Source organism: Streptomyces sp. CNP082 (genome assembly GCF_059570535.1).
This window is the reverse complement of record NZ_JCANSZ010000036.1, coordinates 1-57,671: the sequence shown is the minus strand read 5'-3', so window position 1 is coordinate 57,671 and position 57,671 is coordinate 1. Positions and strand designations below refer to the sequence as shown.

The 57,671-nt window shown below is 74.8% G+C and carries 44 protein-coding genes, 4 pseudogenes and 1 riboswitch (1 of these 49 running past the window's edge); of the genes and pseudogenes, 16 read left to right on the top strand and 32 right to left on the bottom strand.

The window, feature by feature from the left end; all coding sequences use genetic code 11:
• The 5 genes from B124_RS25300 to B124_RS25280 all read right to left on the bottom strand — a co-directional run.
• A protein-coding gene (locus B124_RS25300) for an amidohydrolase (protein WP_496505265.1) crosses the window boundary here: on the bottom strand, positions 1-932 show its 5' portion. The gene continues 328 nt to the left of window position 1, outside the view; the window shows 932 of its 1,260 coding nt (coding positions 1-932); it begins with the start codon at positions 930-932; the stop codon falls past the left edge of the window.
• 151 nt (positions 933-1,083) lie between these two features.
• The gene (locus B124_RS25295) at positions 1,084-2,184 is read right to left on the bottom strand and encodes a hypothetical protein (RefSeq protein ID WP_496505249.1); all 1,101 of its coding nucleotides are present in this window, start codon (positions 2,182-2,184) and stop codon (positions 1,084-1,086) included.
• Positions 2,181-3,149 (bottom strand): N-acetylneuraminate synthase family protein, encoded by a 969-nt coding sequence (locus B124_RS25290; protein WP_496505248.1) that lies wholly within the window; start codon positions 3,147-3,149, stop codon positions 2,181-2,183. Before B124_RS25290 ends, B124_RS25295 begins: the two co-directional genes overlap by 4 nt.
• A 62-nt stretch (positions 3,150-3,211) precedes the next feature.
• Complete coding sequence (locus B124_RS25285) at positions 3,212-4,534, bottom strand: cytidylyltransferase domain-containing protein (RefSeq protein ID WP_496505247.1); 1,323 nt, start codon at positions 4,532-4,534, stop codon at positions 3,212-3,214.
• A gap of 161 nt (positions 4,535-4,695) precedes the next feature.
• A complete protein-coding gene (locus tag B124_RS25280; RefSeq protein ID WP_496505246.1) occupies positions 4,696-6,045 on the bottom strand; it encodes a DUF6716 putative glycosyltransferase in 1,350 nt (449 codons plus the stop codon).
• A gap of 297 nt (positions 6,046-6,342) precedes the next feature.
• Here B124_RS25280 and B124_RS25275 point away from each other — a divergent pair, with 297 nt between their 5' ends.
• The gene (locus tag B124_RS25275) at positions 6,343-7,761 is read left to right on the top strand and encodes a polysialyltransferase family glycosyltransferase (RefSeq protein WP_496505245.1); all 1,419 of its coding nucleotides are present in this window, start codon (positions 6,343-6,345) and stop codon (positions 7,759-7,761) included.
• Positions 7,762-7,798: 37 nt separating this feature from the next.
• Here the strand turns inward: B124_RS25275 and B124_RS25270 are convergent, their stop codons facing one another.
• The gene (locus B124_RS25270) at positions 7,799-8,761 is read right to left on the bottom strand and encodes a helix-turn-helix transcriptional regulator (protein ID WP_496505244.1); all 963 of its coding nucleotides are present in this window, start codon (positions 8,759-8,761) and stop codon (positions 7,799-7,801) included.
• Between the two features lie 62 nt (positions 8,762-8,823).
• On the opposite strand from B124_RS25270, the gene B124_RS25265 reads away from it, so the two are divergent.
• On the top strand, positions 8,824-10,341 hold the full coding sequence (locus B124_RS25265; protein WP_496505243.1) for an MFS transporter: 1,518 nt from the start codon (positions 8,824-8,826) through the stop codon (positions 10,339-10,341).
• A gap of 249 nt (positions 10,342-10,590) precedes the next feature.
• Here the strand turns inward: B124_RS25265 and B124_RS25260 are convergent, their stop codons facing one another.
• The 3 genes from B124_RS25260 to rocD all read right to left on the bottom strand — a co-directional run bounded on the left by B124_RS25260 (position 10,591) and on the right by rocD (position 14,346).
• Positions 10,591-12,066, bottom strand: coding sequence for a sensor histidine kinase (locus tag B124_RS25260; protein WP_496505242.1), 1,476 nt, complete (start codon positions 12,064-12,066; stop codon positions 10,591-10,593).
• On the bottom strand, positions 12,063-12,845 hold the full coding sequence (locus B124_RS25255; RefSeq protein WP_496505241.1) for a response regulator transcription factor: 783 nt from the start codon (positions 12,843-12,845) through the stop codon (positions 12,063-12,065). The genes B124_RS25260 and B124_RS25255 overlap by 4 nt, the downstream gene beginning before the upstream one ends.
• Before the next feature lie 295 nt (positions 12,846-13,140).
• A complete protein-coding gene (gene rocD, locus B124_RS25250; protein WP_496505240.1) occupies positions 13,141-14,346 on the bottom strand; it encodes an ornithine--oxo-acid transaminase in 1,206 nt (401 codons plus the stop codon).
• Positions 14,347-14,604: 258 nt separating this feature from the next.
• Positions 14,605-14,695, top strand: a riboswitch (ZMP/ZTP riboswitch).
• A gap of 33 nt (positions 14,696-14,728) precedes the next feature.
• On the opposite strand from rocD, the gene glyA reads away from it, so the two are divergent.
• Positions 14,729-16,039, top strand: coding sequence for a serine hydroxymethyltransferase (gene glyA, locus B124_RS25245; RefSeq protein WP_496505239.1), 1,311 nt, complete (start codon positions 14,729-14,731; stop codon positions 16,037-16,039).
• Between the two features lie 16 nt (positions 16,040-16,055).
• On the opposite strand, the gene B124_RS25240 is transcribed toward glyA, so the two are convergent.
• The 3 genes from B124_RS25240 to B124_RS25230 all read right to left on the bottom strand — a co-directional run bounded on the left by B124_RS25240 (position 16,056) and on the right by B124_RS25230 (position 18,590).
• Positions 16,056-16,844, bottom strand: a complete 789-nt coding sequence (locus B124_RS25240) for a hypothetical protein (RefSeq protein ID WP_496505238.1) — start codon at positions 16,842-16,844, stop codon at positions 16,056-16,058.
• Between the two features lie 125 nt (positions 16,845-16,969).
• Positions 16,970-17,647 (bottom strand): hypothetical protein, encoded by a 678-nt coding sequence (locus B124_RS25235; protein ID WP_496505237.1) that lies wholly within the window; start codon positions 17,645-17,647, stop codon positions 16,970-16,972.
• 310 nt (positions 17,648-17,957) lie between these two features.
• Positions 17,958-18,590, bottom strand: coding sequence for an RNA polymerase sigma factor (locus B124_RS25230; RefSeq protein WP_496505264.1), 633 nt, complete (start codon positions 18,588-18,590; stop codon positions 17,958-17,960).
• 156 nt (positions 18,591-18,746) lie between these two features.
• Between B124_RS25230 and trpS the strand changes: the two genes are divergently transcribed.
• The 3 genes and pseudogenes from trpS to B124_RS25215 all read left to right on the top strand — a co-directional run.
• Positions 18,747-19,766 carry a tryptophan--tRNA ligase gene (trpS, locus tag B124_RS25225; protein WP_496505236.1) on the top strand — a complete coding sequence of 340 codons (1,020 nt, stop codon included), beginning with the start codon at positions 18,747-18,749 and terminating at the stop codon, positions 19,764-19,766.
• 21 nt (positions 19,767-19,787) lie between these two features.
• Positions 19,788-20,369 carry a 2'-5' RNA ligase family protein gene (locus tag B124_RS25220; RefSeq protein WP_496505235.1) on the top strand — a complete coding sequence of 194 codons (582 nt, stop codon included), beginning with the start codon at positions 19,788-19,790 and terminating at the stop codon, positions 20,367-20,369.
• Positions 20,370-20,387: 18 nt separating this feature from the next.
• Positions 20,388-21,173, top strand: a pseudogene (locus tag B124_RS25215) (YihY/virulence factor BrkB family protein); the annotation flags it as partial.
• Here B124_RS25215 and B124_RS25210 read toward each other — a convergent pair.
• Together B124_RS25210 and B124_RS25205 are read right to left on the bottom strand one after the other, a co-directional pair.
• Positions 21,081-22,463, bottom strand: a complete 1,383-nt coding sequence (locus B124_RS25210) for a D-alanyl-D-alanine carboxypeptidase family protein (RefSeq protein WP_496505263.1) — start codon at positions 22,461-22,463, stop codon at positions 21,081-21,083. The pseudogene B124_RS25215 and the gene B124_RS25210 overlap by 93 nt on opposite strands.
• Positions 22,464-22,594: 131 nt before the next feature.
• A pseudogene (locus tag B124_RS25205) lies at positions 22,595-22,951 on the bottom strand (GNAT family N-acetyltransferase); the annotation flags it as partial.
• A gap of 196 nt (positions 22,952-23,147) precedes the next feature.
• Here B124_RS25205 and B124_RS25200 point away from each other — a divergent pair.
• Positions 23,148-25,379, top strand: a complete 2,232-nt coding sequence (locus tag B124_RS25200) for a protein kinase domain-containing protein (RefSeq protein ID WP_496505234.1) — start codon at positions 23,148-23,150, stop codon at positions 25,377-25,379.
• A 161-nt stretch (positions 25,380-25,540) separates the two neighbouring features.
• On the opposite strand, the gene B124_RS25195 is transcribed toward B124_RS25200, so the two are convergent.
• Positions 25,541-26,524: a methyltransferase gene (locus B124_RS25195; protein WP_496505233.1), complete on the bottom strand. Its 984-nt coding sequence runs from the start codon at positions 26,522-26,524 to the stop codon at positions 25,541-25,543.
• Between the two features lie 598 nt (positions 26,525-27,122).
• On the opposite strand from B124_RS25195, the pseudogene B124_RS25190 reads away from it, so the two are divergent.
• A pseudogene (locus tag B124_RS25190) lies at positions 27,123-27,350 on the top strand (SCO4848 family membrane protein); the annotation flags it as partial.
• 119 nt (positions 27,351-27,469) lie between these two features.
• Positions 27,470-28,981 carry a metallophosphoesterase gene (locus B124_RS25185; protein WP_496505232.1) on the top strand — a complete coding sequence of 504 codons (1,512 nt, stop codon included), beginning with the start codon at positions 27,470-27,472 and terminating at the stop codon, positions 28,979-28,981.
• 76 nt (positions 28,982-29,057) lie between these two features.
• Here the strand turns inward: B124_RS25185 and pdxR are convergent, their stop codons facing one another.
• Complete coding sequence (gene pdxR, locus B124_RS25180) at positions 29,058-30,566, bottom strand: MocR-like pyridoxine biosynthesis transcription factor PdxR (RefSeq protein ID WP_496505231.1); 1,509 nt, start codon at positions 30,564-30,566, stop codon at positions 29,058-29,060.
• A 46-nt stretch (positions 30,567-30,612) separates the two neighbouring features.
• Here pdxR and B124_RS25175 point away from each other — a divergent pair, with 46 nt between their 5' ends.
• Complete coding sequence (locus tag B124_RS25175; RefSeq protein WP_496505230.1) at positions 30,613-31,092, top strand: carboxymuconolactone decarboxylase family protein; 480 nt, start codon at positions 30,613-30,615, stop codon at positions 31,090-31,092.
• Positions 31,089-31,859 (top strand): isocitrate lyase/PEP mutase family protein, encoded by a 771-nt coding sequence (locus B124_RS25170; protein WP_496505229.1) that lies wholly within the window; start codon positions 31,089-31,091, stop codon positions 31,857-31,859. Before B124_RS25175 ends, B124_RS25170 begins: the two co-directional genes overlap by 4 nt.
• A 33-nt stretch (positions 31,860-31,892) precedes the next feature.
• Here B124_RS25170 and B124_RS25165 read toward each other — a convergent pair whose 3' ends face one another.
• The 7 genes from B124_RS25165 to B124_RS25135 form a co-directional block, all read right to left on the bottom strand.
• On the bottom strand, positions 31,893-34,001 hold the full coding sequence (locus tag B124_RS25165) for a serine/threonine kinase C-terminal domain-containing protein (RefSeq protein ID WP_496505228.1): 2,109 nt from the start codon (positions 33,999-34,001) through the stop codon (positions 31,893-31,895).
• Between the two features lie 29 nt (positions 34,002-34,030).
• Positions 34,031-35,005 carry a hypothetical protein gene (locus B124_RS25160; RefSeq protein ID WP_496505227.1) on the bottom strand — a complete coding sequence of 325 codons (975 nt, stop codon included), beginning with the start codon at positions 35,003-35,005 and terminating at the stop codon, positions 34,031-34,033.
• A gap of 16 nt (positions 35,006-35,021) precedes the next feature.
• Positions 35,022-36,698, bottom strand: a complete 1,677-nt coding sequence (locus tag B124_RS25155; protein WP_496505226.1) for an AbeC-like domain-containing protein — start codon at positions 36,696-36,698, stop codon at positions 35,022-35,024.
• Between the two features lie 209 nt (positions 36,699-36,907).
• Positions 36,908-37,906 carry a malate dehydrogenase gene (locus B124_RS25150; RefSeq protein WP_496505225.1) on the bottom strand — a complete coding sequence of 333 codons (999 nt, stop codon included), beginning with the start codon at positions 37,904-37,906 and terminating at the stop codon, positions 36,908-36,910.
• A 150-nt stretch (positions 37,907-38,056) separates the two neighbouring features.
• Complete coding sequence (locus B124_RS25145; RefSeq protein ID WP_496505224.1) at positions 38,057-39,079, bottom strand: helix-turn-helix domain-containing protein; 1,023 nt, start codon at positions 39,077-39,079, stop codon at positions 38,057-38,059.
• Between the two features lie 115 nt (positions 39,080-39,194).
• Entirely contained in the window at positions 39,195-39,578 is a 384-nt protein-coding gene (locus tag B124_RS25140; RefSeq protein WP_496505223.1) for a DUF3017 domain-containing protein, read from the bottom strand.
• The gene (locus B124_RS25135) at positions 39,578-40,486 is read right to left on the bottom strand and encodes a bifunctional methylenetetrahydrofolate dehydrogenase/methenyltetrahydrofolate cyclohydrolase (protein ID WP_496505222.1); all 909 of its coding nucleotides are present in this window, start codon (positions 40,484-40,486) and stop codon (positions 39,578-39,580) included. Before B124_RS25135 ends, B124_RS25140 begins: the two co-directional genes overlap by 1 nt.
• Positions 40,487-40,597: 111 nt before the next feature.
• Between B124_RS25135 and B124_RS25130 the strand changes: the two genes are divergently transcribed.
• Complete coding sequence (locus B124_RS25130) at positions 40,598-41,176, top strand: hypothetical protein (RefSeq protein ID WP_496505221.1); 579 nt, start codon at positions 40,598-40,600, stop codon at positions 41,174-41,176.
• Positions 41,177-41,278: 102 nt separating this feature from the next.
• On the opposite strand, the gene purH is transcribed toward B124_RS25130, so the two are convergent.
• Positions 41,279-42,883, bottom strand: a complete 1,605-nt coding sequence (gene purH / locus B124_RS25125; RefSeq protein ID WP_496505220.1) for a bifunctional phosphoribosylaminoimidazolecarboxamide formyltransferase/IMP cyclohydrolase — start codon at positions 42,881-42,883, stop codon at positions 41,279-41,281.
• Positions 42,876-43,523 carry a phosphoribosylglycinamide formyltransferase gene (gene purN / locus B124_RS25120; RefSeq protein ID WP_496505219.1) on the bottom strand — a complete coding sequence of 216 codons (648 nt, stop codon included), beginning with the start codon at positions 43,521-43,523 and terminating at the stop codon, positions 42,876-42,878. The genes purH and purN overlap by 8 nt, the downstream gene beginning before the upstream one ends.
• Positions 43,524-43,855: 332 nt before the next feature.
• Here purN and B124_RS25115 point away from each other — a divergent pair, with 332 nt between their 5' ends.
• Positions 43,856-44,950: a hypothetical protein gene (locus B124_RS25115; RefSeq protein WP_496505218.1), complete on the top strand. Its 1,095-nt coding sequence runs from the start codon at positions 43,856-43,858 to the stop codon at positions 44,948-44,950.
• Between the two features lie 77 nt (positions 44,951-45,027).
• Here the strand turns inward: B124_RS25115 and B124_RS25110 are convergent.
• A pseudogene (locus B124_RS25110) lies at positions 45,028-45,288 on the bottom strand (helix-turn-helix domain-containing protein); the annotation flags it as partial.
• A gap of 110 nt (positions 45,289-45,398) precedes the next feature.
• Here B124_RS25110 and B124_RS25105 point away from each other — a divergent pair.
• Together B124_RS25105 and B124_RS25100 are read left to right on the top strand one after the other, a co-directional pair.
• Positions 45,399-45,707 (top strand): SDR family NAD(P)-dependent oxidoreductase, encoded by a 309-nt coding sequence (locus B124_RS25105; RefSeq protein WP_496505217.1) that lies wholly within the window; start codon positions 45,399-45,401, stop codon positions 45,705-45,707.
• A 15-nt stretch (positions 45,708-45,722) separates the two neighbouring features.
• Complete coding sequence (locus B124_RS25100) at positions 45,723-46,271, top strand: Uma2 family endonuclease (protein WP_496505216.1); 549 nt, start codon at positions 45,723-45,725, stop codon at positions 46,269-46,271.
• Between the two features lie 34 nt (positions 46,272-46,305).
• Here the strand turns inward: B124_RS25100 and B124_RS25095 are convergent, their stop codons facing one another.
• Positions 46,306-47,730, bottom strand: a complete 1,425-nt coding sequence (locus B124_RS25095) for a cell division protein PerM (RefSeq protein ID WP_496505215.1) — start codon at positions 47,728-47,730, stop codon at positions 46,306-46,308.
• A gap of 76 nt (positions 47,731-47,806) precedes the next feature.
• Between B124_RS25095 and B124_RS25090 the strand changes: the two genes are divergently transcribed.
• Positions 47,807-49,120 carry an RNA polymerase sigma factor gene (locus tag B124_RS25090; protein ID WP_496505214.1) on the top strand — a complete coding sequence of 438 codons (1,314 nt, stop codon included), beginning with the start codon at positions 47,807-47,809 and terminating at the stop codon, positions 49,118-49,120.
• 91 nt (positions 49,121-49,211) lie between these two features.
• On the opposite strand, the gene sucD is transcribed toward B124_RS25090, so the two are convergent.
• The 5 genes from sucD to B124_RS25065 all read right to left on the bottom strand — a co-directional run bounded on the left by sucD (position 49,212) and on the right by B124_RS25065 (position 57,288).
• Positions 49,212-50,123, bottom strand: coding sequence for a succinate--CoA ligase subunit alpha (gene sucD, locus B124_RS25085; RefSeq protein WP_496505213.1), 912 nt, complete (start codon positions 50,121-50,123; stop codon positions 49,212-49,214).
• Positions 50,124-50,145: 22 nt separating this feature from the next.
• Positions 50,146-51,318: an ADP-forming succinate--CoA ligase subunit beta gene (sucC, locus tag B124_RS25080; RefSeq protein WP_496505212.1), complete on the bottom strand. Its 1,173-nt coding sequence runs from the start codon at positions 51,316-51,318 to the stop codon at positions 50,146-50,148.
• A gap of 171 nt (positions 51,319-51,489) precedes the next feature.
• Entirely contained in the window at positions 51,490-52,782 is a 1,293-nt protein-coding gene (locus tag B124_RS25075) for a VWA domain-containing protein (RefSeq protein WP_496505211.1), read from the bottom strand.
• A gap of 89 nt (positions 52,783-52,871) precedes the next feature.
• A complete protein-coding gene (locus B124_RS25070; RefSeq protein WP_496505262.1) occupies positions 52,872-55,799 on the bottom strand; it encodes a DUF5682 family protein in 2,928 nt (975 codons plus the stop codon).
• Positions 55,800-56,028: 229 nt separating this feature from the next.
• On the bottom strand, positions 56,029-57,288 hold the full coding sequence (locus B124_RS25065; protein WP_496505210.1) for an ATP-binding protein: 1,260 nt from the start codon (positions 57,286-57,288) through the stop codon (positions 56,029-56,031).
• Positions 57,289-57,671 lie beyond the last annotated feature (383 nt).

The window sequence follows — 57,671 nt, the reverse complement described above, 5'->3', positions numbered from 1 at the left end:
CGGTGCATCGACGCGACCTCGTCGACCGCCGCGTGGACCAGGTCCGGGGCGCGGCGCCAGGTGTCCAGGTCCAGGCAGCGGACCGTGCCCGACAGCTCCGCGTGCTGGGGGACGACGTTGCAGGCGTGGCCGGCGGTCAGGCGGCCGAAGGTGACCGCCAGGCCCGCGCGGGCGTCCACGCGGCGGGCCAGCAGGGCCGGGACGTCGGTGGCCACGCGGGCGGCTGCCGTGACCAGGTCGGTGGTCAGGTGGGGGCGGGCGGTGTGGCCGCCGGGGCCGTCGAGGGAGATCTCAAGGCGGTCGCAGGCGGAGGTGATGGCACCCTCGCGCAGGCCGATGCGGCCGACCTCCACCCGCGGGTCGCAGTGCACGCCGATGATCCGGCCGACGCCGTCGAGGACGCCGCCCTCGATCGCGTCGGTGGCGCCGCCGGGCAGCACCTCCTCCGCGGGCTGGAAGATCAGCCGTACGGGACGCGGCAGCAGACCCTCGCGGGCCAGCCCGGTGAGTACTATGCCCGCGCCCAGGACGACCGCCGTGTGCACGTCATGGCCGCAGGCGTGGGCGCGGTCCGGGACGGCGGAGCGGTACGGCACCGTCTTGGTGTCCGGGATCGGCAGCGCGTCGATGTCCGCGCGCAGCGCCAGCATCGGGCGGGGCGGCGGGCTGCCCGCGTCCACGCCGATGTCCACGCCGATGTCCACGCCGATGTCGCAGATCAGCCCGGTGCCCGTCGGCAGCACGCGCGGGGCGAGCCCTTCCTGTTCCAGCCGGTCCTTGAGTGCGGCGGTGGTACGGAACTCCTGGTTGCCCAGCTCCGGGTGGGTGTGCAAGTCCCGCCGGAACGCGATGAGTTCGGTGTTCAGCGTCTCCGGGAGCACCCCGGGCAGCAGCGCGTCGGGACCGGAATCGGGCTCTGCGTCACGGGGCATCAGTCGGTTCACACTGCGAAGAGTACGGGGATCACCGGGGCCGCCGAGAAGGGATCAACAAAATTTCAGCCCGGCGGGTGCATAACCGGCGCACAGGGTGGGTAAACTGCCGCGCCCGCTCGGACATCGCGTCCCCGCGCGCCGGGAGCGCTCACGCCGGCGCCCCCGACCACCCCGCCGCCGGCCCCGGCCCCGGCGGCAGCCCGTCGACCCCGCGCCGCTCCCGGGCCGCGCCCGCCACCGCCGACAGGAAGCCCTGCGCCCGCGGCGACGCCGTCTCCGTCAGCCAGCTCGGATCGACCTCGCAGACCGCCACCTTCACGCCCGTACCCGCCAGCGTCAGCGGCAGCGTGTGCACCACCGTCGACGGGAAGCTGACGATGGTGCGGCCGATGGGCCCGCGGCGGGCGACTATCTCCAGCGGCAGGTCGGGGCGGACGATCTCCAGGCCGGTCGACAGGTGGAGCCGGTGCAGCTTGTCGGCCTGCTCCCGGCGGTGCGCGAAGTAGCGCGTGACGCCGTACGCCCTGGTGAGCGACTCCACCGCCGCCAGGTACCGGTCGTGGTCCACCACGCCGGTCTCCACCAGGGACGTACCGACCAGGTCCGTGGCCGTACCGACGCGCGGCGGGCCGAAGCGGGCGCGGGTCCAGGCGAATTCGTTCGCCGTCACCTTCAGCCCCGGCGGCGGGTCCACCACCGGCATCGAGGTGAACACCTCCACCTGCGTACCGGAGGAGTCCCCCGCGGGCGTCAGCCGCCGCCGCGCCGCGCTCGCGACCGGCGCGAAGAGCATCCCCCGCGCCCCGCCGCCGCGCCCGCTGCGGTGCCAGCGGACGAACCGCTCCCCGCGGGCCAGTTGGGCCGTGAACTCCATCGTCGCCGTGCCGTCGTCCACGACGACGACCTCCCGCGCCCTGACGACGGTCAGCAGCGTCTGCACGTACCGCGAGAACGGGTCGCCCAGCACCACCCGCCGCGCGCGCCGCAGCGGGCGGGCCAGGCTCGTCAGGGTACGGACCGGGCCTGCGCCGCCGCGCGCCTCCTGCCAGCGGACCTCCAGGCCGTCGTCCCTCGCCAGCTCCGCCATCCGGCGCAACTGGCCGCGCGAAAGCGGCTCGGTCGGGGGCAGGACGACCACCGTCATCGGGATGACGGTCCCGCCCTGGTACGCCCACTCCAGCACGTTGAGCAACTGGACCGGGCTCTCCACCAGGGCGACGGTCGCGCTGCCGGCGGCGTCTTCTGTCATACCCCTACCGGCTCCTTCTCGGCTCCCGCCGACTCCGCGGAACCGGCTGCGTCAGCAGCATCAGCCGCCTCCGCGACGACTCCCTTGACCCGGCGCAGCTTCTTCATCGGCGCCAGCTCGCTGTCGTAGACCTTCTTCACGCCGTCGCCGAGGGACTCCTCGACCACGCGGATGTCGCGTACCAGCCGCACCAGCCCCTGCGGCTCAACCGAAGCGGCCTGGTCCGAGCCCCACATCGCGCGGTCCAGCGTGATGTGCCGCTCGACGAAGACGGCGCCGAGGGCGACCGCGGCGAGCGAGGTCTGCAGGCCGGTCTCGTGGCCGGAGTACCCGATCGGCACGTTCGGGAACTCGGCCTGCAGCGTGTGGATCACGCGCAGGTTCAGCTCCTCGGCCTTCGCCGGGTACGTGCTGGTGGCGTGGCAGAGCAGAATGTTGTCACTGCCCAGCACCTCCACCGCGTGCCGGATCTGCTTCGGGGTCGACATGCCGGTGGACAGGACGACCGTGCGGCCGGTGGCGCGCATGGCGCGCAGCAGTTCGTCGTCGGTCAGCGAGGCGGAGGCGACCTTGTGCGCCGGCACGTCGAACTTCTCCAGGAAGGCGACGGCCTCGGTGTCCCAGGGGGAGGCGAACCAGTGGATGCCGCGCTCCTTGCAGTGCGCGTCGATGACCCGGTACTCCTCCTCGCCGAACTCGACGCGGTGCCGGTAGTCGATGTACGTCATCCGGCCCCAGGGCGTGTCGCGCTCGATGTCCCACTGGTCGCGCGGCGTGCAGATCTCGGGCGTGCGCTTCTGGAACTTCACCGCGTCGCAGCCCGCCTCGACGGCGGCGTCGATCAGCGCGAGCGCGTTGTCGAGGTCGCCGTTGTGGTTGATGCCGATCTCACCCGTGACGTACACCGGCCGGCCGGGGCCGACGACGCGGTCGCCAAAGGTGCGGAAACGCTGGGTGGAGCTCATGCAGATCTGTTCCTTACTCTCCAGGCCCTCGCCGGGGAGGGCTCGGGTGACAGGGACGCGGGTTACAGGGAGGGGCCGAGGAGCCACGAGGCGATCTCGCGGATCGCCCCCTCACCTCCGGGGGTGGACGTCACCGCACGCGCCGCGTCCCGCACGGTCGCGTGGGCGCCGGCGACCGCGACGGGCCAGCCGACGATGCCGAAGCACGGCAGGTCGTTCACGTCGTTGCCGGCATAGAGCACGCGCTCGGGCGCTATGCCCTCCTCCTCGCACCACTGCTTCAGTGCGATGTCCTTACGGTCGACCCCGTGCAGAACGGGAAGGTGAAGTTTGCGTGCCCGCGCGGCGACGACCGGATTCTGTTCCGAGGAAAGGACGAGCAGTTTCAGCCCGGCGCGGCGCAGGGCGGCGATGCCGAGGCCGTCGCCGCGGTGGACGGCGACGAGTTCGCGGCCGTCGGCGTCGATGTAGACGCGGTCGTCGGTCTGGGTGCCGTCGAAGTCGAGGACGACGGCGTCCACGTCGCGGCGGGCGGGCAGCGAGCCGGGTCCCGGCACGTCGAGCAGGGGGGCCAGCGCGCGGGCGCGGGTCAGGTCGTCCGGCTCGTCGACCTCCAGGACGCGGGCGGCGTCCGTACGCACCGGGGCGGTGCGGCCGAAGAAGCGGTGGCGGTGCTCGCGGAAGCCGGGGGTGCGCATGGCGTACGCGGCGCCGGTCTCCAGCAGGTCCTGGGGGCGGTCCTGGCGGCGGGGGCGGTACGAGATGTCGTGGTTGACGCCGTACCCCTGGGAGAGGGTGGCGTCGACGGCCGGTGCCACCTTCGTGGGCGCGGCGGCGGTGGCCTCCGCGACGGTCTGCGCCACCGCGGGGGTCTCCGCGACCGCGGCGGCGGCCTCCGCGACCGCGGCAGTCTCCGCCTCGTCCGCCTCGTCCCGCCAGATGAACCCGTGGAACGCGGCCACCGTCAGCGCGCTGTCCGCCCCCTCGGCGAGCACCGCCGCCGTGACGCCGTCGATGTCGGCGCCGGTCAGGAACGGGCTCGTGCACTGCACCAGCAGCACCACGGCCATCGGCGCGCCGCAGCGCTCCTCGTGGGCGTCCAGCGCGTGCAGCACCGCCGCTTCGCTGGAGCTGGTGTCGCTGGCGAGCTCGGCGGGGCGGAGGACGACCTCGGCGCCGGCCTCGCGGGCGACGGCGGCGATGGTGTCGTCGTCGGTGGAGACCACGACGTCGGTCACGAGCCGCGCCGCGAGGCACTGCCGTACCGCGCGGGCCACCAGCGGGACGCCGCCGACGCGGGCGAGGTTCTTGCCGGGGACGCCCTTGGACCCCCCGCGGGCGGGGATGACCGCGAGCACGCGGGCTGCGGACTCGGTCTTGGACATGTCGGCTCCTTGGTGATGCGGGGCAGGGGCGGGGGCAGGGCGTGAGGCCGCGGCGCCGTCCGGTTCGCCTCTCACAGCGCTGTCCGGTTCGCTTCTCCGCCCGCGCGGCGACGGCACAGTCGCGCCGTCGGCCGGCGGGAGCGCAGCCGCGCGTGCGTCGCTCACAGCGCCCCCATGCGGCGTATGAGCGGCGCGATGCGCTGGACGCCGCCCCGGTACGCGGCGCGCGCGGTCTTGCGCAGCAGCGTGCGCGCCCACCGCCGCAGCGGGCCCGGCTCGGCGGTGGCAGCGGCCTGCGGCAGCGGCTCGCCGGTGGGGGCCAGGCCGTGCCGGGCGAGGATCCGCGGCAGGTAGCCGCCGGCGGTCTGCGGGGTGTAGTACGGCGCCAGCGGCGGCAGTTGCGGGTCGGCGACCAGGGTGGTGAGCCGCGCCCGGGCGCGGTCGAAGGCGGCGTCGTACGGCTCGGCGGAGGCCGCGCCGGGCACGCCCTGGCGGGACAGCCACACGGGGTCGGGCCTGGGCAGGTGGCCGGCGTCCAGCTCGTCCCAGGAGGCGAGGCAGCCGGAGCCGAGGAAGTGGTGGTTGCCCAGCGGCTCGCGTACGCCCAGGTCGGTCAGGACGGCGGTCGGGATGCCGCGGTGCAGGGACTCCAGCGCGGCGGTGGAGCTGACGGTGACGAGGAGGTCGGTGCGGTCCAGGACCTCGCCCATGTTCCCGTAGACCAGGCTGCAGTTCGCGGGCAGTCCGCCGGGCAGCTTTCCGGCGAGCTTCTGGTACGGGGCCTCTTCGATGTGCGTCGTGTGCTCGCCCGGCCGGCTGCGCAGCTTGACGAGCACCTCCCGCTCCGGGTGCCGCTCGGCGTGCCGGGCGGCGCGGCGCAGCAGGTACAGGCGGTCCTCGCGGCTGTCCGGCACGGAGGGCTGGACGGCGAAGACGACGGTGTACGGGCGGACGCTGCCGTCCGCTCCTGCACCGTCGTACGGCTCGTACGGCTTGCCGTCGAGGAAGGGCAGCGCGCACTCCACGACGCTCTTCGGCGAGCTGCCGACGCCCTCGTAGACCGCCCGGAAGCGCTCGGCGTCCTGCCTGCTGTTGGCCAGCACGATGTCGGCGCCGTTGCGCAGGAGGAGGCCGTCGGACAGCTTCTCGTACACCACGCCGACATAGCCGGTGACGACCGCGGGGCGGCGGCGAGCGCCCTGCCAGGCGTGGGCGAGGCCGTGGAGCATGGCCTGCACGGTGCCGCCGACGCAGGACAGGAGGACGGCGTCGTAGCGGTCGGGGTCGGCGGCGGCCAGGAACTCGACGGCCGTGACCTCCCTCATCGCATCCGCGGGGACACCGACCTCGGCGAGCTGGCGGGCCGTGGGCGTCGCCCGGCCGTGCAGCAGATACCCGTCGAGCACCGCCTCCGGGGCTATCCGGCGAGCGGTGAGCGCGCCCCATTTCCAGCGGGTGTCCGAGTCGGCGAGGACAGCCGTGCGCAGAGGTGAAGGGGGGTCGTTGAGCACGCCGCCGACGGTAGGGAGGCATTCCGCTCGGTGGCCCAACACCGTCCGTACAGATGGTGAACAACACGCCGCCGACCGGCGAACCGGGCTGGTGGAGAAGGGCGTTCACCGTTCCGCCGCCCGCCGTTCACCCTCCCGTCGGGGCAGCGAAAACGCCGGGCGCGGGACCGCCTCTAGCATCGCCCGGATGCGTCAGCTCACCGTGATCGTTTCCGTCTGCGACGTGCCGGACCGCGCGGCGCAGACGCCGCCGCGCCGGCCGCACCGCCGGGCCGTACCGGCGGAGGTCTCCCCCTGATGGACTCCCCCGCCCCGCCCGCCTCCCCCGCGCCTTCGTACCCGCCCCCGGAGGTCCGCTACGCGCCCGGCCGGCACACGCAGGTCTTCGTGGCCTCCACCCTCTACGGCACCGCGACCCTCGCCGCCGCCCTCGACGCCGGCCTCTTCCCCGCCGCGGACCGCCGCATGCTGCTGATCACCAACAACGCCGCCACCCCCGAGACCACCCCCGCGGTCGACGCCATGACCGGCTTCGCGCGCCTGCGCGCCCGCTTCGACGACGTACGCGACTGGAACCACGCCATCCGCCCCCTGCACCCCGCCGCGTGGGAGCCGCGCGCCGAGGACGTGCCGCTGTGGGAGCGGCACCTGCGGCTGCTGTGGGGGCTGGGCGACGACCGGCTCACGCTCGTCGTGGAGTCGGTCCAGGGCAGCCCCGCGCGGGCGCTGGTCCAGCTCTTCCCCGACGCGGCGCTGCACGTCTACGCCGACGGCCTGATGAGCTACGGCCCCACCCGCAACAAGCTCCCCGCGTCCTTCGGCGCGCGCGTCGAGCGGCTGCTCCACCCCGACCTGCTGCCGGGCGTACGGCCCATGCTGCTCACGGAGTTCGGGGTGCCGCCCGAGACCGTACCGGCGGAGGAGCTGAAGAAGGTCCTCGCCGAACTGGCCGCCGACGCCGTCCCCGGCCTGCCCGCCGCAGGGTCCTCGCCCGCACTCCTCCTGGGCCAGTACCTGTCGGCGCTGCGGATCCTCACCCCCGATGAGGAAGAGGAGCTGCACGTACGGATGCTGCGCGGCGTGGCCGCACTGGGCCACCGCAGCGTGGTGTTCAAGCCGCACCCGACGGCGCCCGCGCGCCTCTCGCGGCTGCTGGAGGACGCGGCGGCGGACCTCGGCGTGACGCTGACGGTGCTCGACACCCCGGTGCTGGCGGAGGTGCTGTACGAGCGGCTGCGCCCGGCGCTGGTGGCCGGCGCGTTCTCCACGGCGCTGCTGACGGCGTCCACGCTGTACGGGCTGCCGGTGGCGCGCCTCGGCACCGGCACGCTGCTGGAGCGGCTGACCCCGTACGAGAACAGCAACCGCGTCCCCGTCACGATCGCCGACGCCCTGCTGCCGCCGCTGGACGCCCCGGAGGCGGTGCGCGGGTGGCGGGCGCCGACGGCCGAGGAGACGCGGGCGAAGCTGGGCGGGCTGCTGACCGCGGTGGGGTTCACGATGCAGCCGCGGATCTACGCACGGCTGCGGCCGGACGTCGAGCGGTGGCTGGCGGCGGAGCTGAACGCGGACACCTGGCGGTACTTCACGCGGCGCCGGCTGACGGTGCAGGGGCTGCCGGGCGGGGTGCCGAAGCGGCTGGCGTTCGTACCGCGGAGCCCGGCGGTGCGCCGGGTGGCGCGGCGGGCACGGGCACTGCGGCGACGGCTGCGGTGACGCCGCCGGGGCAACGGGGTTGAGGGTGGCGGAGAGGTCACCCGCCCGCCGCCCGTGACGCGCGGCCCGCGAGGTCCCGTAGGTACTCCGCCAGCTCCGGCGGCTCGTGCACCTCGAAATCGCAGCCCAGCGACGCCAGTCGCAGCGCCAGCCACTCCAGCGCGTCCGCCTCCGTGGCGAACTCGCACGTGTCCTCGTCCACCCGCTCAAGACCAGCCGCCGCGTCGCCGAGGCGGCGCGCCAGCTCCTTGTACGGCGCGTGCAGCGTCGCGCGGGCGCGGTAGCGGGGGCGGTCCCCGCCCATCCGGGCGGCGACGAACGCCGCCGCGTCCGCCGCCGGCAGCTCGCGGCGCGGCGGGCGGACGCCGGTGGCGAAGGGGCGGGTGATGCGGTCGACGCGGAACATCCGCCAGTCGTCGCGGTCGTTGTCGTACGCGACGAAGTACCAGCGCCGGCCCGCCGCGACGAGCCCGGCCGGCTCGACGAGCCGCTTGGTCTCGGTGCCGTCCGCCGCGCGGTAGCCGAAGCGCAGCCGCTCGCCGCCCGCCGCGCCGGCGGCCAGCACCGTCAGCACCTCGGCGTCGATCTGCGGGCCCTGCCAGCGGGTCAGCGGGGTGGTGGCGGTGCCGAGGGAGGCGACGCGGCGGCGCAGCCGCGACGGCAGCACCTGCTCCAGCTTCGCCAGCGCCCGCACCGACGCCTCCGCGAGCCCCGCGACCGTATGGCCGGCGGAGCTGCGCAGGCCGACGGCGATCGCGACGGCCTCGTCGTCCTCCAGCAGCAGCGGGGGCATGGCCTTGCCGGCGACGAGCCGGTAGCCGCCGAAGGTGCCCCGGGTGGACTCCACCGGGTAGCCGAGGTCGCGCAGCCGCTCGACGTCGCGGCGGATGGTGCGGTCGGTGACGCCGAGGCGGTCCGCCAGCTCGCTGCCGGGCCACTCCCGGGGTGTCTGGAGGAGGGAGAGCAGTTGGAGAAGCCGCTTGGGCGTGTCCGTCGTCATGTTTTCCAGACTGCCTTCCCTTTAGGACATGACCTGTCCTATACGGTTTCTAGGTTACTCCCATGAGCTTCCAGAACGCCTCTGTGGCAGGACCGGACCGCCGCCGGTGGATCGCACTCGCCGTGGTGCTCACGGCCTCCTTCATGGACCTCGTCGACGCGACGATCGTCAACATCGCCATCCCGAGCATCCAGGAGGACACCGGCGCCTCCTTCGGCGCGATCCAGTGGATCACCGCGGGTTACGCCCTCGCCTTCGCCATCGGCCTCATCACCGGCGGCAGGCTCGGCGACATCTACGGCCGCAAGCGGGTCTTCCTGATCGGCGTCGGCGGCTTCTCCCTCGCCTCGCTGCTGTGCGGCGTCGCCGCCGACCCGGCGATGCTCGTCGGCTCGCGGGTGCTCCAGGGCGCGATGGCCGCGCTGATGGTGCCGCAGGTGCTGAGCATCATCCACGTCACGTTCCCCGCGGAGGAACGCGGCAAGGTCTTCGGGATGTTCGGCGCGGTCGCCGGCCTCGGCGCGGTGTCGGGACCGATGATCGGCGCGCTGCTCACCGAGTGGGACCTGTTCGGCCTCGCCTGGCGGCCCATCTTCCTCATCAACCTGCCCGTCGGCATCGCCGGCCTGATCCTGGGCCGCCGCTTCATCACGGAGTCGACGGCACCCGACGCGCTCCGCCTGGACCTGCGCGGGGTGCTGCTGGCCACCGGCGGGCTGCTGATGCTGCTGTACCCGATCACCATGGGCCACGAGAACGACTGGCCGGCGTGGGGCTTCGTCTCGATGGCCGCGAGCCTGCCGGTGTTCGCCGCCTTCGTGGCGTACCAGAAGCGCAAGCAGCGCGCGGACGGCTCGCCGCTGGTCGAGCTGTCGCTGTTCCGGGTCAAGAGCTTCGCCGCGGGCATCGGGGTCCAGCTCGCCTTCAGCACGGGGCTGGGGATCTTCTTCCTGGTGTGGACGCTGTACATGCAGATCGGGCTCGGCTGGAGCGCGCTGCACGCGGGCCTGACGGGACTGCCGTTCTCGCTCGCCTGCTCGGTGGCCGCGGGGATGTCGGTGCAGAAGCTGACGCCGCGCTTCGGCCGGAAGGTGCTGCACGCGGGCGCGGTGACGATGGCCGCGGGGGCATTGCTGTACCTGGCCGCCTCCGGCCGGTACGGCACGGAGATCTCGACCTGGCAGATGGCGCTGCCGCTGGCGCTCCTCGGCGGCGGCATGGGCCTGATCTTCGCGCCGCTGACGGACACGGTGCTCAGCGGCGTCCCGCGGCAGCACGCGGGCTCGGCGTCGGGGCTGATCAACACGACGAACCAGCTCGGCATGGCGCTGGGTCTCGGGCTGGTGTCGGTGGTGTTCTTCGGCGCGATGGACGACCCGACGGCGCCGCGTGAGGTGGGACCGGCGTTCGTGGGGGCGTTCGAGAACGCGATGTGGTGGTCGATCGCGATCCTGGGCGTGGTGTACGTGCTGGTGTTCGCGCTGCCGAAGCGGACCGCGGGCGCTGGGGCCGCGGAGGCCGAGGCGGGTGTGGAGGCGACGGGGGACGCGGACCCGAAGGGCGAACTGGTCGGCGTCTGAGAGCGGTTCGGCGTACGGAACGGGGTGCTGCCCAGGGTGCGGCATCCCGTTCCGTTGGGTGGGTGGGGCCCCGATCCCACCCCTTCCCGCTTCCTCGGGGGCTGCGCCCCCGAGACCCCGCAGGGGGCTCCGCCCCCGGACCCCCGCCGAGGGCTCCGCCCCCAAACCCCCCGCCGTCATCAGCGTGCGCTTCAGCGTCACCGTGCGGCCGGGGGCGTCCCCAGGGCCCTCAGGGATCCCGCAGGGGCTTCACACCGAACTCTCGACCCGGGCGCCCGGCTGGGGCAGCGGCAGGCGGATGGTGACGGCCATGCCCGCGCCGGGCGCGGTGTCGAGCGCGACCTCGCCGTCGTGCGCCTCGACCACCGCCCGCACGATGGACATGCCCAGGCCGCTGCCGCCGGCGACGCGCGCACGGCCGGGGCCGGCGCGGAAGAACCGGTCGAAGGCGCGTGCCGCGTCCTCCGGGCGCATGCCGGGCCCGGTGTCGGCGATGCGCAGCAGGGCCATGCCGTTGCCGGCGGCGGCGGACAGGGTGCAGGCGGCGTCGTCGGGGGTGTGGGTGCGTACGTTGGCGAGGAGGTTGCCGAGGACCTGGCGCAACTGGGCCTCGTCGCCGACGACCACCGCGGGCGCCGCGGCGTCGGCCGTCACGGGGCGGTGCGGCTGCTGCGCGCGCAGGTCGGCGGCGGCGTCGCGGACGAGGGCGGCGAGGTCGACGGGGGCGCGGTCGCGGGCGGGGTGCTGGTCGAGGCGGGCGAGGGCGAGGAGTTCGTCGACGAGGCGGCTCATCCGCTGGGCCTCGGCGCCGACGCGGCTCAGCGCGCGGGCGGCTTCGTCGTCGTCGAGGATGCCCTTGTCGTAGAGCTGGAGGTAGCCGAGGACGGTCGCCAGCGGAGTGCGCAGTTCGTGCGAGGCGTCGGCGAGGAACTGCCGCTGCCGCGCGGCGGCTTCCTCCCTGCTGGCCATGGCGCCCTCGACCTGCTGCAGCATGGCGTTGAGCGCGTCGCGCAACTGCTCGACCTCGCTGCCGCCGGGCGGCGAGGTGTCGACGCGGCGCGACAGGTCGCCGGCGGATATCGCCGACGCCGTCTCGACCATGTCCTCCAGGGGGCGCAGCCGGCGGCGGGCGGCGTGCGAGGAGACGACGGCGAGGAGCAGCAGGAGCAGGGCGCCGACGACGGCTTCCAGGACGAAGAGCTTGCGTACGGCGTTGCGGACGCCGTCGTAGCCGGTGGTGCTGACGGCGTACGAACCGTCGTCGAGACGGGAGACGGCGGCGCGGTAGTGGCGGTCGCCGGCGGCGATGCTGGTGACCTCACCGGAGTCGGCGAGGGCGCCGGGGTCGGCGACGGAGGCGGCGATCTCCCGGGTGAGTTCGGGGTCGTCACCGGCGAAGAGCGGGCAGGTGGGCTGGAGTTCGCCGGCGGCGTCGAGGAGGATGAACGGCCCGTCGCGGCCGGAGTCGGCGATGCCCTTGCCGTCGGCCCCTTCGGATGCGCCGAAGGCGTCGGCGAGCTGGCACACCCGCTCCAGGGCGGCGACGCTGAGCGGGCCGGAGGCGAGGGTGTCGCGGCTCTCGCGCACGGTGGCGTCGACCTCGCCGACGAGGAAGGTGTACGTACCGAAGAGGCTGGCGCAGGCGGCGGCGACGAGGCCGGCGGCGAGGATGACGACGTTGGTGACGGAGAGCCGGTTGCGGAGGGAACGGGGGAACCGCTTCACGGCGGCGTCCCGCCGCGGTCCGCGTCCTCTGCGGTTCGTGCGCCCCCGGTGCCTCCTGCGTCCTCCGGTGGTCCGACCGGGCGCAGACCGTAGCCGACGCCGCGGCGGGTCTCTATGAGCGGCGGGCCGAGGGGGTCGAGCTTGCGCCGCAGATAGCTGATGTACGTCTCCACGACGGTGGACTCCACCGCGGTGTCGAACTGCCACACGCTGCGCAGCAACTGCTCCTTGGTGAGGATGCGGCCGGCGTTGCGCATGAGGTGCCGCAGCAGGTTGTACTCGGTCGGCGTCAACTCCACGGGCGCACCCCCGCGCCGCACGGTGAACGTCGCCTCGTCCAGCTCCACGTCCCCGTGCCGCAGCACCCCGCCCGCGGCCGGGCCGCCCCGGGTCCGGCGCAGCACCGCGCGCACGCGCGCGACGACCTCGTCGACGTTGAACGGCTTGGTGACGTAGTCGTCCCCGCCGAGCGCGAGCCCGCCGAGCACGTCGGCGGGCGCGTCGCGGGCGGTAAGGAAGATCACGGCGGGCTGGTCCCCGTACGCCCGCAGCTCCCGGCAGACCTGCCAGCCGCTGCCGTCGGGGAGCATGACGTCGAGCAGGACGAGGTCGGGGGCGTGGGCGCGGGCGAGTTCGAGGGCGCGCCGGGCGGTGGTCGCGGCGTGCACGGCGAAGCCGTGGAAGCGCAGGGTGATCTGCAGGATGTCGGCGATCCCGGGATCGTCCTCGACCACGAGAACGGACTCCCCCGCCGCACTTCGCTCCGCAGTGGCACTCATGGCCCCAGTATCAGGCGGCAGCCGGGGTCACGGCGGGGGCGATTCTGCGAGTTCCCTGTGAGAAGCCGGGCCGCCCACAGTACGCGAGTGGTCCCGCCCCGGTGAACGCCACCGTGACAAACACGCGGCAACCCGCCCTCAAAAACGGGTCAAATCGCCCACCTGCCCCGAGTTTTGCTCAACGAGACGCACCCCCACCGCCCCGAGAGCGGATGGAGTCCCGCGGGGTGGTGCAGCGGACCCGGCGCCATGGCTCCGCGGATCGTGCCCCCGGCCGCGACCCCCGCCCGCGGGGTCAGCCCGCCAGGGTCTCGCGGAGTTGCGTGAGGCCCCAGTCCAGGTCTTCCTTCGTGATCACCAGGGGCGGCGCGATGCGGATCGTCGAGCCGTGGGTGTCCTTCACCAGCACGCCCCGCGCCATCAGCTTCTCCGAGATCTGCCGCCCCGTGCCGTGCGCCGGGTCGATGTCCACGCCCGCCCACAGGCCCCGGCCGCGTACCTCCTGGACCACGCCCGCGCCCGTCAGCAGGCCCAGTTCGCGGTGCAGGTGGTCGCCGAGTTCGGTGGCGCGCTGCTGGTACTCGCCCGTGCGGAGCATCGCGATGACCTCCAGGCCCACCGCGCACGCCAGCGGGTTGCCGCCGAAGGTGGAGCCGTGTTCGCCGGGGTGGAAGACGCCCAGGACCTCGCGGCCGGCGACGACCGCGGAGACCGGGACCACGCCGCCGCCCAGGGCCTTGCCGAGGATGTAGACGTCGGGGACCACGTCCTCGTGTTCGCAGGCGAAGGTGCGGCCCGTGCGGCCCAGGCCGGACTGGATCTCGTCGGCCATGAAGAGCACGTTGCGGGCGGTGGTCAGCTCACGTACGCCGGCGAGGTAGCCCGGCGGCGGCACCAGTACGCCCGCCTCGCCCTGGATCGGCTCCAGCAGCACGGCGACGGTGTCGTCGTCGACGGCCGCGTCCAGGGCGGCCAGGTCGCCGTACGGGACGATGGTGAAGCCGGGCGTGTACGGGCCGTAGTCGGCGCGGGCCTCGGGGTCGGTGGAGAAGCTGACGATGGTGGTCGTACGGCCGTGGAAGTTGTTCTCCGCCACGACGATGTTCGCGCGCCCCTCGGGGACGCCCTTGACGCGGTAGCCCCACTTCCGGGCGGTCTTCACCGCGGTCTCGACGGCCTCCGCGCCCGTGTTCATGGGCAGCACCATGTCCTTGCCGCACAGCTCGGCGAGCTGCGTGCAGAACTCCGCGAACTTGTCGTGGTGGAACGCGCGCGAGGTGAGCGTCACCCGGTCCAGCTGGGCGCGGGCGGCGTCGCGGAGGCGGGGGTTGCCGTGGCCGAAGTTGAGCGCCGAGTAGCCGGCGAGCATGTCCAGGTAGCGGTTGCCCTCGACGTCGGTCATCCAGGCGCCTTCGGCGGTGGCGACGACCACGGGCAGGGGGTGGTAGTTGTGCGCACTGTGGGCGTCGGCCGCGGCGATGGCTGCGTCGGTTCGCGTCACGGGATCTCCGTTCCGTTGCGCCGTGAAGGGCGGTGCGGGCGGGGCAGGGGTGGTGCCCCTGTTTCTATCTTTGCTCGGATGCTGGACGAAGGATCCATCACCGGCGGCCGTGCCCGCTAGGTGGTGTCTCCCGCTACGGGGCCTCCACACCGGAGATCCGGTTCAGCGGGGACACGCGCCCCCGCGCGCCGGGTCTCGGGAAACGCGCTCCTGCGCATCGGCGCGGTCCCCTCCGGCGGGGCCAGTGGCTACAGTGGAGGCACGTGCGGCGACTGGCGAACGTGGAACGGACCACGGGGAAGCCGCGCGCCGCAGCAGCCGAGTGGTGCCGCCCGCCTGGGTGCCCCGGGTCCGACGCAGAGCCGACCCGGAGGGACATGCCATGACGTCCGACCGCACCGCCGACCACAGCGCCAGCCACCCCGCCGCTCACCCGGCCCTCGCCCGTACCGACCCCGAGCTGGCCGCCCTCGTCGCCGCCGAGGAGCAGCTCCAGGCCGACACGCTGCGGCTCATCCCCAGCGAGAACTACGTCTCCGCCGCCGTGCTGGAAGCCACCGGCACCGTGCTGACCAACAAGTACAGCGAGGGCTACCCCGGCAAGCGCTACTACGAGGGCCAGCAGAACATCGACCCCATCGAGACCCTCGCCGCCGACCGGGCCAACGCGCTCTTCGGCACCGAGCACGCCAACGTGCAGCCGTACTCCGGCTCCCCCGCGAACCTCGCCGCCTACCTGGCCTTCGCCGAGCCCGGCGACACCGTCATGGGCATGTCCCTGCCGCACGGCGGGCACCTCACCCACGGGTGGAGCGTGTCCGCGACCGGCAAGTGGTTCCGCGGCGTGCAGTACACGGTGCGGCGCGAGGACGGGCGCATCGACTTCGACGAGGTACGGGACCTGGCGCGCGCCGAACGCCCGAAGATCATCCTGTGCGGCGGCACCGCCATCCCGCGGACCATCGACTTCGCGGCCTTCGGCGAGATCGCCCGCGAGGTCGGCGCGGTGCTGGTCGCGGACGTGGCGCACATCGCCGGGCTGATCGCCGGCGGCGCGCACCCCTCGCCCGTACCGCACGCGGACGTCATCACGACGACCACGCACAAGACGCTGCGCGGGCCGCGCGGGGCGATGATCCTGACCCGCGCGGAACACGCGCGCGCGATCGACCGCGCGGTCTTCCCGGGGCTGCAGGGCGGGCCGCACAACCACACGACGGCGGCCATCGCGGTGGCGCTGCACGAGGCGGCGCAGCCGTCGTTCCGGGAGTACGCGGCTTCCGTGGTCGCCAACGCGCAGGCGCTGGCCGCACAGCTCGCGGAGCGGGGCTTCGAGCTGGTCTCGGGCGGGACGGACAACCACCTGATCCTCATCGACCTCACGGGCAAGGAGGTGCCGGGGAAGCCGGCGGCGAAGGCGCTGGACCGGGCGGGGCTGGTGGTCAACTACAACACCGTCCCGTACGACCCGCGCAAGCCGTTCGACCCGTCGGGCATCCGGCTCGGGACGCCGTCGCTGACGTCGCGGGGGCTGGGGACGGGGGAGATGGCGCAGGTGGCGGAGTGGATCGACCGGGGGGTCGCGGCGGCGAAGGCGGGCGGGGAGGAAGCGGACGTGGCGCTGAAGCTGATCAGGGGCGAGGTGGCGGAGCTGATGGCGTCGTACCCGGCCCCGGGGCTGCCGGTCGCCTGACGGCGGGTCGGCGTCCTCAGTCGTCCAGGTCCAGGAGTACGCCGTGGGGGCCGGCCGGGGCCGCGGGCGGTACCCGGCGGCGGTGGCGCAGGCGGGATGCGGCGGTGGCCAGGAGCGCGCCGGCGGCGAGGCCCGGCAGGGTCCACCACCAGTTCGTACCGGGGCCGGGGCCAGCGCCGGAGCCGGCGTCCGCGGTCGTGCGGCGGGCGGTGGCCTGGTCCGTATCCGCCGCGGAGGCGGTGCCGGAGCCCTCGCCCGCTGCCGCCGCCCCGCCCGTGCCGGAGTCCCCGGCGGGTGGTGCGGCGCCCTCGGTGCCGAACTCGCGCGGTACGTACCACCCGCGCTGCTCCTCCGGCTCCCCCGCCACGCCCAAGCGGTCGAGCAGCGACCCCAGCCGCTCCGGGTGCGCCACCCGCCGCCACGTCTGCGCCGCCGTCGTGTCCGCGCCGGCACTCCGGCTCACCACCGCGCCGCCGCGCGCGTCCGGGTACAGGGTGTCGACGCGCCACACGTGCACGTCGTGCTGGAGCCAGGTCACCGTGATCTGCCGGCCGTCCGCGCCGCCGAGGTCCGCGTCGGTGAGCAGCGGGTCCAGCTCTTCGCCGGTGTCGCCGATGGCCTTGTCGAGCGCGGCGTAGCCGGGGTCGGTGGCGTACAGGGCGGCGGCGTCGCCGCTGCCGCCGTTGACGAGCAGGGCGCTCGTCGGGCCGCCCGCGGCAGCCGGTCCGGCGAGGCCCACGGCCAGGGCGAGCGCGGCGGCGGTGCCGGCGGCAGCGGCGGTGAGCCGGTGGGTGAGTCTGCGCATGTCGTCGCTCCGTTCCGGCCGGTGTCCGGCGGTGATACGAACCGGGCCCCGCTCTCCGTACGAACCGGGCTCCACCCTCCGTACACCGCCGCCGCCGGGCGGGTTCCGCCCGGCACCCGGCGGCCTCAGGAGGCGGAGCCGGCGATGCGCAGCGCCCGCGGCTTGCCGGGTACGCCTTCGAGCCGGAGGGTCAGGCCGTCGGGGCCCTGCCAGAGGAGGGTGGGGCCTGCGGTGCGGACGGTGCGTTCGTACGTGCCGCCGCCGCCCGGCTCGTGGAGGAGCAGCTCCAGGCGGTGCGGCTCGGGGAACCACAGGGCGGTGCCGGTGGCGACCTGCTCCCACTCCGGCGGTACGGAGGACGTCTTGCCGACGAGGGGGTCGAGGGTGCCCCGGAACGCGTCCAGCCGTACGTCCCCGTCCGGCCCCGACCCGGCCGCCGAGCCCCCGCCCGCCCAGCACAGCGACACCATCCGGCCGTCCGCCGACACGCCCGCCGCGTCCGGGGGGCCCAGCTCGCGCGGCACCGGCGGGCGGAAACCGGCGCGGCGGGCGGCTGCGTCGAGGCTCAGCGCGCCGCAGCCCGCGACGGCGCCGGGGGACGGGGCGGCGCCGGGGGCGGGCGGCGACGCCGACGGGGTGACCCGTACCGCGACGCCGCCGAAGTCGAACAGCGACGCCACCCCGGCCCGTACGGGGGGAGCCAGCACGAGCCCCGCCAGCAGCGCGGCGAGCCCGGCGAGCAGCACCCGCCGCCGCGCCCGCGCCCAGCGCCGCAGCCGCACCCGCCGCCCGGCAACGGGCACGGGCTCCCCCGCAACGCGGGCCATCACCCCGGCAACGACCCGCTCCACACCACCCCCGGACGGGCGCCCCACGCCACCGGCCCCACCGGCACCCACACCCCCCAGCCCCGCACCACGGCCCCCAGCCCCCGCGCCATCCCCGGCCGACCCAGCACCGTCCCCGGCCAACCCCGTGCCGCCATGCGCCGACTCCGCGCCGCCGTCCCCCAGCCCCGCGCCGTCCCCCACCCCCGGCCGCCCCAGCGCCCGCAGCTCCTCCTCCAAGCCCTCCAAGCCCTCCACGCCCTCCAGGCCCCCCGGCCCCTCCCGCTCACGCCCCACCGGACCCACCTCGCTCCCCCTCCCCCTCCGCCCCCGAGTCCCGCTCCCCCAGCACCCGCGCCAGCTCCCGCAGCGCCCGGCTCAGCCGCGACTTCACCGTCCCCCGCGGCACCCCCAGCGCCGCCGCCGTCTCCGCCTCGTCCAGGTCCAGCAGGTACCGGTGCACGACCACCTCCCGGTGCCGCTCCCGCAGCCCCCGCACCGCCGTCAGCAGCTCCTCCCGCCGCTCCGCCGCCAGCACCACTCCCACCGGGTCCGCCGCAGCCACACCCCCGCCACCTAAAGCGTCACCGCCGCGAGCCGCACCCCCACCCCCCTGACCGCCCTCCGCCACCCCACCCGCCAACGCCCCCGCGCGCTCGTTCGCCGCCCGTCGCCGTACCGCAGAGCGCACTGTGTTCTTGGTCTCATTGGCCACGATCCGCAGCAGCCACGGCCGGAACGAAGCCCCGTCGCGGAAGCCGCCCAGCGCCCTGTATGCCTTGATAAAGGCGTTCTGCACCACGTCTTCAGCCTCCGCACCCGCCCCCAGCAGCAGCGCGAGCCGGTACGCGGTCTCCGCGTGCGCGCGCACCAAGTCCGCGTACGCCTCGGTCTCCCCACCACGCACGCGCGCGATCAGTCGCGCCTCACCCGCACCGTCCCCGCTGATCGCCACCCCTTCCCCCGGCCTGATCGCCGCCCCTCCCGGGCCCCTCCCCGGCCCCCGCCCAGGGCCGCCGCACCCTGCCTACACCGCCGGGCCGAAACGCGTTCCGCACCTGAGAGAATGAGCCGCATGGCAGCCCCGACCCATCGCCCCCGCGTGCTCTCCGGCATCCAGCCCACCGCCGGCTCGTTCCACCTCGGCAACTACCTCGGCGCCGTCCGCCAGTGGGTGGACCTCCAGGACACGCACGACGCGTTCTACATGGTGGTGGACCTGCACGCGATCACGGTCCCCCAGGACCCGAAGGAGCTGCGCGCCAGCACGCGCCTGGCCGCCGCACAGCTTCTCGCCGCCGGTCTCGACCCGGAGCGGTGCACCCTGTTCGTGCAGAGCCATGTGCCCGAGCACGCCCAGCTCGGCTGGGTGATGAACTGCCTGACCGGCTTCGGCGAGGCGTCCCGTATGACGCAGTTCAAGGACAAGGCCGCCAAGCAGGGCTCCGCCAACACCACCGTCGGCCTCTTCACGTACCCGGTCCTGCAGATCGCCGACATCCTGCTCTACCAGGCCGACGCCGTCCCCGTGGGCGAGGACCAGCGCCAGCACATCGAGCTGACCCGCGACCTCGCCGAGCGCTTCAACACCCGCTACGGGCGGACGTTCACCGTCCCGGCGCCGTACATCCTCAAGGAGACCGCCCGGATCTACGACCTGCAGGACCCGACGGTGAAGATGAGCAAGTCCGCGTCCTCGCCCAAGGGCCTGCTCAACCTCCTCGACGAGCCGAAGTCCTCCGCGAAGAAGATCAGGAGCGCGGTGACGGACACGGGCACCGAGATCCGCTACGACCCGGAGGCCAAGCCCGGCGTCAGCAACCTGCTCACCATCTACTCGACGCTCACCGGCACCGCCATCGGCGAACTGGAGCAGAAGTACACCGGCAAGGGCTACGGTGCGCTCAAGACCGAGCTGGCCGAGGTGGTGACCGAGTGGGTGACGCCCTTCCGCTCCCGCACGCAGGAGTACCTGGACGACCCGGAGACGCTGGACTCGCTGCTGGCCAAGGGCGCGGAGAAGGCGCGTGCGGTCGCGGCGGAGACACTTGCCGAGGCATATGACAAGGTGGGCTTCCTGCCCGCCAAGCACTGAGGGCCCGTGAAGGAGACGCCTGTGGGGACCGTGACGATCGGGGTATCGATCGCCGTCCCGGAGCCGTACGGCAGCCTGCTCCAGCAGCGCCGGATCGGCTTCGGCGACACCGCGGCCCACGGCATCCCCACGCACATCACGCTGCTGCCGCCGACCGCGGCCGACGCCGGGGCGCTGCCGCGGATCGAGCGGCACCTGGCGCAGATCGCCGAATGCGGGGTGCCCTTCCCGATGCGGCTGAGCGGTACGGACACGTTCCGGCCGCTGACGCCGGTGGTCTTCGTGCAGGTGGTGGAGGGGGCGGCGGCCTGCTCCTGGCTGCAGAAGATGGTCCGGGACGCCTCCGGGCCGCTGGCCAGGGAGCTGCTGTTCCCGTACCACCCGCATGTGACGATCGCCCACGACATCGGCGAGGCGGCGATGGACCGGGCGGCGGCGGAGCTGGCGGACTTCGAGGCGGCGTGGTCGGTGGCCGGGTTCTCGCTGTACGAGCAGGACGCGGAGGGCGTGTGGCGGCTGGTGCGGGAGTTCCGCTTCGGCGGTGAGGCGGCGCTGGAGGTGCCGGCGCAGACGCGCTCCGAACCGGCGCCCTCGCCGGGCTGACAACGGCGGGAGCGCAGCGTGGAGTGGCTGACCAGGTTGCCCGTTGTCGGCCGGTACGCCGCCCGCCTGCTGCGGACGCGCGCGTACCGGGTCTTCGACTACCTCCAGGACCGGCACTGGAGCCGGCTCGCCGGGGCCGTGACGTTCAGCAGCTTCGTCGCCCTCTTCCCGCTGCTCACCAGCGCTGCCGCGGTCTCCGCCGCGGCGCTCAGCGACGACCGGCGCAAGGACGTCGAGCGGTGGATCACCAAGCAGGTGCCCGGCATCTCCGACCGGCTCGACCTCGGCGGCCTCTTCGCGAACGCCGGCACGGTGGGGCTGATCTCGCTGGCGGCGCTGCTGTTCACCGGCGTCAACTGGATCGGCGTCCTGCGCGACGCGCTGCGTGCGGTGTGGGACCGGGCGGACACCTCCGAGAACATGTTCCTCGGCAAGGGCAAGGACGCCCTCATCCTGCTCGGCCTCGGCGGCACGGTGCTCATCTCACTGACCGTCTCGGTCACGGCCACGACCGCCGCCGGCGCCGTCCTCGGCGGGCTCGGCGTCGAGGGCGGCGGTCCCGGCGGTGTGCTGCTCGCGGTGGCCGCGTTCGCCGCCGCCGTGACCGCGGGGTTCCTGCTGCTCGGCTACGTCCTGACGCGGCTGCCAGGAGTGCACCCGCCGCGGCGGCGGGTGGTGGAGGCGGCGCTCGCGGGGGCGGTGGGCTTCGAGCTACTCAAGCTTCTTCTCAGCGGGTACTTCGCCGGCATCGCCGGCAGGAGCATCTACGGCGCCTTCGGCGTCCCCGTCGCGCTCGTCGTCTGGATCAACTTCATGGCCCGCCTCCTGCTCTATTGCGCCGCTTGGACGGCCGCGCCCGACGAGGTCGGGGAGCGGCCAGCGGCGGTGGATGACGTAGGCGACGATCGCGAGGAGCGCGACTGAGCCGATCGTGATGGCCAGCGCCGTGCCGACGCCGCCCTCCTCCTCGTCGTCCGCGGCGGCGGTCCCGGCACCGTCGGACGCGGACGGCTGCTCGCCGGAGCCCTGGGTGCCGTCGGCGTTCTTGCCCGAGTCCTCGCCGGCGCCCTTGCCGGCGCCGTCCTCCTCGCGCATGCCCTCCGGCGGTACGAGCTCGCCGACCGGCTGCACGACGGGCGCCGCCTTGAAGCCCCAGTCCAGCAGCTCGCCGGCCTCCTTGTAGACGGCGTTGGACTCGTTCTCGTCGGGGTGCATGACGGTGACGAGGAGCACCCGTCCGTCGCGCTCGGCGACGCCGGTGAAGGTGGCGCCGGCGTTGGTGGTGTTGCCGTTCTTGATGCCGGCGATGCCCTTGTAGACGTCCACGTCGACATCGCCGGTGAGCAGCCGGTTGGTGTTCTGGATCTCGAAGTACTCGCGCTTGCCCTTCCCGGTCTTCCCGCCGGGGAACTTCGCCCGGGGGGTGGCGGCGTACGCGCGGAAGTCCGGGTTCTGCATCCCGGCGCGGGCGAAGAGCGTGAGGTCGTACGCGCTGGAGGTCTGCCCCTTCTCGTCGTACCCGTCGGGGCTGACCACGTGCGTGTCCTCGGCGCCCAGCTCGCGCGCCCGGTCGTTCATGGCCTGCACCGTGGCGTCGACGCCGCCGTTCATGTGGGACAGCACGTGCACGGCGTCGTTGCCGGACCGGAGGAAGACCCCGAGCCACAGCTCGCGGACGGTGTAGGTGAGGTTCTCCTTGATGCCGACGAGGCTGCTGCCCTCGCCCATGCCCTCCAGTTCCTCGGCGGCGACCTTGTGCTTCTCCTCCTTGTTGAACAGGGGCAGCAGGGTCTCCGCGAAGAGCATCTTCAGGGTGCTGGCGGGGGGCAGCTTCCAGTGCGCGTTGTGCGCGGCCAGCACCGCGCCGCTCTCGGCGTCGGCGACGACCCAGGACCGGCCCGTGAGCTTCTTGGGCAGTTCGGGGGCGCCGGTGCCGAGATCGACGTGGGTGCCGGGCTGGCCGAGGAGGGTGCCCCCGACGTTCGACATCTGGTCGGGCGGCCGCGGCTTGTCGTCCTGGGCCGCGGCGGGCGCGATACCCCCGAGCGACAGGAGCGTGGCGGCGGCGGCGAGCGCGGCGCCGCGGATAGTCACATGAGATGTCGGCACGTCGCGAACCTACCTGGAGTCGCCATCGATGTGGACACCGAGGTGCGCTAGTTGGCCGAGGAGCGCCCCCGGACGAGTCCGTGAGGCCCCGCGGGCCGGCCGGCACCTCGCGGGTTGCGGATCAGCGCCCGGGAGCCTTCGGTGGCGTAACCGCGGCCCCAGGCGGCCCGGTTCAGCCGGTAGCCGAGTTCGACGGCGGCGGGGCTGTCCGCCGCCAGCGGCCGGAACTCGAACCAGCCCAGGAAGGCGCCGGTGCTCTTCTCCTGCGCGGCCCAGTACCCGCGGGTGCCCCAGGGGTAGTCGTGCATCAGCCGCGGCAGGACCCGCGCTTCGACCTCCTCGCGGCTGGTGGGACGGCCGCCGTTGAGGTAGCGCATGACCTCGGGATCGCCGTCCAGGGCGACGAGGTCGTCGGCGTCGGCCGCCGTGAACGGGCGCAGGGTGAGGCGGTCGGTCTCCAGGAAGGCGGCCATGCGCCGATCTTCGTGCGGGGCGGGCCGGGCCTGCCACCGGTTTTCCCCCGGCCCCCGGCCGGTCCGTTACGGGCAGCGCGTTTCGGGCACATGTCGTACGGGTAGGAGGTGTGGCCCCGTGGCCACATGTTCGACCGTTAGGATCTCACGCGCACGGCACAGCAGTGGAGTTGACGACCCAGGGGGAGCCGGCGGTATGGCCCAACAGGAAGCGGACCCGGGTGCGCGTGCGCAGGGCTCGGTCTTCCAGCCACTGCAGGCGGACGACCCCGCACAACTGGGGGACTACGTCCTCACGGCACGGCTCGGTGCGGGCGGCATGGGCGCGGTCTTCCTCTCCCACACCCTGGCCGGGCGGCCTGTCGCCATCAAGGCGATCCGCCCGGAGCTGGCGAACGACCCGGAGTTCCGGCGCCGCTTCCGCCAGGAGGTGGCCGCCGCCCGGCGGGTGCACGGCCTGTACACCGCGCCCGTGATCGACAGCGAGATCGACACCGCCCCGCTCTGGCTCGCCACGGCCTTCGTCCAGGGCCCCACCCTCGCGGAGGCGGTCGCCCGGCACGGCACGCTCCCCGTCCCTTCCGTCCTGCTACTGGCGGCGGGAGTGGCCGAGGCGCTCCAGGCGGTGCACGGGGAAGGCATCGTGCACCGTGATCTGAAGGCGTCCAACGTGCTGCTGGCGACGGACGGCCCGCGCGTCATCGACTTCGGCATCGCGCGGGCCACCGACGCGACGTCCCTCACGAGCACCGGGATGGCCGTGGGCACGCCTCCCTTCATGTCCCCCGAGCAGACGCTGAACAGGGACATCGGCCCGGCGACCGACATCTTCTCGCTGGGCCAGCTCGTCACGTTCGCGGCGAAGGGCATACCCGCGTTCGGGGAAGGCGCGTCGCACGGCGTGCTGTACCGGATCGTGCACGAGGCACCGGATCTGGCCGGCGTCCCCGGGGCCCTGATGCCCCTGCTGCACCGGTGCCTGACCAAGGATCCCGCCGGGCGGCCCACCCCCGCCGAGGTCATCGCCCTGTGCCGGGCGGCCTCCGAAGGCGGCATGCTGCAACGCACCGGAAACTGGCTCCCCGAGGCGATCACCGCGGACATCGCGCGGCGCTACGACGTACCCCCACCGCCGCCGCCCACGGGCTACCAGCCGGCGTACAACGCGCAGTCCACGTACACGGCACCGGCACCCGCCACGCAGCACACCACCGCGGCACCCGCGCCGGGGACCGGGACGACGGGAACCGCGCAGCCCGCCCCCGGCATGTACGGCTACGGGCCCGCCGTGCACCCGCCCCACAACGCCGGCGCCGCGCCCGGCTTCGGACCGCCGACCGGTTACGGCGTGCAGCCCTCCGCCACCCGACCACCGCAACCGCCCAGGAAACTGACCCGCCGCCGGGTCCTCATCGGCCTCGGCGCCGCGGTCCTCGTCGGCGGGGGAGGCGCCACGGCCGCGGTCCTCGGCCTGAAAGACGACCCCCCGAGCAAGATCGTCGTCAGGACCGCGGAAACGCTCCCCGTCCCCAAGGGGGTCGCGGGCATCGCGTTTCATCCCGACGGTGACACGCTGGTCATCGTCAGCGAAGAGGGGGACGTACAGCTATGGGATGTGAAGAAAGCCGAAATCACGGCGACCTTCGCGTCGCCCGACACGACAGCGGCCATGGCGCTCACCCAGGACGGCAAGACGCTCGCCACGGGCAAGAGCGACGGCGAGACCGTGCGCCTGTGGGATGTGGACAAGCGCAAGCAGGCGGGCGAAGCCCTCGCCGCCGGCAATAAGGAAGGGGTCTGGGCGCTGGCGTTCAGTCCGGACGGCAAGACCCTGGCCACCAGCGGCAACGGCACCAAGGTCCGCCTGTGGGAGGTCGCGACGCGCACTCTCATAGCCACCCTCTCCGGCCACGAAGACCAGGTCGCCACCCTGACGTTCAGTCCGGACGGCACCCTCCTGGCCACCGGCAGCGCGGACGCGACAGCGCGGCTGTGGAACGTCGAGACGCAGGACCAGAGGGCCGTCCTCGAAGGCCACGACGGCGAAGTCCGGTCCGTGGTGTTCAGCCCCGACGGCGAGACCCTGGCCACCGGCGCCGACGACGACACCGTGCGCCTGTGGGACGTCCGCTCAGGCACGCGCAAGGCCACCCTCACCGGCCCCAAGGACGGGGTCGTCTCCATGGCGTTCAGCCCCGACGGCAAGACGCTGGCCACCGGCAGCCGGGACAAGACGGCCCGCCTGTGGGACGTCGGGACACGCAATAACCGGGCCACCCTCACCGGCCACAAGAACGAGATCTGGGGTGCGGCGTTCAGCCCTGACGGCACGATCCTCGCCACCGGCGCGGACGACAAGACAGCGCGCCTGTGGACAGCGGACGGTGAGCCTATCGAGGCAGCGCGCATCGACCGCAGCAAGCAGTGAGCCCTTCCCGGCCGCGGTACGGGCCGGGCGGTACGGGCCGGGCGGTGCGCCCGGGTACGGGGTGACCGCGGGGCAGCCGCCCGGCGGGCGTGCACGCGGCCTGCGGGGCGAGCGGCCCGGGGCGGGGCCCGGTCGCCCGGGCCCGCCCGCCCGCACGCGGTCTACTCGGCAGGGGCCACGACGACGACGCTGGTCGGGTAGGGCGTCGCCCGGACCTCGACCAGGCGCAGTCCGGCAGCCTCGAAAAGGGTGGTGAACTCGGCCTCGGTACGCTCCCGGCCGCGCAGGGCGAGCCCCATGATGTCCAGCCACTTGCCCATGTCCGCGCCGCCGTCCTCGGGCAGCACCGCGCCCAGGACGAGGAGCCTGCTCTCGGCGTGCATGGCCTTGCGGATCTGGGTGAGGATGGAGACCGCGTCGTCGTCGTCCCAGTCGCAGAGGATCCAGGACAGCAGGTAGGCGTCCCCGCCGGTGGGCACGGACTCGAAGAAGTTGCCGCCGACGAGCTGGACCCGGTCCTGGACCCCGGCCCTGTCCAGCGCGGGGCGCGCGGCGTCCAGGACGTGCGGCTGGTCGTAGATGACGGCGCGCATGTCCGGGTACCGGGCGACGGTCGCCGCGGTCAGGGCACCGTTGCCGCCGCCGACGTCCACCAGGCACCCCACGCCGGAGAGGTCGTAGCTGTGCAGCGCGGGGGCGTGGAAGGCGCGGGAGACGTCCGCCATACCGGAGTTGAACGCCCGCGACGCGTCCGGGTTGGCGGAGAAGTGCGACCACAGGTCGGTGTCGAAGACGTGGTCGAAGGCGGGGTCGCCGGTGCGCAGCGTGTGTGCAAGACCGGCGTACGAGTGCTCCCTCTCGGGCCGGCTCAGCGACCGCGCCAGCTCCCGCAGCGACCCGTCCTCGCCGCTGCGCAACGTCGCGCCCAGCGGGTTGAGAGCGAAGCTCCGGGGAGCCACCTCGGAGAAGACCCCGATGCTCGCCAGTGCCCGCAACGCGCGGTAGAGCGCGTCGGGATGGGCGCCGGTGTCGTGTGCCAGTTCCTCGGCGGTGCGCGGCTGGTCGCTCATCACGTCGGCCACGCCGAGTTCCGCGCATGCGGCGATCAGCTGCGTCGACAGCGAGCCGAGCAGGAGGGACATCATGTGCACAGAAGGCGCGTCGGAGTGCTGTTCAGGGTGGGGGCTCCGAGGGTTCGTACCCGTCCGCATAGCGTGTCGATCCCCTTTCCTGACCCCCGAGGGGTCACTTCGACGAAGCCGTACCCGCGCTTTGCACGGTGAATCGCCGCAGGCCGAGCTACGGCCGAGAAAGACCGGTTCCCCGCACGCCCCCGGACCGGCCGCACGCCGCCCGTGGCGCGGCTCCCCGGCCGAGCCGCCGCGTCATGATCCCCGGCCGGCGGTCCGCCGCCCGCGGCACCGGGTGACACGGTGCCAGCAGCGGCGATGTGGGATCCCTGACTGGAATCGCATACGGAACCTCAGCCACCGGTTCGGGGCGCGCCCGCCCGCCGGCCGCCCCGGCTGCGACGCCGTACCCTCCTGACCGGATTCCAGCCCCCGGGCATATGCCCGGGGCCGAGAAATCCGTCGCGCCACCGCCCCCGCATGCCCGTATCCAGGAGAGATCGGGGCACGGCCGTACGCCGGGGAGCCTTCGCGCCCCGTTCGCGGCCGGGGGCTCGTGGGGCTCACGGAGCCCCGGACGCCGCCGCGCGCGCAGGGGTGCGAGGCTAGGCGCATGCACCTCTCACGCCGCGCATCCTGGTTTCTGCTCGCCTTCGGCGGGTGGTCCTGGTTCGTCTGGATCTCGTTTGTTCGCAACCTGTGGAAGGACTCCAGCGGGCTGGCCTTCGAGAACGGGGACCCCACCGGGTACTTCTGGGTCCACCTCACGCTGGCCGTGACGTCCTTCGCGCTGGGGACGGCGATCGGGTGGCTGGGGTTGCGGGGCGTACGGGCGGCGCGGCGGGCCGGCGGCGGCGCGGCGGACCCTCACGGGAGCGACGAGCCCGCTGACGGGAGCGGGACCGCGGGCGCGGACGGGGACGTGCGCGCGGCGGCGGCCGGGGCCGGGAGGTAGGGGCCGTGGTGTTCGTGCCGATCGCGATCGGGATGGTGCTGCTCGTCGCCGGGGCGCACTGGTACGTGTGGCGGCGGCTGGTCCGCGACACCATGCGGCGCGGCGGCTGGCCGCGGCGGCTGGCGACGCCCGCGGTCGTGCTGATGCCGCTGCTGACGTTCTCGGCGGTGGCCTCGGAGCGGGCCGGGGCGCCGATGGCGGTGCAGCGGACGCTGGGGTGGCCGGGGCTGATGTGGCTGGCGGTGCTGCTGTATCTGCTGCTGGCGCTGGCGGTGGGCGAGGCGGTGCGGCCGGTGCTGCTGCGGGTGCTGGAGCGGCGGGCGCGGGGCCGGGCGGAAGGCGCCGCGGGCGCCGCGGCTGACGGCGGGACGGAGCGCGAGGCGGCCGTCGCCGCCCTCGCGCAGCAGGTAGCGGCGACGGAGGCGGCGGACGGCGAGCTGGTCGCGGGCGGTGGCGGTACGGGGACGACGGCACCGCTGCGGCTGGAGCCGGTCACCGGGCTCGTGGACGGCGGGCGTGCGGCGGGATCCGGCGGCGTGCCGGGGTCCGGTGGAACGGGAGGCTCCGGCGGTTCGGGCGGGGCGCAGGAGGCCGGTGATACCGCGGAGCGCGCGGCCCCGGACGACCACCCCGGCAGCGCCGACCGCCCCGGCGGCGCGGGCCCCGGGGCCGCCGCGGACGTGTCGCGGCGGCTCTTCGTCGCCCGTACCGTCGCGATAGGCGCCACCGCCGTCGCCGCCGGGACCACCGCGTACGGGGCGTACGGCGTGCTCGGCCGCGCGCCCCGGGTGAAGAACGTCACCGTCCCGCTGGCGAAGCTGCCCGCGTCCGCCGACGGCTACCGCATCGCCGTCGTCAGCGACATCCACCTCGGCCCCGTCCTCGGCCGCGGCCACACCCAGCGGATCGTCGACACCATCAACGCCCAGCGCCCCGACCTCGTCGCCGTCGTCGGCGACCTCGTCGACGGCAGCGTCGACCACCTCGGGACGGCCGCGGAGCCGCTGGGGCAGTTGGCGGCACCGGACGGCTCGTACTTCGTCACCGGCAACCACGAGTACTTCATGGGCGCCGACGGCACCGCCGAGTGGCTCGACCACCTCCGCGAACTGGGCCTGCACCCGCTGGAGAACGCCCGCACCGAGCTGCCCGGCTTCGACCTCGCCGGCGTCAACGACGTCTCCGGCGAGGACGTCGGCAAGGCCCCCGACTTCGCGCGCGCCCTCGGCGACCGCGACACCTCCCGCGCCTCGGTGCTGCTGGCCCACCAGCCGGTCGTGATCCACGACGCGGTGGACCACGGCGTCGACCTGCAGTTGTCCGGCCACACCCACGGCGGGCAGATGTGGCCGGTCTCCTACCTCGCCGCCGCGTCGAACCCGACGCTGGCGGGTCTTGAGCGGTACGGGGACACGCAGTTGTACGTCACCCGCGGCGCGGGGGCGTGGGGGCCGCCGGTGCGGGTGGGGGCGCCGTCGGACATCACGGTGGTGCGGCTGGCGTCGCCCCGGGCGTGAGCGGGTCGGGCGCACGGGGGGCGGGCGCATGAGGGGCGGGGGGCCGGTGCTCTCCGCCCGCGTGGCCCCGCACGCCTTACGTCTCCGCCGCCAGCACCCGGCACAGCGCCGCCAGCGCCCCCGGATACAGGTGGTCCGGCGGCATGCCGTACCCCACCACCAGCGCCTCCCCCTGCGCCCCCGCCGTCTCCCCCGCCGGGGCCGGTGCCGCGAAATCACCGCCCTCCTCCCACGCCGCGCTGCCGTACTCGTACGCACCCAGCCGGGCCACCGCAAGACCCTCCCGCGCAGCCCGCGCCAGCACCCGCCCCTCGGTCCCCGGCGGGAGCCGTACGACGGCGTGCAGGCCCGCCGCGATCCCGGTCACCGTCACCCGGGGCGCGCTCCGGGCCAGCTCGGCGACGAGGCGGTCGCGGCGGCGGCGGTAGCGCTGGCGGGCCGCGCGGACGTGCCGGTCGTAGCCGCCGGAGTCGAGGAACTCCGCGAGCGTGAGCTGATCCACCACCCCCGGCGGCGTACGGCTCAGCGCCTGCACCTCGTGCACCCCGCGCAACAGCCGCTCCGGCAGCACCATCCAGCCCAGTCGCAGCGCGGGCGACAGGCTCTTGCTGACCGTGCCCAGGTGCGCGACGTGCTCCGGGTCGAGCGACTGGAGCGCCCCCACCGGCTGCCGGTCGTAGCGGAACTCGCCGTCGTAGTCGTCCTCCAGCACCACCCCGCCCGTCGCCCGCGCCCAGTCGACGGCCGCCGCGCGCCGCTCCGGGGCGAGGGGGACGCCGATGGGGAACTGGTGCGCCGGGGTGAGGAGGACGGCACCCGCACCGGTCGCGGGCAGTGCGGCGGTGGCGATGCCCTCGTCGTCGTACGGCAGCGGCACCGTGCGCAGCCCGGCGTCGGCGAGGAGGCGGCGGTGCAGCCCAAGACCGTACGGCTCGACCGCGACCCGCCGGGCGCCCTCGCCCCGCAGCACCTCCGCCAGCAGCCGCAGCCCGCCGGTGAACCCGGCGCACACCACGATCCGCTCCGGCTCCGCGTACACCCCGCGTGCCCGCGCCAGATACCCGGCCAGCGCGCGCCGCAGCTCCACCCGCCCGCCGGGCCCCTGGTGCCCGAACGCCGCCGAAGGCGCCGCCGTCAGCGCCCGCCGCGCGGCGGCGGCCCACGCGGCGCGGGGGAAGCGGGCGGCGTCGGGGGCGCCGGGCAGGAGGTTGTAGGTCGCCGGGCGGTCGAGCGGGTGCGGCGGCGGCTCCGCCGCCGTGGCCCGCGCCCGCGACCGCGCCCGGCGCGGCTCGCTGCGGGCGGCGACGCGGGTGCCGGAGCCCTGCCGGGCGGTCAGCCAGCCCTCGGCGACCAGCTCGGCGTACGCGTCGGCGACCGTGTTGCGCGCCACGCCCAGGTCGGCGGCGAGCGCCCGGGACGACGGCAGCCGGGTGCCGGGCACCAGCCGGCCCGTGCGCACCGCGTCGCGCAGCGACCGGATCAGCGCGGCGCCGGCGCCGCGGGTGCCGGCGCGCACGTCGACGTGCAGGTCGAGGGAGCGGTGGAAGTCTCGCAGCACCGTTGAAGTGGCCCAGGAATCCGCCATGGAAATGGACCATATACCTGGGCTGCCGAGGTCTAGCGTGGGGAGCATGACACAGCGTCTCGATCTCTCCGCACTTCTGCCCGACGTCCACCGTGCCCTGGTCAGGATGGAGGTGGCGGCCAGGAAGGGCCTCGATCCGGTCGTCTTCGAGCTGGTGAAGCTCCGGGCCTCCCAGATCAACCACTGCGCGTACTGCATCGACATGCACTCCAAGGACGCGCGCGCGGCCGGCGAGACGGAGCAGCGGCTGTACCTGCTGAACGCCTGGGAGGAGGTGCCGCACCTGTACACGGAGAAGGAGCAGGCGGCGCTGGCGCTGACCGAGGCGGTGACGGTGCTGACGGACGGGTTCGTACCGGATGCGGTGTACGAGCGGGCGGCGCGGCACTTCGAGGAGCAGGAGCTGGCGCGGCTGATCGGGGTGCTGACGGTGATCAACGCGTGGAACCGGTGGTGCGTGACGAGCAGGGCGGAGGCCGGGCACTACCAGCCGGGTCAGTACGAGAAGCAGGGGGCGGACGCGTGACGGGCAACGGGAACGTGACCGGCGGGGGCGTGACCGGCGGGGGCGTGGCGGAGTTCCGGGCCCTGCACCACGGCAGACAGGCGTCCGACCCGCTGGTGCTGCCCGGCCCGTGGGACGCGGCGAGCGCCCGCGTCTTCGCCGACGCGGGCTTCCCGGCCCTGGCCACGCCGAGCGCGGGCATCGCGAAGGCCCTGGGCTACGGAGACGGTGAGGCCACGCCCGTGGACGAGATGTTCGCGGCGATCACCCGGATCGCCCGCGCCGTGGACGTGCCGGTCTCGGCGGACGTGGAGGCGGGGTACGGCCTGGCGCCGCGCGAACTTGTCGAACGGCTGCTGGCGGCGGGGGTGGTGGGCTGCAACCTGGAGGACACGGTGCACCCCGGCAAGACCCTGCGGGACGCGGCGGAACAGGCGGACTTCCTCGCGGAGGTACGGGCGGAGGCGGGCGACCGGCTGTTCCTCAACGCCCGCGTGGACACCTTCGTCCGCGGGGTGGCGGACCCGGCGGAGGCGGTGGCACGGGGCCGGCGGTACGCGGCGGCGGGCGCCGACGGCGTGTACCCGATCCTGGCGCCGCCGAAGCACCTGCGGCTGCTGGCGGACGAGATCGGCCTGCCGGTCAACGCCCTGGCGGTACCGGACGGCCCGGCGCCGAGCGAGCTGGGGAGGCAGGGGGCGAGCAGGATCACGTTCGGCGGCGGGTTGCTGGAGAGGACGCTGACGGGGGTACGGGAGCTGGCGAAGGAGCTGCGGGCGACGGGCTGAGGAGCGCGCGCCCGCCTCAGCCCGTCGCCGGCCTCAGCCCACGCCCGGCTCCGCGCAGTCGGCGTCCGTGCAGAACGACTCCGTCATCTCGTCGACGACCTCCCGCTGCCGCGGCCAGTCCGCCTCCGGGCCCGACACCAGCAGCGCGTACATCCTGCCGTCCCCGGTTTCCCGGTCGTGCAGCAGGACACGGCGCGGGCCGAGTTGCTCGTCGGTGTACGTGTAGTCGTACTCCGCGGCGTTGCCCAGATCCGCCAGGTCGTTGCGCCGGTAGCCTTCGGCGCTCTCCTTGGTGCGCTCGATTATCTGCACCGCCTCATACGGAGTGACCTGCTCGGTCACCTCGTAGACCTGGATGAACGCGCCTCCCGCGAGCGGCTCTTGGAAGAACACGGACACGCCGTCGGCGCGCCGCTGCCAGTCCTCGGGGACGGCGAGCGAGTAGCCGTCCTCGACGGCGAGGGTGTAGCCGGGCGGTACGGCGGGTTCCGAGGACGACGGTGACGGCGGCCCGGACGACGGGGAGCGGTCCTCCCCCGGGGACTCGGGCTTCGCCGCGGCGCTGCCCTGCGGCTTCGCCCTCTGCTCTCCGTCGTCGTCGCCGCCGAACAGCAGCCAGCCGCCGGCGGCGAGCCCGCTGGCGACGATCACGGCGAGCCCCACCACCGCCGCGACGACCCCGCGGCGCCGCGGCGGGCGCTCGGACTCGACGCCGAGTTCGAAGCCGGGGTACGGGGTGTAGGGGGCGGCGTAGTGGTCGTACGCGGCGCCGTGCCCCGGGCCGTGCGCCTGTCCGTGCGCCGCCGGGTAGGCGCGGCCCGGCGGCGGGGCGGCGGACTGCGTCGGCAGATCGGCCGCCGGAGCCACCGCCCCGGACCCGCGCTCCGCACCCGGGTCGAGTGCGGTGGCGGGAGGCGCGGGAGGCACCGCCCCCGGTCCTCCCGGCCAGTCGGCCGCGGTGGGCGGCGGGGCGGACGGCGGCGCGGCGGGCGGCGGCGGGGCGGGCGGCGGCGGGGCAGACGACGGAGCGGTGGACGTCGGTGCGGCGGCGCCGGACTCCGCCGGCCAGTCGGGTGCGGTCGGAGACGGCGAAGGGCCCGGGGCCGTCGACCAGTCGGGCGCCGTGGGGGGCGGTGGCCCGGCCGGCGCCGTGGGCGGCGGCGGCCCGGCGCCGGGGCCCGCCGACCCGCCGGGTGTGTCGAGGAGCGGCGGTGCCTCGGACCCGGCTTCCACGGCCCGGTCGGCTGCGGTTGCCGCGCCCCCGTCGGATCCGGTGTCCGCGGCCCGGTCGGCCTCCGCTTCCGCGTCCCAGCCGGTCCCCGCTTCCGCGGCCCGGTCGCGGCCGGCCGACGACCGCTCCCTGACCAGGTTCTCCCACCACTCCCGCGCCGGCGCGGCCTCCGTGGCCTCGTCAGCACCGGATCCCGCCGACCCCTCGTCCGCTTTCCCAGCCGTCGCGTCAGCGTGCTCGTCCGGCACGGCGTCGGTGACGCCGTCTACGGCGAGGTCACCCGGAGGCACGTCCACCGGACCGGGGACCTTGTCCTCCGGGGCCCGGTCCTCCGGCGGTAGAACCGCCGCGTCGGACACGAGGCCCGGAGTGCCGTCCGCCGGGGACGCGGCCGGGTCGTCAGCCGCGTCGCCTTCACCGGCACCGGCCTTGCGGTCCGCGGCTGCGGCGGGTCGGTCCGGACCCTGCTCGACCGGTGCGGCAGCGCGGACACCGGCCGTTCCGCCCGCGGCGGGCTGATCAACCGGCGGGTCCGCCGGGTCCCGAACGGGTTCGGCGCCCTCTTCATGCCCGGACCGGACCGCCGCCGTCGGAGCCCGGCCACCGGCCGGTTCGCCCGCGGTGTCCTCCGCCTCGTCCTCCACCGCGTCATCCGCCCCGTCCTCCGTGGGCTGCGGGGAAGCCGGGGCACCGGCAGAAGTGCCGTCTCCGGCCGGCTGGTTCCCCTCCTGCGCGGGCGCCTCGCCGGGTACGGCATCACGGATCCCGTTCTCCGCGGGACCGTCCGGCAACGGGGCCGGGGACGCGGGGGGTTCCGGCGGGGGCGGGGGTGTGGTCGGGGGCGGGGGGACCGCCGGTCCCCGCAGCCACTGCTGCGCATCCTCGTCCCAGTACGACCCGCCGCTGCCCATGTTCCTCTCCCTGTCCCCCCGCCCGGCTCTCAGCCGAGCAACCGGCCGATCGACTCCACCGCTGCCGCCGCGGCGGCGCTGCCCGTGGCGGCGATCTGGCCCAACTCCAGCCGGTCCCGAAGCCGTTCCAGCCGGGTACGGTCCCCGCGGCCGGCCCGCGCCTCGCTCTCCAACTCGATCAGCTCCTGCTCGTCGGCGACGGCCGTCTCCGAGGGCGGCTGCGCGAGCAAATCGGCGCGCAGCGCGCGGAGACTCGCCGCCAGTGCCTCGGCGTCCGCCGGCACGCAGAACCGTACCGAGGAGTCGACGGCCCGCGCCTGCGGCCCCTGGGCCGCGGCGCCGCCCGACATCGTGCCGATACTGATCCCTCCGGGCAAGGGCGGCGGCATCGCGGGAGGTGGAGCGCCCGGCGCCGACGGCGCTCCCGATGCCCCCGACGCCTCTGGGAACCCCGGCACATTCGCGTCCGGCGCCGTGGCCGGCCGGCGGCTGCGGTCCTCCGCACGGGCCCCCGGCCCCGCGGCCACCGCACCCCCGCTCAGGGCCCCGACCTGCACCCCGCCCGGCGCCCCGGCCCCGGGCGCCGGCTCCGCCGGCGCCGGAACGGCCGGTGGCACGGCCGGAGTTGCCGGGCCGGGCACCTCCGGCGCGCCCTGCGCGCCGCGCGTGCCGTGCGCGCCCCCGGCCCGTACCTCACCCGGCACCGCGGGCGGCCCGGCCGGCATCGGCGGCACCCCCGCCACCCCCGGCACCGACAGCTCCGGCGGCTCCCCCGGCACCGGCGGGACCGGCTCCGGCAGCCCCGGCGGCTCCCCCGAGACCGGCTCCGGCACTCCCGGCAGCGGCCCCGGTGCCACCGGATCCGGCCCACCGCACTCCCCGTCCCCTACGCCGCCCTCCGTGCCCCGCACCGCGCCCTCGTCCTCGCCCCGCACCGCCTCGTCGTCCCGCCCGCTCACGCCCAGCCCCCGCCTCTCCCGGCCGTCCTCCGCCGCACCGCTCACCACCCCGCCCCGCCCCTCACGACCCCGCGCCTCCTCCCCCGCCGCTCCGCCCCGAAGCCGTCGCCGTCGCCCCCTGGCCCGACGCCACCGCACCGCCGCTCATCGCGCCGATGTACACCCCGCCCTCGTTTACGTTGACGATGTACTGCTCGAACTCCCCGGTCTCGTACCCGCTCTCCCGCAGCGCCTCCGTCACCCCGCTCGCGATGCGGTCACGGACCGTCTTCACATACCGGCTCACGTCCATCTGCTGGAACAGCGAGACATCCGGCGTCGCCCCCAGCTCCCGCACCGACGCCGCCGGCCCCTCCCCCGGCAGCCGGGCCGCGTCGGACAGCCACGCGCGGAGCACCGACGCCAGGGCGTCGCCCATGGCGGCGACCGCCGCGATCGACGAGGTCGGCGCGGTCAGCAGCGCCCGGACGAGGGTCCGCGCGCCGCCGCTGCGGGCCGCGAGGCGGTCGACCTCGCGGAACTCCGGCCGGACCGGCGGCAGTACGTGCGGCACGACCTCCAGCACGAGCATCCCGCCCTGCGTGTGCACCCGCACCAGGATCGTCACCACGACCTGCTCCGACCACGCGCCGACCCGGATGCGCAGGAAGTAGCGGCGGGCCTCGCCGCCCTCGTCGACGGAACCGCCGACGTGCCGGTCGACGCTGGCGTCGTCGCGGTCGACGTCGGCACGCTGCGGGGGCGGCGGGAGGTAGACGAGGTGGGCGACCTCCAGGTCCTTCAGCCGGTCCCGGCTGCTGGCGGCGGTCGCCTGGCGCAGGGCGGCGAGCCGCGGCAGGATCAGCTCGACGACCCTGCGGCTGGTCAGTTGCTCGCCGGCGGGTCCGCCCGGGCGCCGCTTCAGTTCCACGGCCAGCGACCAGGGTTCGTGCGGGATGCCGTAGCCGACGAACGGGCGCTCGAAGTCGTAGACGGTCAGCCGCGAGTACTGCTCCTGGGCGACCGCCACGGCGGTTCCGTGGTACGCATCCGCCAGGTTGGGCGGGGCGGTCCCGGGGAACGCGGCGCGGGACAACTCGTCACGCGCGGTCTTCTCGACCCGGCTCCGGTGCGCCCACACCGGCCACACCAGCAGCAGCGGGAAGACCACCGCCGGCCACGTGCCCTCCGGGAGCATGCGGAGGGCGACGTACCAGTAGACGACCATCTGCAGATAGGCCACGATGCGCAGCACCAGCCGGACGCGCAGCCGCCAGAGCCACCGCCGCCCGGCGGCGTCGCGCCCGGTGGTGGTGACGGCGCGCGGGCCGGCGCCGAAGACGTCGAGCCCGCTGCGGCCCCCGACCACGGCCGCGATCCACAGCAGGACGTACGGTACGGCGTACGCGAGCGCCCACAGGCCCGTGAACATCCCGCTGTCGGTCAGCTTCGTGTCGACGAGGACGAACGCGGCCCAGACCACGAGCACCCACAACCCCGTCAGCGCCTCCCGGCCGCGGGCCCGCAGGGCGTGCGCCAGCACGGTGACGGCGTCGATGCCCAGCGACGGCGCGGCGGCGCGCTCCCCGTGCTCGACCAGCTCCTGCAGTATCCGGCGCCGGAACTCCGGGTCGAGGTAGGTCCCGGCGCACAGCAGCCGGGTGGCCTCGCTGTGCTGAGCCGCCGGGCTGCCGTTGGTCACCGGCGGCGCGGCGGGCCGCGGCACGGCCGCCGTCGAAAGATCGTCAGTTTGCGACAACTCGTCCCCCTGAGTCCGCTCTACTTGAGAACAGAGCGTAACTCTTCATGAGCCGAGCGTCACATGCGAATGTCGAGGAAGTGTCGATTCCGGTCACCCCGGCTGGTCGGACGGCCCGACTGTGGTACCGCGGTGCGCTGTCCCGCACACACCACCGCGGCGGGCCCTCCCCGAGGAGGACCCGCCGCGGCAGCAGGAATCGTGGATGCTCAGACCAGCCCGAGGGCGCGCACCGCCTCGCGCTCTTCGGCCAGTTCCTTCACGGAGGCGTCGATACGGGTCCGCGAGAACTCGTTGATCTCCAGCCCCTGCACGATCTCGTACGCACCGTCCGCGCAGGTCACCGGGTACGACGAGATCAGGCCCCCGGGCACGCCGTACGAACCGTCCGACGGGATGCCCATGGACACCCAGTCGCCCTGCGCGGTGCCGTTGACCCACGAGTACACGTGGTCCACCGCGGCGTTGGCCGCCGACGCCGCCGACGAGGCGCCGCGCGCCTCGATGATGGCCGCGCCGCGCTTGGCGACGGTCGGGATGAACTCGTCGGCCAGCCACTTCTCGTCGTTCACGACCTCGGCGGCGTTCTTCCCGGCGATCTCGGCGTGGAAGACGTCCGGGTACTGGGTCGCCGAGTGGTTGCCCCAGATGGTGAGCTTCTTGATGTCGCCGACCGCGGCGCCCGTCTTCTTCGCGAGCTGCGACAGCGCGCGGTTGTGGTCGAGGCGGGTCATCGCGGTGAACCGCTCGGCCGGCACGTCCGGCGCGGCGGCGCGGGCGATGAGCGCGTTGGTGTTGGCGGGGTTGCCGACGACCAGGACCTTGATGTCGTCCGCGGCGTGGTCGTTGATGGCCTTGCCCTGCGGCTTGAAGATGCCGCCGTTGGCCTCCAGCAGGTCGCCGCGCTCCATGCCCTTGGTGCGCGGGCGGGCGCCGACGAGCAGCGCGGCGTTGGCGCCGTCGAAGGCGACGTTCGGGTCGTCGCTGATGTCGATGCCGCGCAGCAGCGGGAACGCGCAGTCGTCGAGTTCCATCGCGGTGCCCTCGGCGGCGCCGAGGGCCGGGGTGATCTCCAGCAGCCGCAGCTTGACCGGTACGTCCGGGCCGAGGAGCTGGCCGGAGGCGATGCGGAAGAGCAGCGCGTAGCCGATCTGCCCGGCCGCGCCGGTGACGGTGACGGTGACGGGGCTGTCGGGAGTGCGGGTCATGGTGATCTCTCCGATGAGGGGGCGCGACGTACGGGCTGGCGGGGCCCGGGCGGCCAAGGGCAGCCGTGCCCCCGGGGGTCAATCTATCCGACTGGCACGGAGTGCCGGAGGGCGGCCGGTGTGGGCCAGGTCATGGCGGGGCCTGCCGGGTTACGGCGGCAGCGTGCCCTTGGTGCAGGCCGCCGTGCCGTCGGGCAGCGCCGCGCAGGCCCGTACCGCGTCCAGGTCCTCCGCGACGACCATCGCCGTGTAGCCCTCGCTGGTGCCGGCCGACGAGTCCTCGCGGACGGGTTTCCCGCCCGGGGGTTCGGCGAGGGCGGTCACGGTCGAGCCGGGCTCCGCGGCGGTGATACGGGCCCACGCCGCCTTGCAGGGCTCGCTGTAGCGGATCTCCAGGAGCATGTCGCCGATGGTCGTGTCCGTGGTCGTACGGGCGAAGTCGCCGCCGCAGCCCATCTCGTCGGGGTCCTTGCCCGTGCAGTCGGCGCCCTGGCACTCCACGCCCTCGGGCAGTTCCCCTGACGCGGACGGCGCGTCGGAGCCGGAGCCGGAGCCGGAGCCGGGGTCGGAGCCGGGGTCGGAAGCGGACGCCGAGCCGGCCGGGCCCGAACCGGACGACCGGCCGTCGCGCTGCCCCTGCTGCTTCTCGGCGCCGGGGTCGGCGATCAGGCCGTGGCCGACGTAGACGGCGCCGGCACCGCTGCCCGTGAGGAGCAGCGTGACGAGGCCGGCGAGGAGCGCACGGCGCAGCGGCCGGCTCTTCCGCGGGGGCGCGGGCGGGTCGGCGGGGATTCCGGAGGCGGGCGCAGCGGGGGTACGGGGGCCCGGCTCCGGCGCGGGGGCGTCGTCCGGGCCCGGCTCCGCCGCCCGCAGGGCCTGCAGCGCCGCCTCGTTCCGCCGCTCCGCCCGGCTCCAGGCGCGGTCCGCCGCGCCCCACTCGACCATGAGCCGCTCCTGCCGCGCCCCGGTCACCTCCGCGAACGCGGCCACCGACTCCCACGGCGGCATCAGCCGCCCGCCCAGGTAGCGTTCCCACGACGACCTGCTGTACCCGGTGCGGTCCGCGACCTCCGAGACGGTCAGCCCGCTGCGGTCGACCAGGCGGCGCAGGTGGGCGGCGAAGTCCCGTATCTGCGGGTCGAGTTCCTCCGGCAGCTCCTTCCAGCCAGGCATCGCTACCCCCTTGTTCCCCCTTGGTCCCCGTGCCGCGCTCCCGCTCCAGCATCGCATCTGCCAGGGCGGACGTGGAGATCCCGGGTACGCACCGGCCCCCCGCGGGACCCGCCCGTCACCGTACGGAGAAGTGGACCGCGTCCTCCACGAACGGCAAGTCGAGCCACGGGCCCGGCATCGCGACGAGGGCCAGCAGCACGATCGCCAGACCCAGCACCGCGAACGTCACGATGTCGGTGAACCGGGACCGCACCGCCAGCATGCCCACCTCCGGCACCACGCAGCGCAGCACGCCGCCGACGAGCAGCGCCCCGCCGACGACCAGCGTGCCCTCGCGGAACGGGCCCGCCGCCACCGTGATGAGCCCGGCCGCCGCTATCGCCAGTACCACCAGCACCGGCCACTGCCGCACCGGCGGCGGGGCCTGGCCGGACGCCGCCCGGCCGCCGCCCTCGGGGCGTACGGTGCCGCGGGTCGGGAACGCCGTGCGGCGGGCCATCACGGCGCCGCCGGCGCGGCCGTGCCCGTCCCGGACGTCCCGGCGGCGCCGTTCGCCCCGGTCCCGGCCTCCGCCGCCTCCACCACGTTGACCAGCAGCATCGCCCGCGTCATCGGCCCCACACCGCCCGGGTTCGGCGACAGCCAGCCCGCCACGTCCGCGACGCCCGGGTGCACGTCCCCGACGATCTTGCCGTGCTCGTCGCGGCTCACGCCGACGTCGAGGACGGCCGCGCCCGGCCGCACGTCCGCCGGCTTGATCAGGTGCGGCGAGCCGGCGGCGGCCACGACGATGTCGGCCTGCCGCAGCTGCCCGGCCAGGTCCCGGGTGCCGGTGTGGCACTGGGTGACGGTGGAGTTCTCGGACTTGCGGGTCAGCATCAGCGGCAGCGACCGCCCGATGGTCACGCCGCGCCCGACCACCACGACGTGCGCCCCGTTCAGCTCGACCCCGTACCGGCGCAGCAGCCGGATGCAGCCGTTGGGGGTGCAGGGCAGCGGCGCGGGCTCGTTCAGCACCAGCCTGCCGAGGTTCACGGGGTGCAGCCCGTCGGCGTCCTTGGCCGGGTCGATCAGCTCCAGCACCCGGTTCTCGTCGATGTCGCGGGGCAGCGGCAGTTGCACGATGTAGCCGGTGCAGGCCGGGTCCTCGTTCAGCTCGCGGACGACCGCCTCGATCTGCTCCTGCGTGGCCGTCGCGGGCAGCTCGCGCTGGATCGAGGCGATGCCGATCTCGGCGCAGTCGCGGTGCTTGCCCGCGACGTACTTCTGGCTGCCCGGGTCGTCGCCGACCAGGAGGGTACCGAGGCCGGGCGTGACACCCCGGCCCTTGAGCGCCTGCACGCGCGTGGCAAGCTCGGACTTGATAGCGGCCGCGGTGGCCCTGCCGTCGAGAATCTGGGCGGTCATGGGCCCATCCTCCCCGATGCTGCGGGTAACAGACCAATCAGCCGGTCTGGACAGCCGTCCTCGGGCCAGGTCAGTGTGTCAGTGACGTCCCAAACGCGGAAGAAGGGCACCGTGAGCCTCCCCGACCAGAACAACCCCTACGGCGGGCCGAAGGGCCAGCAGCAGGCACCGCAGCAGCCTGCCCCGCAGCAACAGCCTTACGGCTACCCGCAGTACCCCGCCGCCGGCCAGCCGTATCCGGCGTACCCGGGCGGCCCCGACCCGTACGGCGCCGTCGGCTTCCCGACGAGCATCCCGGGCAAGACGACCGCCGCCCGCGTCATGATGTTCATCTCGGCCGGGCTGCAGACCCTCTTCTCCGCCCTGCTGCTCCTCGCCGTCGCGGTGGCCACGGACGACTTCCTGGACGGCTTCGAGGAGGGCTCGGGCTACGAGGTCTCCGCGGCGGTCATGGCCGTCATCTTCGCCGTCTTCCTGGTGCACGGGCTCCTGGGCATCTTCCTCGCCTCGCTGTTCGGCAAGGGCGCGGGCGGCGTGCGCGCCGGGAGCATCGTGTGGCTGAGCTTCCTCATCCTCTTCGGCGTGCTGTCGATCCCGCTGGGCCTCATCTGGGTCGTGCTCGGCATCATCTCGATCGTGATGCTCGCCAACGGCGACTCCGGGCGCTGGTTCTCCCGCCCCAGGGCGTGACGCCGGATACGGATACGGAAGGAGCCCCGCCGGTGCCGGCGGGGCTCCTTCGGTCTGCGCTTCGGTCTGCGCGGGCAGCTCTCGCGAGAGAGCGGCGGGAGATCAGTGGTAGAAGTGCCGTGCGCCCGTGAGGTACATGGTCACGCCCGCCTGCTGCGCGGCCTCGATCACCTGCTCGTCGCGGATCGACCCGCCCGGCTGCACCACGGCCCGTACCCCCGCGTCGAGCAGCACCTGAAGGCCGTCGGGGAACGGGAAGAAGGCGTCCGAGGCGGCGTACGCCCCGGTCGCGCGCTCCGCGCCCGCGCGCTGCACGGCGAGCTTCGCGGAGTCGACGCGGTTGACCTGGCCCATGCCGACGCCGACGGTGGCGCCGTCCTTCGCCAGCAGGATCGCGTTGGACTTCACCGCGCGGCACGCCCGCCAGGCGAACGCCAGGTCCGCCAGGCCCGCCGCGTCCAGCGCCGCGCCCGCGGCGAGCGTCCAGTGGGCCGGGTCGTCGCCGGCGGCCTGGAACACGTCTGCCTCCTGCACCAGCAGCCCGCCCTCGACCGGCCGGAGCTCCCGCGCCCGCCGCGGCGCGCCGCCGCTGCGCAGGATGCGGATGTTCTTCTTGCGCGTCAGCGCCTCCAGCGCCCCGTCCTCGTACGCCGGCGCCACGATGACCTCGGTGAAGATCTCCGCGACCTGCTCCGCCAGCTCCTTGGACACCGGCCGGTTGACGGCGATCACGCCGCCGTACGCGGACACGGGGTCGCAGGCGTGTGCCTTGCGGTGCGCCTCGGCGACGTCGTCGCCGACGGCGATGCCGCAGGGGTTCGCGTGCTTGATGATGGCGACGCAGGGGCCCTCGTGGTCGTACGCGGCACGGCGGGCGGCCTCGGTGTCGACGTAGTTGTTGTACGACATCTCCTTGCCGTGCACCTGCTCGGCGCCGGGCAGGCCGGTGCCGGAGCCGTCGGTGTAGAGGGCGGCGCCCTGGTGCGGGTTCTCGCCGTAGCGCAGGGGGTTCAGGCGGGTGTACGCGGCGCCGACGAAGTCCTGCGGACCGTCGTCGGCGGGCGCACTGTATCCATCAGCGGCTCCGCCGCGGGCTGCGGCGAACCAGTTGGCCACCGCCACGTCGTACGCCGCCGTGTGCTGGAACGCCTCCGCCGCGAGCCGCTTGCGCTGCGCCAGGTCGAAGCCGCCGTCGGCGACGGCCCCCAGCACCTCGTCGTAGCGTGCGGGGTTGACGACGACGGCGACCGACGGGTGGTTCTTCGCCGCGCCCCGGACCATCGAAGGACCGCCGATGTCGATCTGCTCCACGCACTCGTCGGGCGAGGCGCCGGAGGCGACGGTCTCGGCGAACGGGTAGAGGTTGCTGACCAGCAGCTCGAACGGCTCGACGGCCAGCTCCTCAAGCTGGCGCCGGTGGCCGTCCAGGCGCAGGTCGGCGAGGAGGCCGGCGTGCACCCGCGGGTGCAGCGTCTTCACCCGGCCGTCCAGGCACTCGGGGAAGCCGGTCAGCTCCTCGACCTTCGTCACCGGCACCCCCGCCGCGGCGATGCGCGCGGCCGTCGAGCCGGTGGAGACGAGTGCGACGCCGGCCTCGTGCAGCCCGCGGGCCAGCTCCTCCAGACCGGTCTTGTCGTAGACGCTGATCAGTGCGCGGCGCACCGGCCGCCTGGTGTCATCGGCGGACGCGGACCCTGAATTACTCACCGAACCGAACCTTTCGATCCTCGACGCGGTACCCGTCCCGGGCCAGCCGGCCCACGACCTCGACGAGCAGCCTGCGCTCGACTGCCTTGATGCGTTCGTGCAGCGCCTCGCCCCCGTCCCGGTGGTCCTCCTCGCGGACCTCGACCGCGCCCTGCGCGATGATCGGGCCGGTGTCGACGCCTTCGTCGACGAAGTGGACGGTGCACCCGGTGATCTTGACGCCGTGCGCGAGCGCGTCGCGTACGGCGTGGGCGCCGGGGAAGCTGGGGAGCAGCGCGGGGTGGGTGTTGACGATCCGGCCGCCGAAGCGGGCCAGGAACTCCTTCCCCACGATCTTCATGAACCCGGCCGAGACCACGAGGTCCGGCTCGTACGCGGCGGTGGCCTCGGTCAGCGCCCGGTCCCACTCGGCGCGGGTGGCGAAGTCCGGGACCCGGCAGACGAACGTCGGCAGCCCGGCGCGCTCCGCGCGCCGCAGTCCGGCGGCGCCGGCCTCGGCGGTGCGGTCGGCGCCGACCGCGACGACCTCGGCGCCGTAGGCGTCCGCCCCCTGCTCGGCGACGGCGTCGAGCAGGGCCTGCAGGTTCGTACCGGAGCCGGAGACGAGCACGACGAGGCGGGCGGGCGCATGCGGAACCACGGGGGATCTCTCTTCGGCGGGCGATTGTGTGTCCGTACGGGCCGCGAGATCCTGGGGTGCCAGGGGTCCCGGGAGGGGCGGCGGACGTCTGCCACCATACCGGGCGTCCCCTGGCGGGGCCGCGCCAGGCCGGGCGGGGTAGCGTCTCCGGTAGCAGTTATGCGCGCCCGCGTACGCGCTCCGGCCGCGCGGGCCTGACGACCTGAGGAGACGACGCCGTCCAGATGCAGCCGGACCGACGCCGCAGCGCGGCCCTCCGACGCCCCGTCCCCGCATCGGCCGGGGGCCCCTCGCAGTCCCGCGGGTGGTCTGGCGCCCCCCGGGACGTGCTCGTGCCCGGACAAGGCGGCGTCGCGTACCGCGACTCCCGGCCGCCGTCGGACGCCGAGGCGCCGGCGCCGCCGCCGGAGGGCGGCGGGCAGGGCGCGCCGGGCGGACCAGGGCAGCCGCAGGGGACGCCGCCGTACGGGCCCGGGCCCTACGGTGCGCCGCCGCCGGGCGCGCCGCCGTACGGGCAGGGGCCGCAGGACGCGCCGGGCGACGGCGGGCAGCAGGGCGGGCAGCACGACGGCGGTCAGGACGGCCAAGGCGGGCAGGGCGGTCAGAGCGGGCAGGGCGGGCAGGGCGGGCAGGGCGGGCAGGGCGGGCAGGGCGGGCAGGGCGGGCAGAGCAACGGCCAGGGCAACGGCCAGAACGGTGGTCAGGACCAGCCGCCGCCGCCCCCGTGGGGCAACCAGTGGAGCAGCCAGCAGCCGCCCCCCGGGCACGGCAGTTGGGGCGGTGGCGGCCCGGGCCGGCCCGGCCCCGGCGGACCGGGCGGCCCGCAGGGCCCCGGGCCGGGCCCCGGCGGCCCAGGCGACGGGTCGGGACCGGGCCGGGACGGCTCCGGACCGGGCCGGGACAACGGCCGCGGCACCGGCGAAGGGCCGGGCGGCAACCTGCGCTGGGACCCGACCGACCCGGTGCAGCGCCGCTCGCGGTACGCGCTGCTCGCCGGCATGTGGGGCTTCTTCTTCGTCCTGTTCAACTGGTGGCCGCTGGCGCTCCTCCTCGGCGCGCTCGCCCTCTACTGGGGCATCGACGCCCTCCGCGGCAAGCCCCGGACGCCGACTGGCGCGGCAGTGGGCAACGGAGCCAGCGGAGCCGGCGCCGGACGCGGCAATGCCCCCGGTGCCGCCGGCGGCACCGACGCCTTCGGCCAGCCCGTCCAGCGCCCGGCGAAGGGCGGCCGGCCGCACACCACGGCCGCGATCGTCGGCATCGTGACCGCGGGCATCACGCTGTCCATCGTGCTCATGGGCTTCTCGGTGCAGATCGCCTACCGGGACTACTTCAACTGCCGCAGCGACGCGCTCACGGAGGCGTCGAAGGAGCACTGCAACGACGAACTGCCCAAACCCCTGCGGACGTTCTTCGAGCGGGACTGACGTCAGGCATCGTCGAGGAGCTCCGCGAGCTGCCCTGTCAGCCGGGACCCCGCCGGCGCCAGGCAGGCGACGAGGGTCTGCTCGGCGTCGAGGCCGAGGACGCGCACCAGGCTGCCCAGCACCTGACGGGACGCGCGTACGTCGTCCCGTCCCTGCTCCAGCCAGGTGTACCAGGTCACGCTCACCCCGGCGAGCATGGCAACCTCCTCGCGGCGGAGGCCCGGAGTGCGCCGGCGGCCCGCCGCCGGCAGCCCGGCCTCATCCGGCCGGCGCCGCTCCCTGCGGCTGCGGAGGAACTCTCCCAGTGCCTTGCGCCGCTCCGTGGCCTTGCCGTCCATCGTCGCAGACCCGAGCCTGGTGGGTTCTGTACTAGTGAAAGCTCTGTCTGGAGCGGTGCCCGCGGTGCCGACACGCGTGTCCGGGCCGACGGCACTCAGGAGGAACCAGGATGAGCAGTGTCTTCATCACCGGTGCGACCGGCGGGATCGGGGTGCCGACCGCCCGGATGCTGGCCGAGCGCGGCCACCGCGTCTTCGCCGACGGGCTCGACGCCGTCGAGCCCGTCGTCGTGGACGTCACCGACGAGGAGTCCGTGCGCAAGGCGGCGGCCGAGGTCGGGCACCGGCTGGCCGGCGGCGCGCTGGACGCCGTCGTCAACAACGCGGGCATCATCGTCGAAGGCCCGCACGCGCCCTCGGGATCAGAGGGGTGGCGCCGCGGTGAGCACGCGCGCACGCAACAGTATTCTGGGGGGTGACGGGAGGAGCTGTTGATGAGCGTGGATGCGATCATGCACACCGAGTTCCCCGAGGGATACACGGTTCTCTTCGGTGCCGACGGGAAGGTGGTCATGACCCCGCAGAGTGAGGAGCATTCCAGCACCATCCGCTCGATGCATTTCGACTCACTCGCCCTCGGCCGGCACGCGAAGGTGATGTCTGACGTCTACATCGACTTCCCGGCCGACGAGAACTCCGCACCCGATTTCGCCATTATGCGCGAAAACGCACATAAGGAGGGCAAGCGGTACAGCTTCGAGGACGTCCTGCTGATCGCGGAGGTCGTGTCGGTCTCCTCCGCGCGCAAGGACTACGACGACTGCACCGCCAAGTACGGCCGCTACGGCGTCCCCGTCTACCTGGTCGTGGACCCGTACGCCGGGGAGGCCGTGGTCCACACCCAGCCCACCGGGACCGGCTACATCGCGGCGCACACCCACAAGTACGGCACCGGCAAGCTCCCGATCGAACTGGCCGACGGGCGCACCTTCACCCTTGACCTGGATGAGCTGCCCAGGCCCGAACCGGACGGCCCCCGCTGACCGGGTCGGCGGGCTGGGCGCCGGCCAGCCGGCGTCAGTCGCCGCCCGGCTCCTCCCACTCCTCCCCCAGCCGCGAACGCGGCTCCCACAGCGGCCAGCCCTGCCGCCCCCACGTCCACCGCCGCGCCCGGACGCGCCCGCGGGGCGCCGTCACCGGCACCGGCGCCGACACCGACGGCGGCGCCGCACCCCACAGCCGGACGGCCCGTACCGTGAGCGCCACCGGCACCCCGACCACCGCCGTCCACACCGCCGCCGCACCGCCGGCCTGCCACCACACCGGACCGAAGTCCGCCAGCGTCCGGGTGCCGAGCGGTCCCCCGGCGAGCCACGCCACCGCCGCCGTGCCCGCGCCGCAGACGAGCGAGGCCAGCGCCGTCACCCACACCGTGGGCCACCACCGCCAGCTCTGCGCCCGCTGTCTGGTCACCGGCGCCGCCGCCCGCCCCGTGAAGCACCCGACGACGACCCCCGCCGCCACCGGCACCGCGGCGGCAGCCCAGGTCAGCGGCCCGCCCGGCTCCTGCCCCGGCACCGCGGCGAGCAGCGGGAAGACGGGCTGCACCGGGTAGTCCGCGTCGCCCAGCGGCGACACCACGCTGCCGGCCCCGACGGCGAAGCCGGGCCCGAGCCCGTACGCCGCCGCCCACATCGCGGCGTTCGGCAGCAGCGCGAGGGCGAGGAGGAAGACGCCGAACCGGCCGGAGGCCGTCGTGGACAGGGAGAGGAAGTGCTCCTGCGCAACACCCGCGTGGACGAGCAGGGCGATCCCGCACAGCAGCGCGCCGCCGCCGAGCAGCGCGACGACTCCCGCCACCCCGGCCCGCGCGGCTGCCTCCGCGTGCGGCGCCGCCCCGGGCCGGGCGGCGCCTTCGCCCCGGCGCCCGCGGCGGGGCAGCAGCACGGCGGGGGTGCCGGCCGCGGACCACACCCCGGCGGCGGTGGCCGCCGCCACGGTCAGCGGCACCACGACCGCGACACTGAGCGGCGCGGCGTGCAGCGGCCCGGCCAGGGCGTACCCGGAGATCACGGCGGCGACGGCGAGGTAGCCGCAGGCCACCCACGCGCCGGTGGCCAGCGGCGCGAGCTGCGGCCGGCCGTCCTGCGGGGTGAGCGCGTCGCGCGCGCCGCGGTGCAGCAGGAAGACGGGCAGCGCCGTGAGCAGCAGCGGCGTGAGCCCGACGGGGGCGGGGGCGCCGGTGCGGTTCCCGGTGCGTACGAGATCGGCGCCGTGGGCGAGGAGCCACAGGTCGGCGACGATGCGCAGGGCACCGCCCGGGCCGCTGTCGGGGTACGGGGACGTGATCCACAGCAGCAGCACGAGCACGGCGAGGAAGCCGAGGCCGAGGCCGGCGGCGAGGAGCCCGCTCGCCAGCGCGGCGACGACGGCTGCGCCGCGGGCGCCCTGGGCCTGGTGCCGGGGCGATAACGACGGGGCGAGGTCGGTCGAGGAGGTCACGGCCGCCATGCTGCCAAATACACCCGTTTTGCCCTGGTAACGCGCGTTTGCCCGTCGTGTTGGTCACGATGCTGCTATGGACCCCGACATATCGCCGCCCGTGGCGCTCGGGCCGCGGGAGCGGCGCCGGCGGCGGCGCGGGCAGGGGAGCGGACGGGGGCAGGGGCCGCCTGCCGAGTGGGAGGACACCGCGGAGATCCCGGTCCTGGGCGGGGCCGGGGCGGGGGCCGGGGCCGGCGCGTACGGGCTCGGGACGGCCGGCGGGACGCCCCGGAACCGGGCCGCCGGGGGCCGGGCGCACCGGGTCGGGGCGTACGGCACCAGGGCGTACCGCGCCGGCCGGCGGGCCGCCGCCGCGCGGGACTCCGCGTCGGCCGGCGACGAGGTCGCAGCCGCGGCCCAGGCCGCGTACGACGCGCTCTACCAGCGGTGCGCCGCCGACGTCACCCGGCACACGTACCTGCTCACCGGCGATCACGCCCTGACCCGCGAGGGCGTCGAGCACGCCTTCCACCTGGCGTGGGAGCGGTGGCCCGAGGTGGCCTCGGACCGGGACCCGCCGGGGTGGGTGCGGGCGGCGGCGTTCGCGTACGTGCAGGAGCCCTGGGAGTGGCTGCGCGCCCGGTGGCGCCGGCGCGCGCGGCGCGGGCAGGAGTGGCGCGCGGCGGAGGCCGGTGCGGACGAGGCGGGTGCGGGGGACGCGGGGACAGAGAAGGCGCACACAGAGAAGGCGGGCACGCAGAAGGCGGTCGCGGAGAAGGCGGTCGCGGCGGAGGACCGGCGGCTGTTCGCGGCGCTGCTCGCGCTGCCGGAGTCGTACCGCAGCGCCGTCGTGGTCTACGACGTCGTCGGGCTCGACCTGCCCGAGGCCGCCGCCGAGCTGGAGGCCACCACGCTGGCCGCCGCCGGGCGGCTCACCCACGCGCACGAGGCACTGGCCGACGCCGTGCCGGAGCTGCGGGCGCTCCCGCCGCGCGAGCGGGCGGAGGAACTGCGCGCCCGGCTGCGGCGGTTCGCCGCCGCGCAGCCGATACGCACCCTGCCGCCGGGCGCGGCACGCCACCGCAGCGAACGCCGTACGGACCGGCAGTTGCGCCGCTACGCCCTGCTGGCCGCCGTGATCTTCCTGGCCGCCGCGGTCGTCAGCGTCCTGGGCGCGTTCGGGACCCGCGACCGGGCCACGTCACCGGCGCCCCCGTGGCTGACCGGCCGGACCCTCTGGCCGCCCGCACCGGCCCACGGCACGCCGCCCGTACCGGGACATCCCACGCCGCCCCCGCCCGGCCGCGGCCCGGCCGCCGTACCCCGCGTACTCGGTCCACCCGACGCCCGCCCACCGCCCACCGGCGTCACCCGTCCGGACCACCCGCCGGCGGACGCACGGGGTTGACGCCCGCCGGACCCCGGCACGCGAGAGCGGGCCCGCCCCTGGAAGGGGGCGGGCCCGCTCTCGTTCCGTCGAACTCGTGCAGCGGGCTGTGTCAGCCTGCCAGCACCTCGCGGGCCAGCCGCGCCGTCTCCGACGGCGTCTTGCCGACCTTCACGCCCGCGGCCTCCAGCGCTTCCTTCTTCGCCTGGGCCGTGCCCGAGGAGCCGGAGACGATGGCACCGGCGTGGCCCATCGTCTTGCCCTCGGGGGCGGTGAAGCCGGCGACGTAGCCGACGACCGGCTTGGTCACCTTCGCCTTGATGTACTCGGCGGCCCGCTCCTCGGCGTCGCCGCCGATCTCGCCGATCATCACGATCAGGTCGGTGTCGGGGTCGGCCTCGAAGGCTTCGAGGGCGTCGATGTGGGTGGTGCCGATGACCGGGTCGCCGCCGATGCCGACGCAGGTGGAGAAGCCGATGTCGCGCAGCTCGTACATCATCTGGTACGTCAGCGTGCCGGACTTCGAGACCAGGCCGATCCGCCCGGGCTTGGTGATGTCCGCGGGGATGATGCCGGCGTTGGACTGGCCGGGGGTGATCAGACCGGGGCAGTTGGGGCCGACGATGCGCGTCTTGTTGCCCTTAGCGCCCGCGTACGCCCAGAAGGCGGCGGTGTCGTGGACCGCGATGCCCTCGGTGATGACCACCGCGAGCGGGATCTCGGCGTCGATGGCCTCGACCACGGCGGCCTTGGTGAACTTCTCCGGCACGAAGATGACGGTGACGTCCGCGCCGGTGGCGTCGATGGCCTCCTGGACGGAGCCGAAGACCGGGATCTCCACTGTGCTCGAATTGCGCGTCTCCGACACGACGTCGAAGGCGACCTTCTGGCCGGCCTTGCGGGGGTTGACCCCGCCGACGACGTCGGCGCCGGACGCGAGCATCCGCCGCGTGTGCTTCTGACCCTCCGAGCCGGTCATGCCCTGGACGATGACCTTGGAGTCCTTGGTGAGGAAGATAGCCATGGTTTTCTTCTGTCCTCTGTCCTTACTTGGCGGCCAGCTCGGCGGCGCGGTCGGCGGCGCCGTCCATCGTGTCCACCTGCTCGACGAGCGGGTGGTTGGCGTCGCTGAGGATCTTGCGGCCCAGCTCGGCGTTGTTGCCGTCGAGGCGTACGACCAGCGGCTTCGTGACGTCCTCGCCCTTGCTCTTGAGCAGTTCGAGGGCCTGCACGATGCCGTTGGCGACCGCGTCGCACGCGGTGATGCCGCCGAAGACGTTGACGAAGACGGACCGGACGTCCGGGTCGCCGAGGATGATCTCCAGGCCGTTGGCCATCACGTCGGCGGAGGCGCCGCCGCCGATGTCGAGGAAGTTGGCGGGCTTGACGCCGCTGTGGCTCTCGCCCGCGTACGCGACGACGTCGAGGGTGGACATGACCAGACCCGCGCCGTTGCCGATGATGCCGACCTGGCCGTCGAGCTTCACGTAGTTGAGGCCCTTGGCCTTGGCCGCGGCCTCCAGCGGGTTGGCGGCGGCCCGGTCCTCGAAGGCGACGTGGTCGGGCTGGCGGAACTCTGCGTTCTCGTCCAGCGAAATCTTTCCGTCAAGCGCCAGGACGGTCCCCTCGGCGGTCTTGACCAGCGGGTTGACCTCGACCAGGAGCGCGTCCTCCCTGATGAAGACCGTCCACAGGGTCTGCAGCACCTCGACGACCTGGTCGGCGATCTCCTCGGGGAAGCGCGCAGCCTGGACGATCTCGCGGGCCTTGGCCTCGGTCACGCCCTCGTTCGCGTCCACGGGGATCCTGGCCAGCGCCTCGGGCTTGGTGGCCGCGACCTCCTCGATGTCCATGCCGCCCTCGACGGACGCCATGGCGAGGAAGGTGCGGTTGGCGCGGTCGAGCAGGTACGACACGTAGTACTCGTCGGCGATGTCCGCGGTCTGGGCGAGCATCACCTTGTGGACCGTGTGGCCCTTGATGTCCATGCCCAGAATCTGGCCGGCCTTCACGACGGCGTCGTCGGGGTCGGACGCGAGCTTCACGCCGCCCGCCTTGCCCCGCCCACCGGTCTTGACCTGGGCCTTGACGACGGCGCGACCGCCGAGCTCCGCGGTCACCTGGCGCGCCGCCTCGGGCGTGTCGATGACTTCGCCGGCCAGCACCGGTACACCATGCTTGGCGAAGAGATCCCTCGCCTGGTACTCGAACAGATCCACGCGCGTCCGTCCCTTGTGATTCAGTCGTGTCGCGTTGTAATGGCAGGGTCGTCTTGCAGATTAGTCCTGCCTGACAGCCCGGCCTAAATCCAGGGTCACACCGGCGCGGTGAGAACGGTCACAAGTGCGGTTCACGTGTGAGCGAGGGCGGACGGGGGCAACGAACCGCTCTCACGTCTCCGCCGGGGCGGGGAGCGGGCGGCCCTCCAGCGCCGCCGCCATCACCTCGGGGAACAGCTCAGGTGTGCAGGCGAACGCGGGTGCGCCGAGAGCGGCCAGCGCGGCGGCGTGATCACGGTCGTAGGCGGGCGCACCCTCGTCGGAGAGGGCGAGCAGCGCGACGAACTGGACACCGGACGCCTTCATGGCGGCGACCCGCTTCAGCATCTCCTGGCGTATGCCGCCCTCGTACAGATCGCTGATGAGTACGACCACCGTGTCGGCGGGGCGGGTGATGCGCTGCTGGCAGTACGCGAGCGCCCTGTTGATGTCCGTACCGCCGCCGAGCTGGGTGCCGAAGAGCACGTCCACGGGGTCGCTGAGCTGGTCGGTGAGGTCGACGACGGCGGTGTCGAAGGCGACGAGGCGGGTGGCGAGGGAGCGCATGGAGGCGAGGACGGCGCCGAAGACGGAGGCGTAGACGACGGAGGCGGCCATCGAGCCGGACTGGTCGATGGCGAGGACGACCTCCTTGCGGACGGAGCGGGCGGCGCGCGCGTAGCCGACGAGGCGCTCGGGGACGACGGTGCGGTGCTCGGGGACGTAGTGCTTGAGGTTGGCGCGGATGGTGCGGTCCCAGTCGATGTCGCGGTGCCGGGGGCGCTGCACGCGGGCGGCGCGGTCGAGGGCGCCGGTGAGGGTGGCGCGAGTGCGGGCGGCGAGCTTGCGCTCCAGGTCGTCGGTGACCTGGCGGACGACGCCGCGGGCGGTCTCGCGGGCCTCGTCGGGCATGGCTTTGGCGAGGGAGAGCAGGGTGCCGACGAGGTGCACGTCGGGCTCGACGGCGGCGAGCATCTCGGGCTCCAGGAGGAGCGAGGCGATGCCGAGCCGGTCGATGGCGTCGCGCTGCATGACCTGGACGACGGGGGTCGGGAAGTACGTCCGCACGTCCCCGAGCCACCGGGCCACCTGCGGCGCGGACCCCCCGAGCCCGGCCTGCCGCCGGCCACCGCCCGCGGCCGTGCCGGGCCCCCCGTACAACGCGGCCAGCGCCCGGTCCATCCCGGCATCGCCCCCCTCAAGCGCCTGCCCGGTCCCGTCCCCGCCCTCGGCCCCGAGCACAAGCCGCCACCGCCGAAGCCGCTCCCCTGCGGGGGCGCCGGGGGCGCCGGGTGCGAGGGCGCCGGGTGCGGGGCTGCCGGGGCCGGGAGGGCCGGGGACGGCCGGGGCTGCGCTGGCGGGGCGGGCGGCAGAGGAAGCGAACCCGGCGGGCTGGGACGGGGGCTGGGGGCTCGGGGTGGGCATCGGGGGCTCCTCGGGTGGGGTGCGGGGGCGGGGCGGTGGGCTGGGCGCGGGGGTTCCTGTGCCGGGGGCGCCGGGGGCTGTGTGCCGAGTCACGGTCTGTCCTCCTCGGTGCCGAGCAGCGCCCGGAGCGTGGGCAGCACCGCGGCGGCGCGGGCAGCATCGACCTCGTCGGCGAAGCCGGGCAGGCCGTCAGGCTCGGCCGGGCCCGCGGCGGCGGCGCCGCGGCGTACCAGCTCGCCGAGGGCGCGCCGGGCCCCCGGCTCGTACTCGGCGAACGTCCGCCGCAGCAGCGGCAGCACGTCCGTGAAGGCGCCGCCGGACAGCCCGGTCAGCCAGCCGTCGACGAGCGCGAGCAGCCGCTCGTCGTGGACGAGGAGCATGCCGCCGTCGCCGCCGAGGAAGCCCTCGACCCACGCGGCGGCGTCCGCGGGCGGCACTGCGTGCGACAGGGCGAGGCTCATGACCCGCTCCGCCTCGGCGGCCGGCATCCGGCCCGCATCGAGGAGCAGCCGCACGGCCCGGCCCCGAATGAGCCCGGGAACGGCGTCCCTGCTCCCCAGCACCCGCAGCGCACCGGCCCACCGCCCCCGCAGCGAGACGCCCGGTCCCCTGTCCGCCGCAGCTCCCTGTCCGGGCTGCGCCGCGGCATCGCCGGACCCGGTGGGCGCGCCCGGCGCGCCCGGCGCGTCCGTGTCCAGCAGAGCCACCGCCGCGTGTACCGCGTCCACGTGCGTGCGCATCTCCTGTGCCCCGTCCGCGTCGAGCCCCGCGCACGCCGCGGGGAGGCCGACGAAGATGCGGTCGGCCAGGCCCGTGGCGACCTCCGCCAGTGCCGCGGTCCGGGTGCCGCGCACGTCGCCGTAGCGGACGGAGCGGGCCAGTGCCGGGAGTGCCTGCGCCAGGTGGCCGACGTCCGTGTCGAGCGCGGCGCGGTCGGCGAGTGCCTGCATGACGACCGGCAGGGCGTCGGTCAGCTCGGCGAGCAGGCACTGCTCGGCCAGCGCCGTGACCTCCGCCAGCGAACCCGCGTGCGCCGCCTCGTACTCGGCCTTCGCGGTGGCCGCCGCGACCACCGTCGTGCCCCAGAGCGCCGCCTCCACCACCCGTACGGACAGGTCCGGCTCCCACCGCAGGCTCCACGTCTCGCGGAACGTGCCGGTGCTCGCCCGGGAGGCCGCGGGCACACCCCAGTCGATGCCCAGCAGCCGCAGCCGGTGCAGCAGGCGGCTGCGGCCCGCGCCGGTCTCCTTGCGCAGGTCGAGCTCCAGCTCGCGCTCCTCGGCCGTCGGCTTGAGCCGCAACGCCCGCTGCGTACGCGCCAGATCCCGCTGCAACGGCACGGCGGGGGCCGACTCCGGCACCTCGCCGAGCGCGTCGCCCACGACGAGCCGGTCGGCGACGAGCGCCAGCGGCACCTCGGAGCCGTCGCACATCACGGCCCGCACGGCGTCCAGCGTCTCGGCGAGCCCGGCGAGCGGGCGGCCCCGCATCACGGCCAGCGCGGTGGCGAGCCGCACGGCCTCGATGACGTGTGCCGACGACACCGTCCGGCCCTCGGCGCGCAGCAGGTCGGCAACCTTGATCAGCCAGCGCTCGATGGGGCGGTCCGGCACCTCGAAGAGATGCGCGTACCAGCCCGGGGAGTCGATACCCGCCCCGTAGCCGCTCTGGCGTGCCAGCCGCCGGTGGGTCCACGGCACCCACGCCACCTCGGTCTTGACCTTGGGCAGGCCCTTGAGCAGCCGGCGGTCGGCGGTGACCGTGGTACGGGCCCGCAGTGCGGGCACGTGCCACGCGCCGCAGACCACCGCGACCTGCCCGTCGAACTCCCCCCGCGCCGCCCGCAGTCCGAGCCGCATGTGCGCTTCGCGCACCAGGTCCCGGTCGTGCCCGCCGTCCCCGTACCGCTCGCGCAGCGCACCCATCGCCTCGCCCAGCGCGACGAACGGGGCGGTCACGTCGCCGCCGGCCGGGGAGGAGCCGGGGCGGCGCAGGTCTGCGGTGCCGGGGGAGCCGTGGGCGTGCGCGTCCCCGGCGCCGAACGGGGCGTGGGGACCGTCTTGGGTATGGCCCAGGTCCGTGTCGGCGGCACCGGTGGCGCCGCCCCCGTCAGCGGCAGCGGCGCCGCCCGGTCCGCCGGAACGAGCCGACGCACCCAAGTCCCCGGCACCGGCCGCCGCTTCCGGTGCGCCGTGCCGCTCCCCCGCTGCGGCGCCCGGCTCCGCGGGCGCGACGCGGAGCGGCACGCGGTGCTCGATCGCGTCCTCCCACCACCTCTCCGGGTCGTCGTACCCGGCGGCTTCCGCGAGGACCGCGAGCGGATCGATGCGCAGCGCCTCGGGGCTCCGCTCCGCCGGCCCCGCTCCCCCGGCGGTGTCCGGGTCCGCGTCGCCGGGCTGCTCCTCGCCCGGCGGCGGTGCGCCCCCCTCCGGCTCACCGCCCGGGGCGAGTTCGCCGACGCCGGCCATCGCGAGGGTGTGGGCGGCGGGGAGGTCGAAGAAGCGGACCGGCACGCCGTGGCGCAGCGCCCAGCGGATCGCGACCCACTCCGGCGAGAAGTGCGCCAGCGGCCAGAACCCGGCCCGCGCCGGCTCGTCCACGGCGTGGGCCAGGAGCGCGACGGGAGGCCGCATGTCCTCGTCGCCGGCCAGTTCGACGATCGTGTCCGCCTCCGGCGGGCCCTCAATGAGCACGACCCGCGGCCGGTACGCGTCCAGCGCCGCCGCCACCCCGCGCGCGGACCCCGGGCCGTGGTGCCGCACGCCGAGCAGCAACGGCTCGACGGCCGCCGCGCCGCCCCGCCGGCGCCCCTGATCCTCACCGGCCACCGCCCGCTCCCCCTCGCCCACGGCCCCGTCCCTCCCGGTCCCGTCCCATCCGGTCCCGTCCCTCCCCGCCCCGTGCCCCGTTCCGCCCTCCGTCACGGGTCCCGCGGCTCCCCCGGCCGCGTACCGCGCGACTGCCCCGGCCGCGCGCTCCGGGCCGGCGAACTCCGCGTCCGCGTACGCCCCTTCCATCTCGTACGCCTCGTACGCAATCCGCGTCCCCGCGCCCCCGCCGCTCTTCTCCACCGCTCCTTCCCCGTCCCCTCCTCCTGTCCCTGCTCCCCCTCCCGTCCCTGCCTCTCCGTCCCGCATGCCTCTTTCTTTTATGCTCCGCAACCCCACGGCCCCTCCGGCTTCCCGTTCCGCCTGCCGCGCACCGTCGCCTCCACCGCCGGACGCGGCTGCGCCGCGTGCCGTGCGGTCACGCCGTGACCTCGCGGCAGGCGCGGTAGAGGTCCTTCCAGCCCTCGCGCTCGCGCACGACCGTTTCCAGGTACTCCTGCCACACCACGCCGTCGGCCGCCGGATCGCGGACCACCGCGCTCTGGATGCCTGCGGCCACGTCGCTCGCGCGCAGCACCCCGTCACCGAAGTGCGCCGCCAGCGCCAGGCCGCCGGTGACCACGGATATCGCCTCGGCCGTCGACAGCGTCCCGGACGGGGACTTCACCTTCGTCCGGCGGTCCGCCGTCTCCCCGTCGCGCAGCTCGCGGAAGACCGTGACGACCCTGCGGATCTCGTCGATCGCCTCCGGGACGGGCGGGAGCTGAAGGGAGGCGCCGATCTGCGCGACGCGCTGCGTGACGATGCCGACCTCGTCCTCGGCGGACGCCGGCAGCGGCAGCACCACCGTGTTGAAGCGGCGGCGCAGGGCGCTCGACAGCTCGTTGACCCCGCGGTCGCGGTCGTTGGCCGTGGCGATGACGTTGAACCCCCGGACCGCCTGGACCTCTTCACCCAGCTCCGCGACCGGCAGCGTCTTCTCCGACAGGATCGTGATGAGCGAGTCCTGCACGTCGGCCGGGATCCGGGTCAGCTCCTCGACCCGCGCCGTCATGCCCTCCGCCATCGCCCGCATCAGGGGGCTGGGCACCAGCGCCTCCCGGCTGGGGCCGGCGGCGAGCAACTGCGCGTAGTTCCACCCGTAGCGGATGGCCTCCTCCGGTGTGCCGGCCGTCCCCTGCACGAGCAGCGTGGAGTCGCCGCTGACGGCGGCGGCCAGATGCTCCGAGACCCAGGTCTTCGCCGTGCCGGGCACGCCGAGGAGCAGCAGCGCCCGGTCCGTCGCCAAGGTGGCGACCGCGACCTCCACGATCCGGCGCGGGCCGACGTACTTGGGCGTGATGGCCGTGCCGTCCGGGAGCACGCCGCCGAGCAGATACGTGGACACCGCCCACGGCGACAGCCGCCAGCGCGGCGGCCGGGGCCGGTCGTCCGCGGCGGCGAGGGCCGCGAGTTCATGCGCGAAGGCGTCCTCGGCGTGCGGGCGCAGCGCGCCGTCCGCGGCCGGGGGCTCAGCCGGGGGCTCCGCGGCACCCGCGGAGCCCGCCCCGCTCAGCTCGTCTGCCGCGCCTGCCCCGCCGGCCGTTCCCGCCGCACCCGCGCCGCCCGCGGGCTCCGCGGGCCGCCCCGCCCCAGCAGTGCCCCCGGTGGCCGCGCCTGCCCCTGTCGTGGTCGTCATCGTCCCCTCCTCGCCGACTCGGTCGCAGCCGCCGCGGCCACCGCCGCGGCGCCTGCGGAAACCACCTTGCCGCACAGCACTGACACCGCCCCCGGGCCTGTGGATATCGCAGGTCAGCGATCCAGCGCACCTTCGGTGCGCGCCGGGGGCGTGGTAAATCTCGTGGCGCGCGCCGGAAGTGCTTCTGTCCGCTCTGACGGGGCTGATGCCGGTCCGGGATGCTGGTGGGGTTCGTTCCGGCCGAAACCGATGCCTCTGTGATGCCGGTGAGCTCGCAGGTCAGCGTGGTGCTGGGGGCCTTCCACGGGAACCGTGGAGTGTTGCTGCGAAGCACGTGCGTCAGAATTCCTGATTCACCCTGGCCCTCCCGGAACGGCGTACTT

What these genes read in the sequence shown, in the direction of transcription:
- B124_RS25295 (WP_496505249.1), bottom strand. Translation starts at nt 2,184, where the DNA reads ATGACAGAAGACGCCGCCGGCAGCGCGACCGTCGCCCTGGTGGAGAGC.
- B124_RS25290 (WP_496505248.1), bottom strand. Translation starts at nt 3,149, where the DNA reads ATGAGCTCCACCCAGCGTTTCCGCACCTTTGGCGACCGCGTCGTCGGC.
- B124_RS25285 (WP_496505247.1), bottom strand. Translation starts at nt 4,534, where the DNA reads ATGTCCAAGACCGAGTCCGCAGCCCGCGTGCTCGCGGTCATCCCCGCC.
- B124_RS25275 (WP_496505245.1), top strand. Translation starts at nt 6,343, where the DNA reads ATGGACTCCCCCGCCCCGCCCGCCTCCCCCGCGCCTTCGTACCCGCCC.
- B124_RS25270 (WP_496505244.1), bottom strand. Translation starts at nt 8,761, where the DNA reads ATGACGACGGACACGCCCAAGCGGCTTCTCCAACTGCTCTCCCTCCTC.
- B124_RS25265 (WP_496505243.1), top strand. Translation starts at nt 8,824, where the DNA reads ATGAGCTTCCAGAACGCCTCTGTGGCAGGACCGGACCGCCGCCGGTGG.
- B124_RS25255 (WP_496505241.1), bottom strand. Translation starts at nt 12,845, where the DNA reads ATGAGTGCCACTGCGGAGCGAAGTGCGGCGGGGGAGTCCGTTCTCGTG.
- glyA (WP_496505239.1), top strand. Translation starts at nt 14,729, where the DNA reads ATGACGTCCGACCGCACCGCCGACCACAGCGCCAGCCACCCCGCCGCT.
- B124_RS25240 (WP_496505238.1), bottom strand. Translation starts at nt 16,844, where the DNA reads ATGCGCAGACTCACCCACCGGCTCACCGCCGCTGCCGCCGGCACCGCC.
- trpS (WP_496505236.1), top strand. Translation starts at nt 18,747, where the DNA reads ATGGCAGCCCCGACCCATCGCCCCCGCGTGCTCTCCGGCATCCAGCCC.
- B124_RS25200 (WP_496505234.1), top strand. Translation starts at nt 23,148, where the DNA reads ATGGCCCAACAGGAAGCGGACCCGGGTGCGCGTGCGCAGGGCTCGGTC.
- B124_RS25195 (WP_496505233.1), bottom strand. Translation starts at nt 26,524, where the DNA reads ATGATGTCCCTCCTGCTCGGCTCGCTGTCGACGCAGCTGATCGCCGCA.
- pdxR (WP_496505231.1), bottom strand. Translation starts at nt 30,566, where the DNA reads ATGGCGGATTCCTGGGCCACTTCAACGGTGCTGCGAGACTTCCACCGC.
- B124_RS25175 (WP_496505230.1), top strand. Translation starts at nt 30,613, where the DNA reads ATGACACAGCGTCTCGATCTCTCCGCACTTCTGCCCGACGTCCACCGT.
- B124_RS25165 (WP_496505228.1), bottom strand. Translation starts at nt 34,001, where the DNA reads ATGGGCAGCGGCGGGTCGTACTGGGACGAGGATGCGCAGCAGTGGCTG.
- B124_RS25150 (WP_496505225.1), bottom strand. Translation starts at nt 37,906, where the DNA reads ATGACCCGCACTCCCGACAGCCCCGTCACCGTCACCGTCACCGGCGCG.
- B124_RS25145 (WP_496505224.1), bottom strand. Translation starts at nt 39,079, where the DNA reads ATGCCTGGCTGGAAGGAGCTGCCGGAGGAACTCGACCCGCAGATACGG.
- B124_RS25140 (WP_496505223.1), bottom strand. Translation starts at nt 39,578, where the DNA reads ATGGCCCGCCGCACGGCGTTCCCGACCCGCGGCACCGTACGCCCCGAG.
- B124_RS25135 (WP_496505222.1), bottom strand. Translation starts at nt 40,486, where the DNA reads ATGACCGCCCAGATTCTCGACGGCAGGGCCACCGCGGCCGCTATCAAG.
- B124_RS25105 (WP_496505217.1), top strand. Translation starts at nt 45,399, where the DNA reads ATGAGCAGTGTCTTCATCACCGGTGCGACCGGCGGGATCGGGGTGCCG.
- B124_RS25100 (WP_496505216.1), top strand. Translation starts at nt 45,723, where the DNA reads ATGAGCGTGGATGCGATCATGCACACCGAGTTCCCCGAGGGATACACG.
- B124_RS25090 (WP_496505214.1), top strand. Translation starts at nt 47,807, where the DNA reads ATGGACCCCGACATATCGCCGCCCGTGGCGCTCGGGCCGCGGGAGCGG.
- sucD (WP_496505213.1), bottom strand. Translation starts at nt 50,123, where the DNA reads ATGGCTATCTTCCTCACCAAGGACTCCAAGGTCATCGTCCAGGGCATG.
- B124_RS25075 (WP_496505211.1), bottom strand. Translation starts at nt 52,782, where the DNA reads ATGCCCACCCCGAGCCCCCAGCCCCCGTCCCAGCCCGCCGGGTTCGCT.
- B124_RS25070 (WP_496505262.1), bottom strand. Translation starts at nt 55,799, where the DNA reads ATGGAAGGGGCGTACGCGGACGCGGAGTTCGCCGGCCCGGAGCGCGCG.
- B124_RS25065 (WP_496505210.1), bottom strand. Translation starts at nt 57,288, where the DNA reads ATGACGACCACGACAGGGGCAGGCGCGGCCACCGGGGGCACTGCTGGG.